This is a genomic window from Mucilaginibacter straminoryzae, from assembly GCF_022953055.1.
Taxonomy (GTDB): domain Bacteria; phylum Bacteroidota; class Bacteroidia; order Sphingobacteriales; family Sphingobacteriaceae; genus Mucilaginibacter; species Mucilaginibacter straminoryzae.
Map to the genome: position 1 here is coordinate 1 of NZ_JALJEJ010000013.1, position 57,671 is coordinate 57,671.

Consider the following 57,671-nt stretch of genomic DNA (forward strand, 5'->3'; position numbering starts at 1 on the left):
CAAAAACACCCAAACCAACAAAAAAACTTAAAGTAAGCTGACACCATACAGCTTTCCTAATAAACCCGTCAAAATCTCTTTAAATAAAAAAACCGCCTCATAATTGACTTATGAGACGGCTTCATTATTCGTATTTTTATGCTGTTGGATTGCTTGCTACCTTCAGTAAAGCTTCTTTATCAAACTTTACTTCTTTGGTTAGCTTTTTTGCAACTTGCTTTGCTGCTTTTTTAATCTTTTTCTCCAGGCTTTTGCCGCTTGCGCCAACCTCAGCCGTAATTCTTTTAAGGTCTGATTCTAAGGTTGCTGCAATGTTTTCGCGGGTAGTCTTCTTTATGTTCTTGATCTGCAGTTTACGGTCTCGTTTATTCATATAGTATTTTTATACAAAGTTATATGAATAATAGATTATCTATATATTATATTTGTGTTAAGTGATGGTAGTAAAATCCGGTGCAATTGTATAAATTTAATAGATCTACAGTTTATTGATGTTTAAACGAGGGTTTTGGCTGGCGTTTACCTGGTAGGTGGTAATTTGGTTATCATTGCTTACTTCCACAATGCGGTAACCCTTATAGTCAGTACCCCAGTTACCACCAAAGTGCGAATCAAAGAAATGCGGGAATTTGCCGGTATATCGCACACCGTCCAGGCTATGGTCGTGCCCGTGAAAGGCTGCTTTAACATTTGGATAGGCGTGGAGCAATTCCACCACCTCGGGGCAGTCAATAAAAATATTCTGCTCTTCTGGTAGCCAACGATGCGGTGGGATGTGTAAAATCACGAAGACGATAGTTTTAGTTTTAAATTTCTCCAGCGAGTTTTTAAGGAAGCTTACATTCGGGCAAATGTATTCGCCTTGGGTATTGGCTGTATTAGCAAGTACAAAACCAATGTCGCCATGTTCAACAACATAATTGTCTTCGTAACCAAAAACGTTTTTCCAGATAGTAGCGTCAGCAAAATCATGATTACCCGGCAGGGTATAATACTTTGCAGGTAGTTTTTCAAGATATTTATCCCTCACAACCGGAAGAAGGTCCGGGCGGTTATGCACCAGGTCGCCATTGATGATGATCAGATCGAGGTGACTTTTGTTATGTTCTTCTTTCATCCATTTTACCAGGTCGCCGTAAAACTTATCGCCATCGGTTTCTGGTTGGGCATAATGGCCATCAGATGCTAAAGCAAAACGAAGTTTGAGATTCGATGCCGGGCGATTATCGGGATGTAATTCTGCTGCAAAGGTGTTTACCGCGGGCAGCAAGGTAATACCGGCGGTCGCAGTTAAGGTATTTTTAATAAAGTTTCTTCTGTTGCTCATGGTGTTTGATTAGGAACGTGTTGCAAAAATAGTAGGATGTATGTTGCGAAAGCGCTTAAACGAATGAAAGGTGTATTAGCGTTTTGTTAAGAAAATAGTCAGCCTAATGACGCTGCGTGTACCTGTGTTAAGTTTGTGTTCATGAAAGGTCTTAATGGTATTAAGCTTTCGTTAAATAAGGTTATCGCTATTTTATATCAGGTTTTAAGCACTCAACTTTGAGAGGTTGAATAAAATGGGGAAGTCGGTAATCAAGCTTTTATTTTTGGTGCTCAGCATCAGTTTGTTTGTTGGCGGTCCGCTGTCCTCTGCTTTTTCCAATGACCATGGTCATGCGCAGCATAAGCATCACCGCCATCACCTGGATAAAGTCCACGTACATAATGTAAGCTGGCATCTCATTTCTACCCGGCAGCTCAGTAGCCCACCATTGGTTGTCAAATCAGACGTTACGCAGGTTTTACTTTTAGGGGCAATCCTGTTATTTCTCATGCCTGCCTTTTTAAAGGTAAGGGCACATCATACATTCCACTACCGGCGTTTAAGTAACCCGAGACCAATTTACCTGCTGGTATCTACCATGTTGATCTGATGTTTAAACAATTCAAGCAGCTTTAATACCCCTTAGCGCTTATTGTTTAAACCGGCCCTGACGGCCACATCGTTAAATCACAAAAATGGAATTTGGTGAAGAATTCGGCCTGCAGGCTACACAGGCTTATAAGTCCTTTCATAGCTATTTATATAAACTTTTAGAAGAATCAGATTTGCAAAACCACTACCAGATCATCCTTATTTTAACCCGTTACAACGGCAAGGCTACGCAAAAGCTTTTGTGCGAGCAATTGAACATCGAGAAATCGAACATGGCGGTGATGATAGACGCGCTTGAGGCCAAGGGCTATGCGCGCCGCGAGGTTAATCACAAAGACAGGCGTGGTAAACTGGTCGTGCTTACGCCAAAGGCAGAGCAAGTGCTGTCGAGGCTGGAGACGGTGTTTCAGCATTTCGAAAAAAATGTGCTGAAAGATATTTCCTGGCAGGAGATGTATAACTGCCTGCGCATCATGAAAAAAATCAACAGCAACCTGGCAGATATGAATACCTTCATTCCACTGAAGCCTAAAAACAGTACAGGCATGTTCCTGAATAAACAGGTGTAGCAAGCAGGTTAGCAAAAATGGTTATCGATCATAACCAAACCTAACAGCTGCTTTAGAAACACTTGTTTTAATGTTAATCGCGATTTATCGTCGAAAAAAAAGGGCTGGGATACCTTTGTGGTCAAAAAAATACTGTGAAGAAACGCATCCCTTTTTTACTTACTTTATTAATTACTTGTTTCAGTATTTCTGAGGTTTTTAGTCAGACAGCTGGAAAAATCACCGGTAAAATTACCGACCGCAAAACAGGCGAAGCGCTTATCGGCGCTACCATCCTGATACAGGGAACAACAAAAGGAGCGGCTACTAATGTTAACGGAAGTTACGTGCTGAGTGCCGCACCAGGTACCTATACTTTATTGGTAAGATACATCGGTTACGATAATAAGTCTATTAGTGAGGTGGTGGTGAAAGCAGGGCAGGTGACTGACTTTAACATTACCCTCGATCAGCAAACGCAGGGAAAATCACTGAAGGAGGTAACGGTAAAGGCTACCTACCGTAAAGAGTCGACCGCTTCTTTATACGCACAGCAAAAGAACAACGCGGCAATTACAGATGGAATCACTGCCGAAACAATTAAACGTTCGCCAGATAAAAACACTTCTGAAGTGTTGCGCCGGGTAAGTGGCGCCACCATACAGGATAATAAATTTGTGGTGGTTCGTGGTCTGAGCGATCGTTACAATACGGCTTCACTGGATAATACCGCTTTGCCAAGTACCGAACCAAACCGTAAAGCATTCTCGTTCGATATTGTTCCTGCCAACCTGATCGATAATATCATCATCAGCAAAACGGCTACGCCTAACCTTCCCGGCGATTTTGCAGGTGGCGCAGTGCAGATCATCACACGTGATATCCCTGATCAGAACTTTACCAGCATCAATGTCGGCGTAGGTTATAATACCAACACCACCGGTAAAGATTTTAAAAGCGGGTACCGCAACCTGTCAGACTATTTTGGCTTTGATGATGGTTCCAGGAAATTACCTTCTAACTTTCCATCTACCAACCGCATTAACAGCTTTACCTCGCCTCAGCAGAGCATTGCGCCTTTAAGTTCGCTTAACCCTAATTTCAGAGTGTATAATTATTCGGCATTGCCTAACCAGAATTACCAGATCTCTTTAGGTAGGGTAAAAGACCTGAAGAACGGTAACCGTTTAGGCGGCATCTTCGCTGTAACTTATCGCAACAGTTTGCAAACCATCCCGGATCTGCGTATCAACTATTACGAGTTTGATTACCACGATACCAAATACCGTTTCTCTACCAATGTTGGTGCCTTGGCAAATTTTGCCTACACCTTTGGTAAGAATAAAATCACCTGGAAGAATATTTATAACCGTAGTTTCGACGACCAGTACCTGTACCGTACGGGCTACAACGGGCAAACCCAGAACGCAGACAACCATTTCACCGCATTTGACCTGATTGAAAAAGGTCTGTTTAAATCTACGCTACAAGGTGACCATGCGATAGGGGATAACGGTTCTAAACTGACCTGGATCGGCAGTTATAGCAATGTAACCAACAACCAGCCCGACCAGCGTAAAACCAATTATGCCCTAATCAATAATGTCTATACCGCAGATATTACCACTGTCGGTAAGCAAAACGCACGCTTCTTTTCAGACCTGAATGAAAATATCTACGCCGGTCAGGTAGATTATACTTTGCCGTTGAACATGTTTAGCGAGAAAACTTCGCTAAAGGCAGGTTTGGCTTCTGCTTACCGCGACCGCTCTTTCGCGCCACGATTCATCGGCCCGGAATTGAACACTTTTGCTGATAACGCAGACCGCATCCGTACCCTGCCATTGAGCCAGATCTTCAGCCGTAGCATCATCAACCAGGGGTATTACAACCTTCGCGAGATCACTACCACAGATGACCCTTACACCGCTAATACCTTCACCAATGCAGGTTATGCGATGCTTGATAATAAACTGAGCGATAAACTGCGCGTTGTGTGGGGCTTACGTGTAGAGAAGTTTAACCTGGACCTAAAAACTGCCGGCAGCACGCCCAAAACGGCCAAGTTGGATAATCTTGATTTCCTGCCGTCAGCAAACTTTACCTACAGCCTGAACGATAAGCAAAACCTGCGATTCTCTTATTCGCGCACCGTTGCCCGTCCTGAATTAAGGGAGCTTGCGCCGTTCGGATATTACGACTTCGAATTGCTGGCGACCATACAGGGTAACGTGAACCTGAAACGTACGCAGATCCACAACTTCGATTTACGGTACGAGATCTATCCGTCTGCAGGACAGATCATGTCGGTATCGGTATTCTACAAGAACTTTAAAAACCCAATAGAAGTAGGTTATTACGACGTAAACTCTACACCTGATTTTATCTATTTCAATGCCGAAAAGGCGAACAACTTCGGCGCCGAGTTCGAGCTGCGTAAAACGCTGGATTTTATCGGTCAGAGCCTGAAAAATACGACGCTTTACACCAACGTGGCGGTAATTAAATCTACCGTAACGGATAACCGCCTGATCCTGACAGAAGGTACCAATAAACGCCGGATGGTTGGCCAGGCACCGTATGTGATCAACGCGGGTTTACTGCAAACCCTGGCGAATAATAAAGTGAGCTTTAACCTGCTTTACAACAGGGTAGGCGAGCGTTTATTCCGCGCAAGAGGTGTGCAATTCCCTGGTTTGTATGAGAACGCAAGGGACGTGATCGATTTCCAGGCCGGCCTGCGTGTACAGAAAGGTAAAGGCGAATTTAAGCTGAATGCCAGCGATCTGCTGAACCAGAACACCCTGTTCCACTATATCAACAGCACTGCCCAGTACGATATCAACAGCGGTTTACGCTCACGCGGAAGCATTGTAAGCCAGTATAAAACAGGGCGCACATTCACCCTATCATACGGGTATAATTTCTAACAAGCAACAAAATCAGATTAACAAATAGGTTGGACAATCAAATTAATTACGAAACAAAAACAAACATGAAGAAGATTTCTATTTTACTACTGTCGGTGATGTTTTTATTCACTGCATGTACAAAGAATGATGATGGCGGAACGGTAGATCCACCTGTTGATAACGGAAACGTGGTTACCGTTACCGGCGATATTTCTACCAGCACCACCTGGAGTGCAGACAAGATCTATTTCCTTAAAGGTTTTGTTTACGTAACCAACGGCGCTACCTTAACTATCCAGCCGGGTACGATCATTAAAGGTGATAAATCTACTAAAGGTACGTTGGTAATTACCCGCGGTTCTAAAATTGATGCGCAAGGTACTGTAGATAAACCTATTGTGTTTACTTCTGCAGTAGCAGCTGGCGGTCGTTCAAGTGGCGACTGGGGCGGTGTGATCATTTTAGGTAAAGCGCCTATCAACCCAACCGGTGGTACTGCTACTATAGAAGGTGGTTTAACCCCAACTAACGGTGGCGATGCCGCTAAATACATCCAGTATGGTGGTACAGACGCAGCAGATAACTCTGGTACGCTTAAGTATGTACGTATCGAGTATGCCGGTATTCCTTTTTCACCAGATAACGAAATCAACGGCTTAACTATGGGCGGTGTTGGTTCTGGTACTACTATCGATTATGTGGAAGTTTACCGTTCTGGCGACGACTCTTATGAGTGGTTTGGTGGTACCGTAAATGCGAAACACTTACTATCTATCGGCGCAGTTGATGATGACTTTGATACAGACTTTGGTTTTTCTGGTAAAGTACAATTTGGTTTAGCACAACGTGCACAAGTTGTTGCTGACTTCTCTGGCTCAAATGGTTTCGAGTCTGATAACGACGCTTCAGGTTCAAACAACACGCCTCAAACTTCAGCGTTGTTTTCTAATATGACCATTGTTGGCCCGATGTTGCCTGCTAACTTAAGCGGTAACAATACCAGCAACATCAACGCTAACTTCCAGCATGCTGCTCAGATCCGCCGTAACTCGGCAATCAGCATTACCAACTCTGTATTAACTAACTATACAGAAGGTGTTTATATCGACGACGGTACCGTTGCAACCGCTGGCGCAACTTCTGCAAACTACCTGGCTGGCCGTTTAGTATTTGCTAACAATATCGTTTACGGATGTAACGTGAAAAGCAACGAAGTTAAAGGTCAGAACAAAGCCCTGTTCGAAACTGCCATCCGCGCTGCTAACACTTTTGATGCTTCAAAAAGCGTTGCAGATGTGTTAACTGATGCGTTAAAATATGGTCTGGATTTCAAAGCTTCAGGTAACGCCCTGTCTGGTACACCAGACTTTACTGTAAAAACAGGTTCAGTTGCTGCTTCAGGCGCTGCCTTCACAGGTAAGTTCAACGATAACTTCTTTGAGAAAGTTGCTTACAAAGGCGCTTTCGGTACTACTAACTGGGCTTCTGGCTGGGCTTCTTTTGACCCTCAGAACCTGCCATACACTACACCTGGTTCGGTAAAATAATTTTAATTACCTATGAGCGCTTTTAGGGCAGCCATTATGGCTGCCCTTTTTTGTTGATTTCGTTTTTCTTTAGAATTCCTTGAACTTATACCACTTCTGGTTGTTGGTATAGAAAAACGGTTATGAAAACAACAAAAGTGAGTGACGATAAGAAGAAGCAGAAGAGTTTACAAACCGAACATCCGTTAAGTGAAAAAGACGAGGTGAAGCAGGCAGAGCAAAATACGGTTAAAGCAAATGCCGCTAAAAAGAAATTGTAGCCAAATTAACAGCGTGCAGATTTCAGTAAATAAGGTTCGGAACTTTTTTAAGTGATAATTGTGATCCTTACTTGCAGCTAAAAATTAGTGTAGCAGGGTTTAGATAGGATTAGCAAAGCTGCGGTTAAAAATTTATTTTTGACTGATACGATACACTTATGACTTTTTTTACGCGATCTGCTCTTGTTAGGCTTTTAGCCGTGAGTCCTGTTTTGCTTTCTCCCAAAGTATTGATGGCTCAGGGTAAGGCAGATAGCATCAAGGTAGCCATAGAACCAGATTATGATAAGGTTAGCGGCGCACACCGTATTTTCTTTGGCGAAAATTATCGAGATATATGGGCCACGCCCGTAAAAATGCGCGTCTTTCATCTCAATCAAGAGCGTGGCGGTTTGCAAATAGAAGAACGTGGGGGCGGTATGCAAACAAAATCGTTGAGGTTAAAAGATCCATCCGGGCATGAATGGGTTTTACGTACGATACAAAAGTACCCGGAAAAGATCCTGCCGGAAGACCTGCGTAAAACCTGGGTGAAGGATGTAGTTCAGGATCAGATCTCAGCTGCACATCCGTATTCATTCCTTGTGGTGCCGCCACTGGCGCAGGCGCTTAACATTCCGCATGCCCACCCAGAGATTGTTTATATTCCGGATGATCCGGCCTTAGGGAAATACCAAAAGGATTTTGCCAACCAGGTCTTTTTATTTGAAGAACGCGAACCGCTGGATGTTGACAAAACAGATAATAGCGACAAGACCCAAAAGAAACTTAAAAGCGATAACGATAACGAAGTAGACCAAAAGACGGTTTTACGTGCTCGTCTGCTGGATTTTATTTTAGGCGACTGGGATCGTCATAACGACCAGTGGCGTTGGGAGCGTGTTGATAAAGAGCATGGCGAAGGTATCTTATACAAGCCCGTACCGCGCGACCGTGACCAGGTTTTCTATAGTACATCCGGCGTGTTACCGTGGTTTGTATCGCGGCATTTATTCCTGGCTAAGCTGCAGCACTATGGTAACCGTATCCGTTCTGTAAACCGCTGGAACCTGAACGCACGTAATTTCGACCGTATTTTCCTGACAGATCTGAGTGAAAAGGACTGGCGGGAAGAAATTGCCTATGTGCAGCAAACGCTGTCGGACCAGCTTTTGCGGGATGCGTTGAAAAAGATGCCGCCCGAGATTTATAAGCAGGGGGGAGATGAGCTGCTAAGCAAGCTGATCGCCCGGCGCAATAACCTGACAGAGCAAGCAATTAGATACTATCGTTTTATTTCTAAGGTGGTTACGATCACCGGTAGCGATAAGCAGGAACAGATCAACGTTGAACGCACCGACGATGGCAAAGCGAAAGTGACCGTTTACAAAATTAAGAAGGACGGAACAGAGGGGCATGAAATGTATAAGCGCACTTTCGACCCGGATGTAACCAAGGAAGTGAGGCTTTTTGGTTTTGGCGGTAAAGATGTATTTCACATCTCGGGTGGTGAAATTCCGCTGAGAGTGCGCATGATTGGTGGGGAAGGAGATGATCAGTTTGTTGTCGATAGTAATGTGGACAGCAGGCACCGGATCATGATATACGATGACGCGAAGGAAGCCAATCAATTGCCATCTAGATCAGCTGCGCGGATAAAGACCAGCACGGATACCATTGTCAATAAAGGTCCGGAAGAGTTTAAATATGATTTCCTGCAGCCGCTTTTCCTGGCAAATATCAGCAGGGATTATGGTTTTGAGCTCATCGGCGATTTTATCTATCAAAAACAAGGCTTCCGGAAAGACCCATATAAGTTCAGGCAAAGTTTGCTGGTGAACTATGGCTTCGGTACCAATTCACTATTGCTGAATTATCGGGGCGAGTTCCGTCATAGCCTGGGTAAAAGCGACCTGTTAGTGAATGTGCTTTCTAAGGGTCCTAACTACGTGAGCAATTTCTTTGGTACGGGTAACAACTCGGTTTTCGTTAGAGAAGGTAAAAGGCCTATTGCCTATTACCGTAATGTTTATAATTACATTGATGCTGACGTTCAGGCCAGGTACAGCGCCAACAGGTGGACAGTTAACGGTGGGTTGCGTGCCCAATATTACAATGGTGATGCCGACGGCAATCAAAACAAATATCTGAAGGTTTATGACCAGCAGCATCCTGCCGAACAGGTGTTCAGTACGCAGGTTTTTGCCGGCTTAGTTGGTGGCTTCAGTTACGATAGCCGCAATAACGAAAGCTTATTACCGTATAAAGGTGTTTACTGGAAGAACAGTTTAACCGGTATGCATGGCTTAAATCAAGGGAACAAAACCTACGGGCAGTGGCTGTCTGAGTTTAGCTTTTATGTTTCCCCAACGCGCGATTCTGCCTTTGTAATTGCAGACCGTACCGGTGCGGGGTATACCGTTGGTAATGCCACTTACTACCAGCAACTGAAGCTGGGCGGAAGCCAGAACCTGAGAGGGTATTATAACTATCGTTTTACCGGAAAAGGGATGGTGTTTAATAACCTTGAAGTGCGCTTAAAACTGCTTGATTTTGAAAGCTACCTGGTAGGAGGTACGCTGGGCGTTATCGGTTTTAACGATATAGGCAGGGTATGGTCGCAGAATGAGCAATCCGATACCTGGCACGATGGCTATGGCGGTGGTTTGTATTTTCTTCCGGCCAAGTTAATACTGATCCAGGGCGTAGTAGGTTTTTCAAAAGAAGGCGCATATCCATACATATCAGCAGGTTTCAGGTTTTAGCAGAAGAGGTTACTATTTAAAAGAGAGAACAGATGAACGATCAGCAATTATTAGAGCTTGTTGAAGAATATGTGAAGCGTTTTTTTCAGACACATCACGATGATAGATTAGTATATCATAACTTTAAGCATACCGAGCAGGTGGTAAAACATGCCACCGCCATAGCCAATCATTACCAGCTGAACGATCACGATTTTTTCATCTTGCTGGCGGCTGCATGGTTCCATGATACCGGTTATTTTATTACCCTGGAAGATCACGAAACAGCGGGAGCTAACCTGGCGGAATCTTTTTTGAAAGAGCAAAACCTGCCTGAAGAAGATATCGTTCTGGTAAAAAGTGCGATTTTCTCAACCCGGATGCCGCAAAACCCATCTACGCTTTTAGAAAAGATCTTGTGCGATGCAGACCTTTACCATTTAGGTACGGACGCTTTTGAAGAAAAGAATAAGTTAATGCGGAAGGAGTTTAACGATATCCACCACCTGGATAACAACAAACTGCAATGGAACAAACATTCAGTAGAATTCCTGAAATCGCACCAATACCATACAGACTATTGCCAGTTATTACTGAACCAGGGCAAACAAAAAAACCTGGAAGAACTGGAGGCACGGGTTGAAAAATGGCAAAAGGAAGAAGACGAAAAGATAGCCTCCGAACAAAAGAAATCACAAGAAGAATCAAAGAAATTGCAAGAAAAACAAATACTGCCCGAAGTAAAGGATTCGGACAAACCTAAAAAGAAAAAAGAACGCCCCGAACGCGGTGTGGAAACCATGTTCAGGATCAGTTCTACCAACCACCAACGCTTGAGCGATATGGCTGATAACAAGGCCCATATCCTGATTACTGTTAACTCGATTATACTATCGGCGATTATCAGCTTGTTGTTACGGAGGTTGAGCGAGTATGAGAACCTGATCATTCCTACGGCGATTATCCTGATCGTTAGCCTGCTGGCTATGATCTTCGCTATTCTTGCCACGCGGCCGTCGCTGCCACCGGGCACCTTTACCCGAAACGATATCGACGAAAAGAAAGTGAACCTTTTGTTCTTTGGTAATTTTTACCGCATGCCGCTCGATGAGTACGCCTACGGGATGTCGCGCATGATGGAAGACCGTGATTTTCTGTACGGAAGCCTTACCCGCGACCTTTATTCGCAAGGGATTGTATTGGGTAAAAAGTACCGCTTATTGCGCGTGGCGTACAATATCTTCATGTTTGGTCTTATAGTTGCTGTACTGGCATTTATAATCGCCGCTGCATTTTTTGGCGAAAAATAATTGCCGATCCTATGGAACAACTGCCTTTTTTTGACCGCGACCTCAGCTGGTTAGCGTTTAACAAACGTGTGCTTGAAGAAGCTGCTAACCCAAACGTACCGGTATTAGAACGGATTAAATTCCTGGGCATCTACTCGTCCAATCTCGATGAGTTTTACCGCGTGCGTATGCCGGTAATGAAGGCGCTGCAGAAGATCAGCAAAAAGAGCAGTAATGATTTTAATTACGAAGAGCATTCTGCAATTGTTCACCAGGCTACGGGCATTATACAGGAGCAACAGAACAGGTTTGGCAGCATACTCAGGGAGCAGATTATCCCGGAGCTGAAGCAACAGCAGATCAACCTGCTGTATCGTGAAGAGTTACCTGTACACGTGGCCGACCCTTTAACCCAATACTTTCTTTCTGAAGTTCTGGCGTTTCTGCACCCGGTTCTTTTTAATGATGATACCAGCTTTTTCCCCGAGAATAATAAGCTGTATTTTATAGTACAGCTATCCGACGTGGAAGGGAAAGAGCAATTACAACTGCTTAACATCCCGTCTGAAGATCTACCGCGTTTCTACCCGATAACGGTTGAAGATGAGCAATACATTTGCTTTTTAGATGACATTATCCGCTATAATCTGGATAAACTGTTCCGTGGCTTTAACATCGTTAACTGTTTCAGTTTTAAAGTTACCCGCGATGCGGAATTGGATTTAAAGGATGAGTATTCGGGCGATTTGTCTGAACAAATAGAGCAACAACTTGGAAAGCGCGATTCTGGTTTTGCTACACGCTTTCTATATGAACAAGGGATGCCGCTACGGATATTGGAGAAGTTAAAGGTGCTACTGAACCTGCAAACGGCTAATGCAGTAGAAGGTGGGCGTTACCATAACCTGAAAGACCTGTCTGCGTTCCCGCTCAAAAATGCAGTATTGTCCTATCAGCCCTGGCCGGCGCGAAATGTAACAGAGCAAAGCGATGTCAGTTTGCAGGAGTTGATCCTTAAAGGGGATATCATCGTTCATCCGCCGTATCAATCCTACCATACCATACTGCGTTATTTTAATGAAGCTGCGGCAGACCCGGACGTGGAAGAAATCTACGTAACGCTGTACCGTGTAGCCAGCGATTCCAGGATCGTCAATGCCCTGATGACTGCCGCCCGTAACGGTAAACAGGTACAGGTAGTGGTAGAACTAAAGGCACGCTTCGACGAAGCCAACAACCTGAAGTGGGCCAAGAAAATGAAAGAAGCCGGGGTAAAGATCATTTATAGTATCACGGCGCTTAAAGTGCATGCGAAGGTTGCCCTGGTAAAATCCGGGAAAAACAAGCGGACGGTGTACACCGGCTTGCTGGCGACAGGCAATTTGAACGAAGGTACGGCGCGTTTCTATACCGATCATATCCTGCTTACCGCTAATCATCAGTTGTTGCGAGAGGCTGAATTGTTGTTTATCTTTTTAGCGCGAAGAGAAAAAGTATCCTCGCCGGATCTGATCAATTTTAAACATTTACTGGTGGCCCAGTTTAACCTGCAGCAGCGTTTTCTGCAATTGATAGATCGGGAAATCGAAAACGCAAAACAAGGTCTGCCCGCAGCTATCCAGATAAAGCTGAACAACCTGGAAGAGAAGGTATTGATTAGTAAATTATACGAGGCCTCGCAAGCCGGGGTAAAGATTAGTCTGATCGTCCGTTCTATTTGCTGCCTGGTGCCGGGTGTTAAGGGGATAAGCGAGAACATTACCATCCTTCGCATTGTGGACCGCTATCTGGAACACGGACGGATTTTTATCTTCAATAACAACGGCAACCCGGAAGTTTTTATGGGTTCCGCCGACTGGATGAACCGGAATATTTATCACCGCATTGAGGTTTGTTTCCCTGTTTATGACGAGCAAATTAAAGCCGAGATGATAACGCTTTTCGAGCTGCAATGGAAAGATAATGTGCAGGCGGTAGAGATCGATCAGTACATGAACAACTTGCCGGTAAAATCCTCTGGCGTACCGCATAGCGCTCAAAAAGCGATTTATGACTACCTGAAGGGGTAGAGCATACTACAAGCCGTTAAGTGTCCATCTGGGTACGTAACCGGTGTAATTATTGAACGCTATTTTGCAGAAATTCTGCCCTTCTTCCAATACGCTCACCTTCGCGTTTTTAGGTAACACTGTTACTACTGCCGACATGTAATCTGCCTGTTGATGCAGGTAAACTGTTCCTGTTAAATTGGGTTTCAAGAATGTGGTATAAGTAGAAGTCGGCAATGGCTCGACACGTTTTACCAATCTTAAAGGAGCATCGGTTTTAGCCGTAGGCTTTTCAACCGTGGCTGGTACAGTGGCTGCTTTAGCAGTGGGTACTTGCGCGGGCTCGGCGGGAGGTTGTTCGGTTTTAACCTCATCGGCTGTTTCCGGTGTTGGCTTTGTCGATTTTCTTTCAGCCGAAGCTATATCCAAAGCTTTCCTGTGTTTACGTTTATGTGGTTTGTTGTGCTTTACCACGGGTTCAACTTTGGCAATTACGGGCGGTGTTTGTACAGGTGCGGGCTTTCGCAGAACCTTGTATACATACGCGCCGAATATAGCGGTAATAGCAACTAAGGCTAAAGTAACAGCTACGTTGATCGTACGCGTTTTGAACAGCGCGATGCGGCGCTGCTGACTGCGTTTTAAAGCCCGGTCGTACCGCCTGCGTCTGATGGGATCGCTCAGGATTTCGTATGCTTCGTTCAGCTCTTTCAGGTGCCGGTCAAGAATGTAGTCATACTGATCGGTTTCTGGTTTAAACCGATTAGAAAGCGTCACGTGCGCATCTTTGATTTGCGAAGGGGTTGCATTTCCCGGAATTCCCAAAATATAGTACAGATCCTTCATCATCGTTATAGAAACCAAGCTTTAATTTGAGCATTTTTTTCACGAGAAGTTTAATTCTAAAGAGAAATTTTTAGGCGAAGATTTATGGATTTTTCTGTCACGGATTTTACGGGTGCGGCTTCTTCACTGTTTATCGTAAATAACGCAAATTTTACACTCGGTATACCATAAAGGCCTTTTTGAAGTTATATGTTTACAACACAAACTTTGTTATGAAATCTAAAATTCTTTTAATTCCAATTTTTCTTGCAGTATTTGCAATCACTAATGAATCTTGTAAGTCTAAAAAGGCAGTAGTAAAACCGCAGCCAGAACCGGTGGAGGCTCCGAAAACAGAAGCTCCGAAAGAAACTAAAGCAGAGCCTGCGCATGAAGATACCACTCCTGCACCAGAGCCTGCAAAACCAGATTATAACTTCAAGAATATACAGTTTGAATTTAACTCAGGTGTGTTGAAAACAGATTCTTACCCATTGTTAGATAAAGCTGCTGCTGAAATGAAGAAAGACCAGTCTGTGAAGTTTTTATTAGGCGGCCACTCTTCAGCAGAAGGTACTGCTGAGCACAATATGCAGCTTTCTATAGAACGTGCGAACGCCGTGAAAGCTTATTTGGTTAATGCTGGTGTAAATGCAGATAACCTGATCACCAAAGGTTACGGTGAAAGCAAACCGTTGGTATCTAATGCTACCGAGGAAGGCCGCGAACAAAACCGTCGGGTAGAGATCAAGTTAGATAACTAATCATCCACAGCTCATTTAAAAAACAATGCCCGCCTAAAGCGGGCATTGCTGTTTTTAGAAGTCACGTTACGTCCAAAGAGGTTTCCCTCGAAATTATTCCTTTACCAGTTTTACGGCCCTGAATGAATTATCTGCCGCCTGCAAGATCTTCGCCTTCAGCTTAGGATTATAATCCGGATGTTTTTTCAGGAAATCCCTCACTACATCTACTGCGTATTGATCCTGGTAATTACCCCAGATGGCGTTCAGCCAATTTTGCGGGAAAAATATATCTCCTGTTTGTTGTATTTCTTCCAGCAGTTCCAGGCTTTTAGGTAAGTACTTTTCAGAAGTTTGCTGGCGCAGCGGATGGTGCAGGTAGCTTAGTGCGGCGGTTACCCAAGCTTCCTTAGCACGGTTTTTCTTATCCTGTAAACCGTTGAAAAAGGCGTCGCGCTCCGCTGTTTTTGATGAGAGTGCCGGCATTAGAAACTCCAGGCGTTTCTTCCTGTCAGGATTGCTGATCCGTTGCATTTGCTCCGTCAACACATTGGTTACTGTATCGCTCCTGAGCGCTATCGAAAGTGCCAGACCTGTATAATCGTCTTCGTTTAATTTAACACCGGTAGGCGCCTGCTGCGTTTTCCAGATCTGGTACATGTTAGCCGATGCCTGTGGCGATAAATAGACGTTTTGATAGGTACTGAAGAGAATCTTCTTGTTATTGGTGGCTGTTTGATTTTCCATTGCCTGCCAAAGTTTACTTTCTAATGCAGGGGATAGTTTTTCACGTGCGGATTTGGTGATAAACGTCCAGTACATATTGCTGATGTAACCGGTAAGCAGTCGAAGGTTGGTTTCTTCTTTTTCGTTCTGTAAACCCTCTGTAAATAAGGTGAGTAAATCATTGGGTTTGAAGTATCGTTCAGAAAGCATGTTCTCGTACATGGAAATGTAGAGCGATGCCCGCTGAAGCGGACTTTTTATAGTATATAGACTACCGGAAATATTTTTATCAACCGGGAAAACGCCATAGCCGATTCCATTGGTGTTGAATAGGATGAACAATGGCTTTGCTAAACCAATAGCTTGTTTCAGTTCTGCTTTTTCAGTGGTCATATTTACGGTAATTTCCTTCACCTCACCGGGGTAAACTAGCGCGATGTTGAAGAATTGCGACCACAATCTTTTCTCGCCATACTCAGGCTTTTGGCTGATGGTGAACCCACTGATCTTGTCGTTAGCATAATCGACGTCATAGTCAAAAACAGGCCTGCCCGGTTGGTTCACCCATACCTTGTTCCACTGGTACAGGTTTGCGGTAGTGTGTTTGCTTAAAATGGCAATCAGGTCAGGCCAGGTGGCATTGCCGTAGGCGTATTTCTTCAAATACTCCTGTATACCCTGCCTGAATTTTTCTTTTCCCATCAGTAGCTCCAGTTGCCGCATCATAATCGGTGCTTTGTGATAGATGATGTTACCATACATCGATCCGGCGTCTTTCAGGTTATCCAGTTGCTGGCGGATCGGATTTGCGCCTTCCGTACGATCGATACCATAAGCAGCAGGGTAGTGGTCTTGCAAAAATTTCAGCCCAAAAGTTTCCGGCCCCATTACTTTTTCGGTCACCTTGTCTGCCATAAAGTTGGCAAACACTTCTTTCATCCATACATCATTGAACCAGCGCATGGTCACCAGGTCGCCAAACCACATGTGCGCTGTCTCGTGCGAAATCAGGTTATTGCGGGAAATAAAGCGGTCTTTCGTGGCCGCATCATCCAAAAAGAGGGTAGAAGATTGGTACTGCACCTCACCCGGATGTTCCATACCGCCGAACTGAAAATCGGGGATGGCAACAAAGCCTATTTTTTGAAACGGGAACGGAATGCCCGTCCACTGTTCCAGGAAATTAATCGCATGCTCGTGTGCTATAAAAACAGAATCGACACTGAGCTTGATTTTCTTCTGATCTGTTTCGCGATATAAAAATGCTGCTTTTCTTTTGCCAACATTTTGCGTTACCGCTTTAAATTGCCCGGCAGCGAAAGAAAATAGATAGGTACTTAATTTGTCTGATGGATTAAAGCGGATTGTTTTTTGATCCGCAACCTTTGACGAGTCCTTAACCGTTGCATTGGCCAGTACATTCCATTCATTGGGTACGGTGAGTGTAAGCGTAAAAATGGCTTTCAGATCTGGCTGATCAAAACATGGGAAAACGGTGCGTGCTCTATCCGGGACGTTCAACTCGTACAGGTAATCGCTGTTGCGGTTAAGCGTTTGGTCGCCGGTAAGAAACTGAATGTCGATTTTGTTATTGCCCACATGCAGCAAGCGCTGGTCGATCAACAGGTGCTCGTTCCACATGTTCACATCAGCTCTTTTTCCGTTAACCCAAAGGCTGCTAATTCTTTCCGCAGGTTGCTTAAAGTCTATTTGTAATAGCTGGATATTTGATTTAATCGAGAAGGTAAGGCTCTCGCTTGCTTTTAATAGCGCTGTTTTGTCTGCCGGGATCAAAAAATTCAGGTCATATTTCACGTTGGTGATGACGGAATGCCGATATTCCGCCAGCTTCAAAGAAACGCCCGTTTCCACCGGTAATGCCGATTTAACCTGGGCCAACACTGATTCTGCACTAATCGCTGTTATTAGTGATAATAGGTATGATATATACTTTTTGTTCATGTAGATTTCAATTAAAGGCTCCGTATGGCGCCATAGCTTAGCCACGTCATGATAATAACTACGGCAGCGCCTGATATTGTGAGCCACACCGGTTGGCGATAGTTATGCACGATTTTTTTCTTATAAGCAGCGAAAAGCATCGCTGCCAAAGATAAAGGCAGAATACAACCGTTGATCGCACCGACCGCGATGAGTGTTTTAACCGGTTTACCGATGATCAGGAAGATGACGGTAGCTACTGAAATAAAAGTGATGGTAATTGCACGGTGACGTTGTGTAATTACCGGGTGAAAGCTTTTGATAAAGGATATGGAGGTATAGGCAGAGCCAACAACCGAAGATATACCAGCCGACCACATCACAAGCCCAAAGATCTTATAGCCCACGTTTCCGGCAGCAAGTTTAAAAACAGATGCGGCGGGGTTGCTTTCGTCTAAATGGAATCCGGCCGCGACTACACCTAACGCTGCCATAAACAACAGAATACGCATTAAGGAGGCTATACCTATCGCCGTGATTGCCCCATTGTTTATTTCCTTCAGATTTTCAGGACCGGTCTGCCTGGCTTCTAACAACCGGTGTGCGCCTGCAAAGGTAATGTACCCGCCTACGGTGCCCCCTACGATGGTCAGTACAGCAGCAAAATCAAACTTCGCGGGGTTAACCGCCCGGATTACCGCTTCTGCCAATGGTGGTTTGCTGATCCAGGCAATGTAAAGAGCTAACGTGATTTTCAGTAAACCCATACATTTGGCGAACAGGTCCATCGCTTTACCCGCTTCGCGGTAAACAAAAATACCGATTGCCATTAACGCGCAGATGACGGCGCCTTGTGCGGTATCAATACCGAATAACACATTTAACCCCAACGCAGCACCGGCAATATTGCCGATATTAAATGCCAGTCCGCCAAGGAAAACCAGGGTAGAAAGCAAATAGCCCATTCCAGGAATGACGTCGTTTGCAATATCCTGGGCTGGCTTATCCGCAACGGCAATTACACGCCAGATGTTCAGCTGTGCAATCGCATCCATTATGATCGAAAGCAGGATGGCAAACCCAAAACTTGCACCAAGTTTAGCAGTAAACGCCGCTGTCTGAGTTAAAAAGCCCGGTCCGATAGCCGAAGAAGCCATCAGGAAGGCCGCACCAAGCAGTACGCTCCAATCGAACTTTTTCTTCATTGAACCGGTGCTTTTATAGAGATATGCTCTGCCTTGATTTTCTCCGAGATCATTTTGGCAAATTCAACCGCATGTGCGCCATCGCCGTGCAAGCAAAGTGTTTCTGCCTGCAGCGGTACGGTTTTCTGATTTACAGAAATCACCTGTTGTTCGCGGATCATCATCAAAACCTGCTTTACAGATGCTGGGGTATCGGTGATCATGGCGTTCGGTTGTGTGCGCGGTGTTAAAGAGCCATCGTCCTGGTAGGTACGGTCGGCAAAAACTTCAGACGCTGTTTTCAGGCCTATCTGTTTAGCTGCAGTGATCATGGCGCTGTTTGCAAGGCCGTATAAGATCAGGGTCGGGTCGAAATCGTGCACTGCCTCAACAATTGCCTTCGCTAACGCAGCGTCTTTGGCCGCCATGTTATATAATGCGCCATGTGCTTTTACATGATATAGCTTGCCATGCGCCGCCTTAACAAAAGCGTGAAGCGCACCAATCTGATAAAGTGTCATCTGGTATGCTTCGCGGGCAGAGATTTTCATTTCGCGCCTGCCGAACCCCTGCAAATCGGGCAAGCCCGGATGCGCACCTATGGCTACGCCTTTTTTAATGGCGATAGCCACTGTTTGCTGCATCACGTCAGGGTCGCCGGCATGGTATCCACATGCTATATTAGCTGATGTGATATAATCCATTAAAATCTCGTCGTTCGGCATAGGGTAATTGCCAAAAGCTTCACCCATATCGCAGTTCAGGTCAATCGTTTGCATATTATCTAAATTTGGCCGCAATGGCCTGGCCTATCATTTCTATGTTGTTTTCCTGTTCAAAATAAAGTGTTTCAGCGTCATGAAAACTTATCTCTTCAAATTTAATTGCATCACCCGGTTTTAGTTGTCCGCATAAGGGTAAATCTGCCGCAGCTATCTGCGCAATCCTTGGGTAACCACCTGTAGTTTGGGCATCGGCCATTAACAATACAAGGCTACCATCATTAACTACCTGTATTGTTCCGGGTGTTACTGCGGTGGAAAGCAGCTCTTGTTGATGCCGCCTTTTCATCTGTATCCCGTCCAGGAAGCAGCCCATCCGGTTGCTCCGGTTGTTGATGTTATATGCGGTCGACAGCAAAGTTGCGATAGATTGGCCCTCAAACCAGCCAAATTCATGGCCGGGCATTATGCGTATGGTATAATTATCCAGTGTGCGGAAGGGTACGCCTGCATGCCAGGAGGAGTAATTAATATGGTCTGTTTTAAGTGATAAAAATATTTTTTCGGCAAGCGGGGTAAGGTTCTGACTGCTCTCCAAAATATCCTGTTTTTGTAAAGACCTACCCTTATGCCCCCCGAAGCCGGCTATGGTATAAGTACTTCTGCTTCCAAGCACTAATGGAAGGTCCCATCCGCCGGCTATGGCTAAATAAGTTCGAAAGCCATTCCGGGAGTTGGTAAAGGTAATATTGCTTCCCACGGGGACAAATAGAGGTCTGTTCGGCGGTAATTGTTGTTCATTCACTTCGAGTATAGCACCACCGCCTGTGTATGCAATCAGTAGATCGGTTTCTGCGATGAATGATGCGCCGCTGGCTGTAAATTCAATTACGGCATCGTTATCCGGATTACCTATACACTTATTGGCAAGCCTGGCCGAATAGGTATCCATCGCGCCGGATACAGGTACCGCCTGTGCAAGATAGGCCCATCGGCCAAGGTCCTGGATGGTGGTTAAAAGTCCGGGTTTAACGATACGGATTTTCATGCAGGTATTCGTTAAACTCGGTTAAACTGATGGATTTGAATATGACTTCATCACCTGCTTTAAGCAAGGCAGGCGCTTCAGCAAGCGGATTGAAAAGTTGTACGGGTGTACGGCCGATCAACTGCCAGCCGCCGGGCGTGGTTAACGGGTATACGCCTGTTTGTTCACCGGCAATCCCTACGGAGCCCGCTGGAATCACAGTCCTTGGTTTTGACAGGCGTGGTGTGGCAATGCGTTTATCCATTCCGCCTAAATAAGCAAATCCCGGCACAAAGCCTATCATGTAAACTTTGTATGTAACGGATGAATGTAAATGAACGACTTCGCCTGGCTTAAGGTTGTTATGTTCCGCAACGAAGTTCAGGTCTGGTGCATAATCGCCCTCATAACACACCGGTATGGTGATGCGTCTGGAATTTACTTCGACGCCATTGTTAGAAGATGCACCCAGGCCGTCTATATAAGTTTTAATTTTTTCAGCACATGTTTCACCTTTCAGGGAATGTAAAGCTTTTACCGTACCCGGTTCATAAAACAGGGTGAGCGTGGCGTATGCCGGTACGGTTGAAAGTAGACCAGGGAGCGGCTGTTGTTCAATTAATTTGTTTAGTAAAGCAATATCTCTTAGGTTCTGTTCAGATATGGTTTGCCCGAACGCTATCGAAACAGCCTTTTCACTTAAGGGATATATGCGCAGATAATTAGGGGATGGCTGCATCTTATAGCTGCTTAAGTTACAAATTAGCAGCTAACCCCAGTAATATTTTTGCAGTTTGCTTCGTAATCAAATTAACAGACCTGTTTTTATTAGAAGAAATAAGAAAATAAGCCAGCGCTGTTGGTGAATTCAAGCATGTTCAAGGGCGGATAATCGAATACTTTTCAGTATTTACTCGCTGATAGTTATGAATTATTACTCTTTTTGAGAATATGTTTAACAAAAATTTAAAACAATAGTGTTTGACATGATGTTTAAGCGAGGTATATTGCGCCAAAGTTTATCACAATAGCTTTGCGCCTATGATCCGTTTTTATAAATCTTATAGTATAATTTGCTTCAAGGATAAATGTATTACTTTAGAAGTAAAGCAAATTGTTAATATATTATTACTAATATTGTAAGTGTAATACAGTTTTTGTGCATTTTTTTTCTTTCCTATGTTTCAATCTATAAATATCGTTCCACGCTGGATTATATTTTGTCTTGATTTAGTGATATGCATTTTCTCTCTCGGGCTTGCTTACTTTATCCGGTACAATTTTGATATTTATAACATAGACTTTGTAGCTTTTAGCAGAAACATCCTGATTTTTACTTCAATTAATATTGTCGTTTTTGCCGGTTTCAGAACTTACGCTGGCATTATCCGCTATACCAGTTTTCAGGATGCTCACCGTATCATCTTATCTATCGGTGTAAGTAACCTGGTATTTTTCTTCACCAATCTTGTTATCACCACGTTTCGTCAGAAACCTGCTATTTCTAACGAAGTGCTTGTTATTAATGGCCTTTGTTGCTTTGTAATGCTGGTGAGCTACCGGGTGATGGTTAAATATTTCTTCCTGTATATCAAAAACTTAAACCTGGATAAAAGGCACGTGGTGATATACGGTGCCGGCGACATCGGTATGGCTGCGAAACGTACGCTTGATCACGATGTAGCCGTTAATATGACCGTAATTGGCTTTCTGGAAGATGATGTTCGCAAAGCAGGGAAAATTATTGAAGGGGTAAAGATTTTCCCGGTAGCTAATTTAGAAAAGAGCATTATTGCCCTTGAGCGGGTAGATGATCTGATTATCGCTGTTAATAATCTTAGCCCCGAACGGAAAAACAAAATTGTAGACATTTGCCTGAAGCACAACATCAGGGTGTTAACGCTTCCGCCGGTTTCTACCTGGATTAACGGTCATATCAACACCAAACAGATTCAACAAATTAAGATCGAAGACTTGCTGGAACGCGAGCCTATCGAAATTCATAATGAAGTTATTTCAGGCCAAATAAAGAACAAACGCATCGTGGTAACGGGTGCTGCCGGATCAATTGGTAGTGAGATCGTGCGTCAGCTTATTCCGCTTGAACCGCAGATGATCATTCTGGTTGACCAGGCAGAAACGCCTTTGCACGAACTTACCCTTGAACTGAACGAATGCTGTGCCGAGCAGATCTCTCATCCGTTTATTGGCGATGTACGCGATAAGAATAGGATGGAAGTGATGTTTAAGACATTTCAGCCCCATTATATCTATCATGCTGCTGCTTACAAGCACGTACCAATGATGGAGAATAATCCGGCAGAAGCAATCCGAACCAACGTTTTAGGTACAAAAACACTGGCTAATTTAGCGGTACAATATGGCGTGCAAAGCTTCATCATGGTATCTACCGATAAAGCGGTAAACCCAACCAATGTAATGGGAGCTTCAAAGCGCATTGCCGAAATTTATGTTCAGTCGCTTTATCATTCCTTTCAGAAAAATGATATTGTGTATCAGAATGGCTTAAGCCATCTGAACAAAAGCAGGCATCCCGAGCCGACGAAGTTCATCACTACCCGTTTTGGTAACGTTTTGGGTTCGAACGGTTCTGTTATTCCAAGATTTAAGGCACAAATTGAAAAAGGTGGTCCGGTAACCGTTACCCATCCGGAGATTACCCGTTATTTCATGACCATCCCCGAGGCCTGTAGATTAGTGCTGGAGGCGGCATCAATGGGCAAGGGCGGCGAGATTTTCATTTTTGATATGGGCCGTTCGGTTAAGATAGTCGAGCTGGCTAAGAAAATGATCCGGTTGTCGGGCTTTATTCCTAACCAGGATATCGCCATCGAGTTTACCGGTTTAAGACCTGGTGAAAAGCTTTACGAAGAGCTGTTGAACAACAACGAAAATACCATTGCTACGCATCACCATAAAATCATGGTGGCTAAAGTGCGCGAATATGACTTTGAAAGTGTGGTAAAACACGTTGACGAGCTGATCCAATTATGCGGTGCCAACAACAGTACTAAGGTGGTATTGAAAATGAAGGAGATTGTGCCTGAATTTAAAAGCAATAACTCGGTGTTTGAAGCATTGGACGTAGAAGAAGAGGTAAACTCCTGATTATCTCAAAGGATAAATTTTTTACCCGCAGCAGAACAAATTTCCTTTTTTACTCGTAAAGGTAAACGGTTGGCGTGGTTAAATTTGGGTTTTGGAATGTTTTAGCTAATTTTAAGACGTTTAAACCTCCGACAGCTATTTTGATAATTACCAGCTTATTGATGAAGTACCGTTACCTACTACTCCTGTGTTTTTTCATAACTGTTTCTCAATTATGCCGGGCCCAAACTTCTGTAAGCCTGATACCCCAAATTTCAGATACTTACCTCGACAGGCTTATTGAACTGGCTAAAGCTAATTATCCGCGTGTAAAGGCCTATCAAACCCGCATAGAGGTTGCAAAAAACAACGTTAGCCGGTCTAAGCTTTCCTATCTTGATGTGCTTACCATATCTTACGTTTACCAGCCACATAGTGCTACCATTGTGAATGTTTCACAATCGGCAACAGGTGGTTCTTCTGGTACAGGAACAGGCACCGGTACAACAAACGGACAAAGCTATAGCTATTTTAACGGTATACAGGCAGGCCTTTTCTTCAACCTGGGAGGGTATTTGCAAAAACCCAAAGCAATTAAACAAGCGAAAGGAGAGTTGCAAATAGCTTACGACGAACAGAGCGAATACATGCTCACACTGACAACAGAGGTGAAGCGGCGCTACTATAATTACGTATTGAAGTTAAATAACGTAAAGTTTCAAACCCAGTCTGCCCAGGACGCAGAGGAATTACTGAAAAATGTAAGGCACCGTTTTGAAAAGGGCGAAGAAACATACGAGAATTACAGCAAGGCACAAGAAACCTTTACTACCCGCAACCAGTCGCGGATGTTATCAGAGGCAGATTTGTTAACGGCAAAAGCAGAGTTGGAAGAATTAATAGGCGATAAAATAGAAAACGTTAAGTAATGGAATTTGGTAATTACTTTAAATTAATACTTAAACACAAGTATATCCTGATTCTTGTCGTAATAGTTGCCGTAATAGTCACCTATTTTTTTGTCCGTAACCAGCCGGACAGCTATACCTCACAAGCGCAGATCGCTACCGGGATTGTAGACCAAACGCAGCAGTCCCTGAGCCAGAGCGTAATGCAGGACTCTAAAGTAACGCAGGAATTCAGTAACCTGCTGCAGTTGCTTCGGTCAAAGAAATTGCTTGATCAGGTATCGTATCAACTGATGATCCACGATCTGACGAGTAAACAGCCTTATCGTACGCCGAGTAAGCTGTTGCAAAGTCTGGGCGCATCGGCACGCAAACATGCTTTGGACGTTTACAAGGATCTCTATAGCAAACGTCAGGCGCTTTCATTGTTTGACCACGACCAGTTGGGGTTATACCGCTTATTGGTATCTATGCGGTATGACGACCAATCGCTTTTAAGAACCCTGGTAACTTATCGCAGCGAGAACAGTGATTTTATTATCATCGAATTTAATTCGGACAATCCCCAACTGACAGCTACTTCCTGTAATACACTGGCTAAAGAGCTGATAGATTACTATAATTTTTTACTGAAGGAAAACCAGCGCAAGGCGGTGAACTTTTTGTCAGACCTGTTAAAGGCCAAGCAAGACTCGATGGCCAAGCGCATGCAAGAGCTAAAGCAGTATAAGATACAAAACCATGTTTTTAACCTGAATGAGCAAGCAAGGGCTTTATATGGTGAGATTACTGATGTAGAAACCCGGTTGGAAGAGGCAAAGAAGAATTCTATTTCTTACGACGCTGCCATACGCAATATCGATAATCAGTTTAACCCGTCTGACCGTCGTTATATCGAAAGCGCGATGGTTAAAGTAAACCAGGATATTATTAATACGCGTAGTCAACTGGATGAACTGAATGATAAGTATGTCCAAAGTGGCTTTAACGAATCATACCGGCCTAAAATGGATTCGCTTAAACATTTGCTCACTACGCGGATCAATCAGTCGTCTGATAAATACATTATCAGCCCGCTGGCAAATAAACAGAACCTTATTCAGCAGAAGCTTACCCTTCAGGTGCAGTACGATCTGTCTAAAAGCAGTATTTCAAGCCTGCAAAATCAATTAGTTTCATTGAATACCCGTCTACGTGCGTTGGTTCCTCATGAGGCTGTTGTTCAGGCGGATGAAAATGCCATCACTGTTGCTAACCAGGAATACCTGGAAATACTGCAGAAATATAACCAGACCAGCCTTGAGACGAATTTTACAGCACACCTGAAATTAGTTCAGATAGCTATGCCTGGCCTGGCGCAGCCGTCCAAAAAGATGCTGCTGGTCATCTTAAGCGGTATTATCGCATTTGTATTCTGCCTGGCGGTGTTCTTTGTACTCTTCCTGTTAGACCGTACCATTAAAACACCGCGCGAGTTGGCAAATAAAACGCGGGTTTCCGTTATCGGGTATTTGAATACACTGCAAAGCGCAACGATTGATCTGAACCGGGTATGGCATACGCGTGAGGTGGAAGGCGAGGTAAGACTGTTTAAAGACCTGATGCAATCTATCCGTTTTGAAGTAGATAACGAGTTAAAGGGCAGCAAGATATTGCTGGTCAATAGTATGAAAAAAGGTGAGGGGAAAACGTACTTAACCCTGAACCTGGCCTATGCTCATGCCGGTGTGGGTAAAAAGGTGCTCGTGATCGATGGCAATTTTGTTAATCCGGGAATTACAGAATTGGTAAAGCCGACCTTGTTTTTAGAAGATCTTTTAAGCGGAGTAAAAAATGCTGGCGACTTTCATACCGCTTCGCAAATAACTTATGTAGGCAATAAGGCCGTAACAGGCTCTTTGTTAGAACTGGCGCCGGAAGAATTGATTAAACAAAAATTAGAAGAACTAAGGAACTTATTTGATCTGATTCTGATTGAAGCGCCGGCTTTAGATCAGCTGAATAAATCAAAGGAGTGGACGCTTTTTGCTGAGAAGATCTTAACGGTGTACGAAGCCGGGCAAACCTTTGAAGCGCATCAGCAGGTGAATGTAGAATACCTACGGTCTTTTGGCGATAAGTTTATGGGATGGATTGTGGATATGGTTGCTAAAGAACATTTGGCTAATGCGGCTAAGGGTTAACAGGATATGAAAGAGCTGATTAATGCACTTTGGATATTAGTACAGGTTGCCATCGGTTACAACTTGTTTTTGCCTTTGTTTTTATACATCCTGTACCTGGTAAAGAAATACAAGACTAAGCGCGTAGAACCTGTTGCAGAAGGCGACTATGGCATTATCGTTACTGCTTACGAACAGGTAACGGCCGTTCCGGAAGCGGTTAATTCGCTGCTGAAGCTGAACCATCATAACTTCCTGATCTATATTGTTGCCGATAAGTGTGATGTTAGTAGTTTAAAGTTTGATGATGAGCGGGTAATTATACTTCGCCCCGAAGAAACACTCGCCAGCAATACGCGCTCGCATTTTTATGCCATCAACCGTTTCAGAAGGCCACATAACCGGCTAACCATCATTGATAGTGATAACCTGACAGACCCTGAATACCTGAATGAACTGGATAAATTCTTTGCCGAAGGTTTTGAGGCCGTGCAGGGTGTTCGCGAAGCTAAAAACCTGAATACCACTTATGCACGGCTCGATGCCGCGCGCGACATTTACTACCATTTCTATGATGGTAAGGTGTTGTTCAACATAGGGTCATCTGCTACGCTGGCCGGTTCGGGTATGGCCTTTACTACGCAGCTCTACCGCGAGTGTTTGGAATATCTGGATGTAACCGGCGCGGGTTTTGATAAAGTATTGCAACATGCCATTCTTAGCAAAAACAAACGGATCGCTTTTGCAGAAAAGGCTATCGTTTACGACGAAAAGACCACCCAGAGCGAGCAGTTGGTAAAACAACGTTCGCGATGGATCAATACCTGGTTTAAATATTTCCGGCTTGGTTTTGGTTTATTGGTAAAAGGGAGCTGGAACCAGTTTGTGTTCGGTTTGATCCTGCTGCGGCCGCCGTTATTTATCTTCCTACTGTTATCGGTGATCTTTATGGTTGCTAACATCTGGATCAGCATTACGGCGTCACTGATATGGTTGGCGGGTTTTATTGCCTTTGTTCTGGGCTTTGCAATAGCGTTAGCCAGTTCACCTACAGATAAGCGCATTTACCAGTCGCTGGTTAATATTCCTAAATTCATATTTTTCCAGGTGCTGTCACTATTAAAAGTTCGTAAGGCTAACAAATATTCAGTGGCTACTACGCACTATTACCACGGCGACTCGAAAGAAGAGGAGGTGAAGGAATGAGGATAGATCCTGCAGACGAAATCATCCGGGCTGAAGAGATAAAGCGCGAAAAGCAGACAAAAATCGATAAGGTTACGCGTATAGTAGCCATTGTGGTGGCAGCCTTGAGCACCTATTTTTTTTTCATAAAGATACTTTTTCTGTAATGGCAGAACAGCAATCGGCCGGTCAGGAAATCATTGTTCATAACCGGCGCCAACGGTCAGAAAACCTGCTTAGGAAGTGGGTAATTACAGAGCAGCTATTTAATCTGCCCGGGTTACTGCTTTTTATTGTAATTGGCCTTGTTGTTGGTTATGGTATAGGTAATTACGGTACTTCTTTCGGCGGTACGCTTATCGCGATTGGGGTTGCTATTCCCGGCGTGTATTGCATTGCTGTTTATGCGCGATTTGGCGTGGTGGTACTTTTGGTAATGGCTTATATGTTGTTCCTGCTGATGCGCCTGGGCGTACCAGGGCCGTTAGGTACCATGATGGATGCCCTGCAACTGATCTTATTGCTGAATCTGCTGGTAAGACAAAAGAAAAACCCCAGCTGGGGCATATTTAAAAGTCCGGCTACTATTGTGGTGCTTTGCTGGATCGCCTACAACCTGGTCGAAGTAGCGAACCCAGCGGCAGAATCGCGCCTGGCATGGGTATACACCGTGCGGACGGTGGCGATGGTGCAGCTGAGCTATTTTATCTTCATGTATAATATACGTTCGGTAAAATTTATCAGGTTTTTGCTGAAGTTGTGGATGCTGTTGGCACTGATTGGTGCATTATATGCGTTTAAGCAGGAGTTTATCGGGTTTAGCGATGCAGAGGAAGCTTACCTGCATTCAGACCCTAATATTGCCTCCTTACTTTTTATTGCGGGCCACTGGCGTAAATTTTCCATTTTCTCAGATCCGGTTGCTTTTTCCTATAACATGGTGATGCCCTGCATACTTTGTGTATGCGTTATGTTCGGGAAGTTTTCTGGCTGGAAAAAAGTGGTTTGTTTTGTACTGATCGGCGTTTACTTCCTATCGATGCTGTACTCTGGTACTCGTGGAGCAAACGTTCTATTACCCGCCGCGCTGGTGTTATTCGCTATTCTGAACTACAATAAAAATGTACTGGTATTCTCTATTATAGCGGCCATCTTTTTTGCCATACTGATCGTCATTCCTACTGGTAACCCCACCATACAGCGCTTTCAGACGGCATTTAAACCCAATGACGATGACTCTTATAAGGTTAGGAAAAATAACCAGAAACGCATACAGCCTTATATTTTAACCCACCCTATGGGCGGTGGCCTAGGCGCTACAGGTGCATGGGGGCAACGTTTTGCGCCGGGTTCTTTCCTTGCCCACTTTCCGCCGGATAGTGGTTATATCAGGGTAGCTGTAGAGAATGGCTCTATCGGTTTGATTTTGTTCTGTACCATGGTTTTTGTGTTCCTGAAAACGGGCATAGATAATTACTACGCCATCCGCGACCCTGAACTGAAGACTTACTGCCTGATGGCTACGCTGGTTATTTTTGCCTACAATATTGCCAACTTTCCACAGGAGGCGCTGGTACAGTACCCTTCAAATATTTTGTTTTTATTTTTTGTAGCTTTAGTAAACATCACCAGGCAACTGGACGATGAGAAAAACCGGAACATGGCGGTCGCCGTAACCGTATAACCATTGTAAATGGAACCTCAGGACATGATCAAAAACCGCGATATTATTATTGTTGGCCAGCAGCCATGGGACATTGAAATTGGCAGCAATTGCAAAAACCTGGCAATAGAATTCAGTAAGCATAACCGCGTGTTGTACATCAATTCCCCGTTAGACCGTATTACCTTGCTGAAGCGGAAGCACGAGCCGCAAATACAAAAACGCATTGCAGTAATCAAGGGTAAAGAAGAGGGGCTGATCGCCATTGATCATAACCTTTGGAATTACTATCCCGAAGCGATGATAGAATCCATCAATTGGCTGCGTGGGGCGTGGTTACATACCATTTTAAATAAATACAATAACCGTGTTTTTGCGCGTTCGATAAAAAAGGCGGCTAAGCGGTTGGGCTTTAAGAACTATATCTTATTCAATGATAACGATATCTTCAGATGCTTCTACCTTAAAGAGCTGTTAAAGCCCGCCGTGAGTATTTATTATTCGCGCGATTTTATGCTGGGCGTGGATTATTGGAAACGGCATGGCTTGCGCCTGGAACCAAAACTGATTGCTAAAAGCGATGTGTGCGTTGCTAATTCGGTATACCTGGCTAATTATTGTAAAAAATATAACCCGCAATCCTTCTATGTGGGCCAGGGTTGCGACCTGAGCATATTTACCAGTCACAATGACGAAAATCTACCTGTGGATGTCGCCCAAATAAAAAAACCGGTAATTGGTTATGTTGGCGCTTTGCAAAGCCTCCGGTTGGATATTGATCTGCTTGAATTCCTCGCGAAACAGAAACCTGATTGGAGCATTGTTTTAGTAGGGCCGGAAGATGGCGAGTTTCAGAAAAGCGACTTGCATCAACTACCAAATGTACATTTCCTGGGCAGCAAAGATCCGTCTTTATTGCCTGCATATATCGCTTCTTTTGATGTGTGTATTAACCCGCAGATCGTTAACGAGGTAACCATTGGAAATTATCCGCGCAAGATAGACGAATACCTGGCAATGGGTAAACCTACCGTGGCGACGCGTACAGAAGCAATGAGCGTGTTTGAAGATTACGTTTACCTGGGTGAAAGCCACGAAGACTATTTAAGACTGATCGCCCGGGCTCTTGCCGAAGATTCAACCGAAAAACAGCAAGCACGTATTGCATTCGCAAGTACCCACACTTGGGAGAATAATGCCAAAAGTATTTACGAAGCGGTTAATCATGTAGCAAATGAAGCTGCAGCGGCAACCGCTTGAAATTTGCGGCAGTATGCTGATATTGCTATAGCTTCTACGGCAAGTTAAGCAGGGAACTTCAATAATTCGTAGGTGTGTTTTACGAAACGATAAACGGCACGGCCTGCCGCAATCACCGGATTATTGCTTTGCCTGAAATCACTCCTGGTCATGGTGCTGGGCTCGTCTGAAGAATTCACCTGGTCAAACAACCCTTTATAATCTTCGTAGATCATTGCTTTGCCGCCATGTTTCAGAAAAGATAAAGCCATTAAGAATTCTGTACGGTCGCCTTTCAAACCTTCCGGGTAGCGGCCAAACTTGCTGAAAAAAGAGGTTCGCCTTAGATGCGGGTGGTCACTGTATACATGGAACTTGCGGTAACTGATATTCCACAAACTGAACAGCATTTCCGAGAAACCATTTTTATAAGGCTTTAAATAAGGGTATTTGAAATAGGCGTAAAAACGTACCAGGTCTATATCTTGCCGTTCGTTAATAATCGCTACCGCATCTGTAAGGTGTGCGCCGTAACCTGGCTTTGGGTCAAAATCTTCCTGCACGTAAAGCGTTAGGGGAGTAGTCACCGCATCCTGACCTTTGTTGATGTTATTGCCCAGCCCCTTATTCACCGGTGTAGTGATCAACCGGAAACCGAATTTTTCACTGATGCTTTTCAAATAGTCGAGGTGTTCGGGTTTGCTGCCATCATCAGATACAACGATATCGCCGAAAGAAATCTGCTGATTTTGGAAAGCTTGCAGCAACCGCTGTAAAGACTGGCTCCGGTTATAATGGGTAACTAGCAGGGTTACATCCGGGAAATTATAAGCAGGCATAAAAGCTAATAAGATTACGTTAATTATTTATACAACACTTCGTACGTCCAGCGCAGCAGTTTAACACGCAGGTAAAGATAGCGCGCTGTCAGGGCAAAAGGATTTTTACTTTCACGCCATCCGGCGCGGTTCATGGTGCTGGGTTCGTCAGACGAGTTTTTCTGGTCGAATAGTTCTGTAAAATGCTCAAAGAAAATCCCCTTGCCCTTATTTTTAATAAATGATGCTGCCATCAGAAATTCGGTACGGTCACCTTTCAAACCTTCGGGGTAACGGCCAAACTTATCAAAGAACGAACTTCGGCGCAAGTGCGGGTGATCACTGTAAACGTAAAACTTTAAATGATTGCTGTACCAAACCGATGGTTTAAACAGCATTTCTAAAAATCCCTTACCGTAAGTTTTGGTATAAGGATATTTGAAGTAGGCATAAAAGCGTGCGATATCCAGCGAAGCATCAGCTTTAAAAAATGTTAACGCATCTTTGAAATGTTCTGCAAAAGCGGGTTTGGGGTCAAAATCTTCCTGAACGTATAGCGTATAAGGTGTTTTAACCGCATCCTGGCCTTTGTTGATATTATTTCCTAACCCTTTATTTACGGGCGTCGTAATAAGGCTGAACTGATATTGTTGTTGCAGCGCTTTAAGATATTCCTGATGTTCGGGCTTACTGCCATCATCAGACACAACGATATCGCCAAAGGTCAGCTGCTGCTCTTTAAAAGTTTGTAGTAAACGTTCCAGCGAACGGCTTCTGTTGTAATGTGTTACCAGTAAAGTTACTTCAGGGAAATAATGGGTCATTTTTTAAATCAGCGTTGCAGCTACTAATATCAGTAAATACATTTATTTTAATTAATCTTGTTTTACGAATATCTGCCTAATAAGGATGTGGAGAAGAGCGATAAATACGATAAAAAATAAGCATTTTCTTTCTTTAACAGGAAACGGGGTGATGACCATCCTAGGGATGGTGACCACCGCGGTTATCTATCGGCAGTTGCCTATGGCCGAAGCCGGGCAATGGATATTCTTTCAATCCACATTTTTGTTGATAGACACCTTTCGATCAGGATTTCTTACTACGGCATTTATTAAGTTCTATGCAGGTGCAGTACCAGAACGTAAGGCCGAAGTAGCAGGTTCCACCTGGTTTATCGGCATGGCTATTACCGGCATCCTGATTGCGTGTAATGTTCCGGCGCTTCTTTTTACAGCAAGTTTTAATCATACGGGGATATTGTTGTTCCTGAAATGGTTTGGTGTAGCTTACCTGGTTACGTTGCCGATGTTCGTCGCGACCTGCATACAGCAGGGAGAACAACGTTTTGATCGTTTGCTGTACATCCGCCTGATGAACAAGGGGTCTTTTATCATTTTCATCATCGTTGCGATAGCGCTGCGCAGGTTGAACCTGGATGATGTACTGTATTCGTTCCTGGCATCTAACCTGTTGACAAGTGCTTATGCCATGCTGATGCAATGGTCGGGGATAAGAAATTTTGGCAAGCGTTCAAAAAATGGCATCAGGGAACTGTTCAATTTTGGGAAATACAGTGTAGGCACAACCTTGAGTGCGAATATGTTCGGTACATCAGATACCTACATCATCATGGCGATGCTCGGGCCCGCAGCTTTGGCTGTTTACAACCTTGGCCGCAGCCTGATGCAGGTAATTGAAATTCCGTTGGTAAGCTTCGCGGCAACCGGTATGCCGCTACTCTCGGCCGCTTATAATCAAAATAAACGCGATGAAGTAATTGCTACCATGAAAAGGTATACGGGGCTGCTTACCCTCGGTTTAATACCTATTGTGTTGGTGGCTATCTTTGTGGCAGACTTCGCTATTTCTTTGATCGGTGGGGGAAAGTATGTACATACCGAAGCGGCAAATGTATTCCGTTTGTTTATGACGTTCGGGTTGCTATACCCGGCAGACCGTTTCTTTGCCCTTACGCTTGACGTAATCCACCGGCCGCAGGTAAACTTCTATAAGGTACTGGTGATGCTTGCCGCTAATATCATCTTTGACTTTGTAGGCATAGCTATATTCGGAAACGTGTATGGCGTGGCAATTACTACCGTTATCCCCACGCTGATTGCTGTGGCTATCGGTTACCGCGAATTAAATAAATACCGTAGCTACTCTTTTTTTAGTGTTTATGCCACCGGTTTTGCCGAGGCCCGTAGTTTGATTCGCGATCGAAGGTTGTTGCGTTAATCTGAAAGATAGATGCTGGCACTAAAAGTGTTGCATTGCTCTTCTGCATTGTAGGCGTAGAAAAATTCATCTGCGGCCTTTGTAATAATCAGCAGTCCGAAGTGTTCCGGCAGGCGATGATTCATCACAATAGCATCTACATTTTCTTTACAATAAAAGAATATCTTTTCTGCCTGTTTATTAGTGTACAGAATGTGCATGGTATCAGCAGTGACAATGGTCGCATTTCCATTAATATCTCCCGCTTTGGGCAGCGTTAGGGGTTTTCCAGTATCGGTTTTTACAAAACGTAAAATATTGTTCGCAATTTCTATTTTGATACGGCTGCTGCCATGATCATGCTTAATGGCGTTGGTAAGCATCTCGGTAAGGATATATTTCGATTTGAAAATCACATCATCGATATGCTTATGACCACTTACATTGTTTTTAATTAAGGTTAGCATGTCTTCTAACATGGTAAAAGACATTTTCTCTGATGTCCTGATCTCGTAACTCACATTTACCAATCCCATAAACCAGTGTTTATAAAGCTGATGTAGCTTCGGTATAATTGTCGTAAATTTTGAAGACCTTATCCAGCCTGATCAGTGTAAGCAAATCGCGGATATCTTTTTTTAAGCCCACCAGTATAATATCATGCTTTTGCGCTATGGCATGTTTCAGTCCCGCTACTAAAGCGCCTAAAAAGCTGCTGTCGATGTAGTTGACCTGGTGAAGGCTCAGCACAATTTTGCGCTGATAGTTATCCAGCAGTCCGATAAGCTCTGTCTTGAATTGATCGGCAACGGCCAGGTTGGCTTCGTCAATCTGCAGATCAGCCAAAAGATAACCGGGTTCTTGTTTAATTAGTTCTATCATAATTTCTCTGGTGCTTTATAAAGGTGAATAATGCTGCAATCGTCAACTTGTGCCGCAGCTTGCTGCGAAAGGATGTAATCCTTTAACTTAATAAAGGAATTTTCAGGCGTCGCGATATGCTGTAGTCTGTCTACAAATTTTTTATAATCTGTCTTGGTCTCTTCCCCGGCGCTGTAATCTATCATACCATCCGTGAATATGAAGAGCTGATCGCCATCCTCAAGTTCAACCTCGATCTCGTCATAGGTTGCTGTTGGAAACAAGCCAAGCAATAAGCCCGAACTATTTAGTGTGCTTACAGTTTTAGCCTTTGCATTGTAATGCACCACGGGCAGGTCGCCCGCACCAGCGTAAACAACTTTATTAGCCTCATGATCAATCATCAACAACGAAAGGCTCGAAAGGATGTCTTTCAAGGCCTCGTCATAGCAGATGATCTGGTTCACCTTTTGCAGAATACTTGCGGGCGAATATTCTTCGCTCAATACGCCAAATCTTACGGCTGCCCGCACATAACTTAAAAAACTGAAACTAAGGAACCAGGCCATCCATTTTTTTCCCATTACATCGCCCAGCACAATAAAGCTAAAGCGGTCTGTAACCGTAATAAAATCGATGAAGTCGCCGCCGGGAATATCCTGGAAAGACTGATGCCAGAAGTTAATTTCATAACCCTTGATCTGAGGCGCCGATTGTGGTACAGACTTGATATTAAGTGCAGACACCGCTTTTTTAATCTCCAGTTCAGAAAGCTCGCGCTGTTTACTGAAGGTTTCGATCAGGTTATTCAGCTTGCTGACGATCACATTCACCGGCGTATCTTTCAGCACGTAATCCACTGCTTGCAGATCCAGCCCTTTGGTCATTACGTCCTGGTCCGAAAAGTTGGTCAGGAAGATAAAGGGGATGTTTTGTAAGGCAGGCTGCGAAAGTACATAGCGCCTGAACTCTAAACCATCCATTTCGGGCATCTGGTAGTCGGACAGGATGGCATCTGTCGTTTCTTTCCTTAAGTAATCAATTGCTGCTGCAGCAGATTCGCAAGTTGTGCAAGCAAAACCGGCCTTCTCAAACGCCCGCGAAAGCATTTTAAGAAAAAGCACGTTGTCGTCAACCAGAAGTATTTTCTTTATCACGTGGGTTTGCAGCATCGGCGATTCAGGAAATAGTATTTTTCTTAATTAAGGACTTCACTAAAAGATATACGCCCGCTAATATAATCAGCAGCGAGATCACATCCATAATCGTTACGCCATCATCCGGGGTAAAGTAATAGATGGTAAACATCTCGAAATAGGGCGGGGCGGGCATGATGATCATAGCGAAACCCAGTGCGATCATCACCACACCAATGGCAAACAACACAATGGCGGTCAGCCGTTCGCGTCTGATGAACTGTTTAGAAACGTTACTGTCTATCTTTGAATTGGTAAGCAATAAGCTAAACTGATCGAGCAGTTCCTCGCGCGAAGTATTTTCGCTTAACTCGTCCAACTTTCTGAACTCATGCAGGTCTTGCTGTTTCAGGGTTTCTGCATCAATAGCGCTGTTAAATTTATTCTGTATATTTTTGATCGATTCGCTATCGAGGTTACTGTTTTCAAGCAGCAATAACAATTCATCCAGCTTTTGCTCAATGGCATCTGGCCGGTCGTTTAGCTTTTGAAGCTCGGATACCTCTTTATTAATCGATTTATTATCCAAAAGGAGTGAATTTCGTGTAACTTAACTGGCTTATTTCAACGTTTAACAGGCATTATTAAATGGAAAAAGTTTCTGTCATTACGGTAAATTTCAATCAAAGTTTCATTACCGAACAACTTTTATCTTCAATTTCTGAAACAAATAGTTATGCTAATGTCGAAATAATCGTTGTAGATAACGGTAGTAAAGAAAATAAAGTACCCGAGTGGGGTGCCGCTTATCCCACCATCAAGTTTATACGCTCTGATAAAAACCTTGGTTTTGCCGGTGGGAATAATTTAGGTGTAAATGAAGCTACCGGCGAGTATCTGTTCTTTGTAAACAACGATACCGAATTTACCGCCGGCCTGATTGAAACCATGGTTAAGGTAATGCGCGAGCATCCCGAAGTCGGTATGGCTTCGCCGAAGATCAGGTATTTTGATCAGCCGAATACGCTTCAATATGCGGGTTTTACGCCTATGAATTATTATACCTGCCGCAATAAATGCATAGGGCAGTTTGAGGAAGATAGTGGCCAGTATGATGACAAGATCGGACAGACAGGTTACATCCATGGCGCGGCGATGATGGTGCGCAGGGCAGCTATTGAAAAGGCAGGGCTGATGGCCGAAAACTTTTTTCTTTATTATGAAGAGATGGATTGGTGCGACCGCGTGCGGAGGGCTGGTTACCAGATCTGGTTTGTACCGCAGGGACTGATTTATCACAAAGAGTCGATCTCTGTCGGGAAAGCTAGTGGATTGAAAGAGTTTTTTATGAATCGTAATCGGATTTTGTTCATCCGCAGGAATGCGCCGGTATTAGCGCGCTTGTTTTTTTATATTTACTTTGTTTTAATTGTAGCACCACGGAATATGTTGAACTATGCGAGGGAGAAGCAAAAGGGTTTTACAGCCCTGCTTTGGAAAGCCATTTGGTGGAATGTGACGCATAGCAAAAACAGCAATAATTTAGGATACCCTTTACCCCGTTAAATGAAATTAGCACTTTGGCTTAGCCTTTTTATCGTTTTTTATGCCTTTTTTGGCTATGGTATTCTGCTGTTTGTATTGGTTAAAATAAAACGCCTGATTAAAGGAACACCGCAGAAACCAGTGGTAGATTTGGCTGAACTGCCAACCTGTACCATGATTGTGGCGGCCTATAATGAGGAAGACTTCATTGCGCAGAAAATAGAGAATACGCTGCAGTTGAATTACCCTGAGGGTAAGCTGCAATTATATTTTGTTACGGATGGCTCAACAGATCGTACTGCCGAAATTATAGCGCACTATCCGCAGATCACGCTATTTCACAAAGATGGACGCAGTGGTAAACTGGCGGCAGTACACCGCATTATGCCTTCGGTAACTACCGAAGTTGTGGTGTTTACAGATGCCAATACCTTTTTAAATGCTGACGCGCTGTTAAACATTTGCCGGCATTACAGCAACCCTAAAGTGGGCGCAGTTGCAGGTGAAAAGCGTGTACACGCTGATGAAGCCGCCGATGCTACCGCGGGTGAGGGCTTTTACTGGAAATATGAGTCGAAATTAAAAACCTGGGATTCTGAGCTGGGCACGGTAGTTGGCGCTGCGGGTGAGTTGTTCAGCATCCGCACTAATTTGTACCGCGAAGTGCCGCCTAACAGTATCATTGAAGATTTTATGATCTCGCTGTTGGTGGCTGCAGATGGCTATAAGGTGGCATATGAACCTGAAGCCTATGCCACGGAAACCGGATCTGAAAGCGTAGGCGAGGAGCTGAAAAGGAAGATCAGGATTGCGGCCGGGGGAATACAATCCATTATATGGCTAAAGAAATTGCTGAACCCTTTTTATATGCCCTTGCTGACCTTTCAATATGTTAGTCACCGGGTATTGCGCTGGACGGTAGTTCCCTTCCTGATGATACTGGCTTTTATCCTGAATATGGTGATCGTAGCGAGTGGCTATTCCACCTGGCTGTACGAGCTTTTATTGTTAGGACAGGTGATGTTTTACGCCATGGCCTTACTGGGCTGGCTGCTGGCACGAAAGGAAATTAAGGTTAAAATATTATTTATACCCTATTATTTCTGCATGATGAATTATGCCGTCATCCGGGGAATATTCAGGTATATTTCCGGCACGCAAAGCGCCGTGTGGGAAAAAGCTAAAAGGAAATAAGCTATGTCGCTGAAAGAAAAGATAAAAAGCAATCCATCTTTAAAAGCATTTGTGCACCGCATGCTGATTCCTAAAGGCGAAGCGCGGCCAAGGCTATGGGTGAAGGCTGTTGTTAATCCATTTTTGCATAAGCGAGGTAAAGGATCCACCATACGGTCGAGAAGCCGCCTGGATGTGCTGCCTTTTAATAAGTTCGAGCTTGGCGCCGGATCGACCATCGAGGACTTTTGCACGATTAATAACGGTGTGGGCGACGTGATTATCGGCGATAACAGCCTGATCGGAATGGGTAATGTCATCATCGGTCCGGTTACCATTGGTAATAATGTTATTTTCGCGCAAAATATAGTAGCCAGTGCGCTTAACCATGTTTATACAGATATAAACGTGCCGATTGTAGATCAGCCTGTAATCACTGCACCCATCATCATTGAAGACGATTGCTGGATTGCGGCAAATGCGGTGATCACTTCAGGTGTCACGATTGGGAAGCATAGTGTCGTCGCTGGTGGGGCCGTTGTCACGAAAAGCGTTCCGCCATATTCCGTCGCGGCAGGTAACCCTGCGAAGATCATCAAGCAATACGATTTCGATAAGAAAGAGTGGGTGAGGGTATAGGTTTACCTGCTTTAATAAAACTTTTAAAACATCACCAGGACTGCACCCTATCCACTAAACGATGATCGTCACTAAACCGGAATACTGTCAATTGATTGAGGTTTTCCGGTTAGGGTTAAAACTTACGGTGATAGATGTCAGCGAAGTTAAAGTGATAGCGGAAAAAATATTGATGGCTGAAGAAGAGCCAGAATATGTTTTGATTGAATTGTGTATTGCAAAAGATGCAAACGCAATGCTATCAATACTATCAGAATCTGCTTGTATTAATTCCGTTAGTCCTATCCCGATGCGTGTCATATTGGGACTAATTTTTAAAAAGTTCTCTGAGGAAAAGCTCAGTGCTGATGAAGCAGCAGACAAAATCCGAAGCATAAATCAGCATGAATCTCAATTAGATTTACTTACTGGTGCAGAGCTGATTATTTTAGATGAAATCGACTTCGATTTTGAATTTAATGATAATGAGCTGTTAGGTAATGACTTGCTGTTTTTAAGATATTACGATGAGTTTAATTTAGAAAACTATTCAAACTGGACTTCAATTAATTGTAGCGTCGAAATTAAATTGAGTGATGTGGAGCAGGAATTGATAGAGGATATAAATAAAAAATCAAATTCTGGAAAGACTGTAATTGCAATAAATGAAAGAGTAGTTAAAATAGGGTTACTTATTGTAGTTCCGCTAGCCTTCCTACTTGTAACCGTTATCTTCTTTGAACAAAAAAAAGGGGTGTTGCTATCAAAATTTATTACTGACGTTTATGATATTGCAAAGTGGATTGTCTTTATCACGATCGTTTACGTAGTTCTTTTGCCTTTTTATTATCTGCTGAAAAAGCTATTTGCACTATTTAATTAGACAGCTTTAGCACATTCAACTTAAGCCTAGGTAAATCAGAGCAAGTGAAATTATTGGTATTTAGGGATTACAAATCAAACAAAGTAGGCGGTGGATTTCCATCCTTCACCCTGATCTGGTTCACCAGTAAATGAGCCTGCCGGGTAGGTTCGGGGATACGATAACTACCTACACAATTTTTAATGATGCCGAGGCTTTGCTCCAGGTTGATGCCATTGCCAGGGGAAATATATACCGGTTTGCAATTCTTCTTGGTCCGCAGTGCTGCTCCAACTTCTTCATCTTCGTGGTACATCGGGCTCCAGGCCAATGGCTCGTTCAACGGCTCTTCATAACGGCCCACTAATACAGATTTAGCGCAACCAAACGTTACCACTTTATTCACTATCCCAAAATGGGTGGCGATGCCCAGCCGACGTGGATGGGCGATACCCTGGCCGTCAAAGATCATCACATCGGGTTTTATTTCCAGCTTATTCCAAACCTCTGTAATTGCAGGTACCTCGCGGAAACCTAACAAGCCGGGGATGTAAGGGAAATCTGTTTTAGTGATGACGGATGCATTACCGATCATTTTCAGATCCGGGTAACTGAACAATACAATTGCAGCATAAATAACATCCGAGTATTTGTTGAAAGAAATATCTGCCCCGCCGATAACACTCACTTCCCGGTCTAGTTGTGTGATATTTAGTTTCGCCCTCAGTTCATGCTGATAGGCTATTGCTTCTGCAGGAGTATAGGCCTGACCGGTCATAGGCTAAGATTTAAGATTTTTATAAAAGAGTTATTTCTGCACAAACTTATTATCAACGCCGTAGAATGTTGAATGGTTTTTGGTCAAAGGTATAACGAACCCATCTGAAACAAGAAAGGGCCGCCCGATACGGGCAGCCCTTTAATATATGCAGCTGTTAAGCTATTATCTGAAAGAGTAACGTACTGTGAACTGTCCTCTCCAGGTATCTGAACCTAAGCTGGTACCTTTAATGTAGGTATTAGTGTAAGGCACACCAGAGTTAAATCCGTTGTAACGGAACAGTTGGTGACCTTGTGCATCAACACCTGAAGCACCGGTTACTACAGTAAGGATACGGTTTTGCTGGTAGAAGTTGCTTACGCCCCAGTTTTTGTTGATGAAGTTACCAACATTAAACATATCGAAGCGGAAAGAAAGCACGTGAGTAACACCTTTAGTATTGATCTTAAACTCTTGAGTGATCGCAGCGTCAGCGCGTTTGATCCATGGTTGTAATACACCATTACGTTTAGCGTACTCGCCTCTGTGTTTGCTTAAGTAGCTGTCTTGCTGAATATAAGCGTCAAACAGGTCTTTTTGCTCATCTGCTGTGTAAGTACGGGTGGTACCGTTTGATAATGTAACAGTGTTTGAAGCAAAGTACATCTCTGATTTATCACGTGGGATGTAGATCAAATCGTTATTGCTGATACCATCACCGTTCATGTCACCGCTATACACGTAAGAGAAACGGCCCTGGTTTACACCCTCATAGAATACAGAGAATGAAGTTGCACCAATTTTGTACTCTTTACGGTAACCTAAAGTAATGATCAGACGGTTACGAACGTCATTATCAGAGAAAGCCAGTGTTGGGAAGTTGTTACCCATTACGGTAGGGTTGTTGTTGTAAGAACTGCTGGCAGTTGAACCTGCTTCGGTTAAGTTCCAAGCCTCGCCAAAAGTATAAGCTGCTTTTGCAAATATACCGTTGCTGAAGGTTTTCTGTAACTGACCGGTTGCAGACCACTGGTAACCTTTGTTGGTATTATCCAGGTAGTAGTTAGCTACAACATTTGGGTTGATACGCAGTGCGTTGTTTTGAGCAGTACTTGATAAACCGTAACCAGGATATTTAGGACGATTATCAGGACCAACAAATGTTGCATTAGCAGCAGTTGCGTTGATGTTCTGATAGTAAACACCGTTGATGGTTTTGGTGTACAGGAACTCTGCAGTACCGATGATACCGAAAGGTAAAGTTTTGTCGATACCTAAAGTAGTTCTCCAGCTTTGCAGGAATTTGAAGTCTTGCGCAGTGGTGTTCAGCGTGTAAGATGCTGGTGTAGTAGGGTTAGCCGGGATATATTTCGCCGGGTTTGGATTGAAAGGGAATGCTGTTGTGTTCTGGATAGAAGTACTACCGGTTAACACACCGTTGTTACCGATCTGGTTAGAGATCCAAACAAACGGAGGACGGCCGGTGAAGATACCTGTACCACCACGAACTTGTAAAGATTTATCGTTGAAAACATCCCAGTTAAATCCTAAACGTGGAGAGAACAATGGAGAAGCTTTTGGCAATTGCGCGGTGTTAACCGGGATAGTTGAACCATCAGCACCTTTGAAAGTCAGGCTTGAAGCCGCAGCATTGTAGAAACCAGTTTTATCGAAGTAAGGAACATCTACCCTTAAACCACCGGTTACACGGAAGTTATCTTTAGGTGCCCAAACATCCTGAACGTAAGCACCTGCATAGGTAACTTTCAACGGTTGTACAGGAAGTGCGCCACCAGGTAAAGCAGAATAGCTTAAATCGAAACGTCTTAAAGTATATGGAGACGTAGTAGCGTTAGGATTAGTATTGTAGTAGTTAATAGCAGATTGGAAATCAGCCATTGAACTGAATACATAAGCGCTTTGAGAACCTGGGAAGAAAACGTTTCTGAATGTCAAACGCTCTAAGCTGATACCACCGGTGATAGTATGGTCGCCAGCATAATAAGTAGCGTTATCAATCAACTGGTAGGTTTTATATGACAGTTGGTTATTTGGCGTAAACGGCTCTGAACCAGCTGAAATATAAGTGTTGTTTTTGCCATCCTGGATCTCGATCAGCGGGAAAGTAGCACCACGTGAACCGCGGTCTTCATTCTGGCTGGTGAAACCTAAAACCAGGTTATTTGAGAAGTTGTTATGTAAAGTTGAGTTTAACTCGGCAATAACAGAGTTCACTTTCTCGTACTGGATGTAGTTCGAGTTTTGGAAACTCATTTGGTTTTTGCTTGGCTGACGGGTACCGAAACCTGGAGTACCAGAGTTTGAGATCAACACATCATTGCTTGAAGTTAAGTTGTTATAACGAACACTTAATTTATTCTTGTCATTGATGTTATAGTCCAATTTAGCCAGGTATCTGTCTGCTTTGGTTTCGAAGTTATAGTTTTGGTAAGGGCCGGTTTGGTAACCTAAGCCTGCCAGAGCACTGCTCACTGCCTGAAGATCAGAAGCTTTTACGTTTGACACCTGAGGGTTAGAAGCATCTAAACCAGCATCTAAAGCCTGGAAGTTAGTAGCAGGGCGGCTGTTTCTTTGTCTTTCGTAGTTACCGTAGAAGAATAATTTATTCTTAACGATAGGGGCACCAAGGCTTGCACCTTCCTGACGGGTAGTATAAGGCTGAGCTACCAGTTTAGTACCTGCAGCATTTTTACCAACCAGGTGGTTATTGGTCTCTGCGTAGAAAATAGAACCTTCTACATTGTTAGTACCGCTTTTGGTAACAGCGTTAACACCTGCACCGATGAAGCCAGACTGGCGTACGTCATAAGGTGAAAGGTTAACCTGAACTTCCTGGATAGCGTCCAGAGAAATAGGTGCTACACCTGTACGGCCACCTACTTGTCCGGTAAGACCGAATGAGCTGTTGAATAATGAACCGTCAATAGTGATGTTGTTTAAACGGTTGTCATTACCGGCAAAGCTTCCGTTGCTTGAACCTTGCGGAGTTAAACGGATGAAATCATTCAGAGAGCGGCTGATAGTTGGTAAGCTACGCAGCTGATCTGAAGTGATGTTAGTAGAAGAACCAGTTCTTTTGCTGTCAAAAACAGGATTTTTCTGGCCTACTACTTTTACTTCTGAAAGCTCTTGTGCTGTTGTGCTCAAATTCACTCTTAATACATAAGGTGAACCAAGTTGCAGCGTAATGTCATTATAAACTTTAGACTGGTAACCGATAAAAGAAACAGTTACGGTGTAAGGGCCACCAACGCGCATACCAGGAATGGTAAAGCGTCCGTCGTTGTTAGTAGACACTGCGTACTTTGAACCCGAAGGGGTGTGTACAGCTACTACTGTAGCACCAGGGACAGTTTGTTTTTTCTCATCTACAACTGTACCTGTTAATGTTGAAGTAGTTACCTGGGCACGTAACCCGGCAGCCGTCAACAAAAATGCCATGAAGAGAAGTAAAAATTTTCTCATGCTTGTTTTGTTTGTTAAACGTTTAATTAATTAATGCCGCAAATATAGGTATAAGCCTATGTTGCTATGTTAACAAATTGTTAATCTTACTCACAACTTTTCAACAGATTTTTGTTGTTTCAAAAAAAATGTCAAAGAAACAGGCAATCGGGTTCGAAATTCATTGCATAAACGTGATTTTGATCATATTTTGATTTTAGAATTCACATTAGTCCTCAGTTTTACGTGCCCGATACTTTACATTGGCTTAAAACTTAAAGTTTTAACCTTCAGCTAACCGGGTGATTTTGGAACATTTGATCATTTTAGACCCGTTGTTTGATAAAATGACTAGGTAATGAGCTACCCACTGGTGCAGGCTGTTTCGCATCTCGGTGTTTTTATTTAGCTTTGGCGGCAAACAAAAAATACATAATCAGTAAAATCATGAACTACGATGTCATTGTTATAGGGTCTGGTCCGGGTGGCTATGTTGCTGCTATCCGTGCTTCCCAGCTTGGTTTTAAAACCGCAGTAGTTGAAAGGGAATCATTGGGCGGGATCTGTCTGAACTGGGGTTGTATACCTACCAAAGCCTTGATCAAAAGCGCGCAGGTATTCGAATATATTAATCACGCGGCTGATTACGGTATTAAAGTAGAAGGACAAGGTGTGGTTGATTTTGACGCAGTGATCAAACGCAGCCGTGGCGTTGCCGATGGCATGAGCAAGGGCGTACAGTTCCTGATGAAAAAAAATAAGATTGACGTAATCTATGGTGTTGGTAAATTGAAAAGCAAAGGCGTTGTTGAAGTAAAAGGCAACGATGGTGCAGTTTCAGAACATCAGGCTAAACATATTATTCTGGCTACAGGTGGCCGCTCGCGCGAATTGCCAAACCTCAAGCAAGATGGCAAAAAGATTATCGGCTATCGCCAGGCTATGACATTGCCTAAACAACCAAAATCTTTGGTGGTAGTAGGTTCAGGCGCTATCGGTATCGAGTTCGCTTATTTCTATAATTCTATCGGTACACAAGTAACCGTAGTTGAATTCCTGGATAACATCGTTCCTTTGGAAGACGAGGACGTATCAAAACAACTGGCACGCAGCCTGAAAAAACAAGGCATCAATATCATGACCAGCTCTACCGTTGAATCAGTTGATAGCAGCGGTGATCTTTGCAAAGTAAACGTGAAGACAGCTAAGGGCATGGAAGTATTGGAAGCTGAGGTTGTATTATCAGCAGTAGGTATCAGCACTAACCTTGAAGGCCTTGGCCTTGAAGAGAACGGTGTGCAGGTAGATCGCGGTAAAGTAATCGTTGACGATTATTACCGTACCAATGTAGAAGGTGTTTATGCGATCGGTGACATTGTAAAAGGACAAGCGCTTGCACACGTTGCTTCTGCAGAAGGTATTACTTGCGTAGAGCATATCGCAGGTTTACATGTAGAGCCAATTAACTATAACAACGTACCGGGCTGTACCTATTGCAAGCCGGAAGTTGCATCTGTAGGTTATACAGAAAAGCAAGCCCGCGATGCCGGTTATGAAATCAAAGTAGGTAAGTTCCCATTCTCTGCTTCTGGCCGTGCAAGTGCAGCAGGCGCGAAGGACGGATTTGTGAAGGTGATCTTTGATGCGAAATATGGCGAATTCCTGGGTGCGCACATGATCGGTGAGAACGTAACCGAGATGATTGCCGAGGTTGTTGCCGCACGTAAACTGGAAACTACCGGTCACGATATCATCAAGACCATTCACCCGCACCCAACCATGAGCGAAGCTTTGATGGAAGCTGCCGCTGATGCTTACGGCGAGGTGATTCACTTATAAGTGACGATAGTCAATAGTCGATGGTCCATAGTGCACGCTTGGACTATCGACTATATTAAATTTCATCAAGGCCATTGTATACGGTCTATTAACTATCAACCTACTCCATGAACCTTTACACAATTAATACCGGCTATTTTAAACTCGATGGCGGTGCCATGTTTGGTGTGGTCCCAAAGTCTATCTGGCAGAAAACCAACCCTGCAGACGAGAATAATATGTGTACCTGGGCCATGCGTTGCCTGCTGGTAGAAGAGGGGAACCGTCTGATATTAATTGACACGGGTATCGGCAATAAGCAAAGCGAAAAATTCTTCAGCCATTATTACCTGCATGGCGACGATACCTTGGAAAAATCTTTAGCTTCCCACGGTTTTGGCGTTGATGATGTTACTGATGTATTCCTGACCCATTTGCATTTTGATCACGTTGGCGGAGCAGTTGTAAGGAAAGGAGAGACGCTTCAACCTGCTTTCAAAAACGCCGCTTACTGGAGCAATCAAAATCATTGGGAGTGGGCGGTGAACCCGAATGAGCGGGAAAAAGCATCGTTTCTTTCTGAAAACATCCTGCCGATACAGGAAAGCGGGCAGCTTAATTTCATCAATGTTTCAGATCAGGCAAACTTTATAGAGGGCTTTGACGTAAAATTTGTATCCGGGCATACGGAATCAATGATGATGCCGTTAATTAGCTACAAAGGACGTAAAATATTATACATGGCAGATCTGTTACCATCCGTTGGTCACCTTCCGATCCCTTATGTCATGTCATATGATATGTTCCCGTTGACTACCATGTCTGAAAGGAAACATTTCTTTGGAGAAGCCGCTGAAAATGAGTATATTTTGTACCTGGAGCACGATTCGGTAAACGAATGCTGCACGGTGCAGCACACGGAAAAAGGTATCAGGGTGAAAGATACGTTCACTTTAGCGGATATTTAGTAAGATTTTTGTAAACTTTAAACAATTATTCCTATTCTTGGTAGAATTAGTGTAACTATTCGTACCTTTGCACGTTCAATTCTAAAACAAGAATCGAGGTATTAAAATTAGATGAGACAACTCAAAATAACTCAATCAATTACCAATCGCGAGTCGCAGTCGCTCGACAAGTATCTACATGAGATTGGTAAGGTTGACCTAATCACTGCCGAAGAAGAAGTAATTTTAGCACAAAAAATTCGTGAAGGCGATCAGGCCGCGCTTGAAAGATTAACCAAAACAAACTTACGTTTCGTCGTATCTGTTGCGAAACAATATCAAAATCAAGGGTTAACATTGGGCGATTTGATCAACGAAGGAAACCTGGGCTTAATCAAGGCGGCAAAACGCTTCGATGAAACCAAGGGTTTCAAATTTATTTCTTACGCCGTTTGGTGGATTCGTCAGTCTATTTTACAGGCTATTGCAGAGCAATCACGTATTGTTCGTTTACCTTTGAACCAGGTAGGTTCGTTAAGCAAAATCAGCAAAGCTTTTTCAAAGCTTGAACAAGAGTATGAACGTGAGCCTTCTCCGGAAGAACTTGCCGACATCTTGGAAACCACTGTCGACAAGATCTCAGATACACTGAGCAACTCTGGTCGTCATGTATCAATGGATGCACCGTTTGTGCAGGGTGAAGAGAATACGCTGTTAGATGTACTGGAGAACCAGGAACCTAATACAGACTCTATCCTGATCAACGAGTCGTTATCAGAAGAGATCAAACGTTCACTTTCTACGTTAACAGAACGCGAACGCGAAATTATTGTGTTATTCTTCGGACTGGGTACCAATCATCCGCTTTCGCTGGAAGAAATTGGTGAAAAGTTCAATCTGACCCGCGAACGCGTAAGGCAGATTAAAGATAAAGCACTGCAAAGGCTTAGACATACTTCCAGAAGTAAAATTCTGAAATCATATTTAGGTTAACTTCAAAAGAAAAGCCTCCTGGAAAATCCGGGAGGCTTTTTTGCTTATCGGTATGGCGGTGTTTCTTAGTTGTAGATAAATTCGCCATACGGTGAACGGATGGTTACCTGCTTTTGGTTTGCTTGCTCCACGCGGCCAACTATCTGGGCATCTATATTGAAGCTTTTCGAAATGGCGATGATCTCCCCGGCAATAGCGTCAGGTACGTACAATTCCATCCGGTGCCCCATATTAAATACCTTGTACATTTCTTTCCAATCAGTTCCGGATTCCTGCTGGATTAAACTGAACAATGGCGGAACAGGGAACAGGTTATCTTTAATCACATGAAGGTTTTCAATAAAGTGCAGTACTTTAGTTTGCGCGCCACCGCTGCAATGTACCATGCCGTTGATCTGGCTGCGGAATTTATCCAGCACTGCTTTAATTACCGGGGCGTACGTCCGGGTAGGGGATAATACTAATTTACCCGCATCAACCTGTTTACCTTCGCCGATGTCAATCTTGTCAATTAACGATTTACTTCCTGAAAATACCAGTTCAAAGGGTACTGCCGGGTCATAGCTTTCGGGATAGTCTTTTGCCAACTGTTTATTAAATACGTCATGACGGGCAGAAGTCAGTCCGTTTGAACCCATGCCGCCGTTGTATTCCTGTTCGTAAGAAGCCTGCCCATAAGAAGCCAGCCCTACAATCACATTGCCTGCTGCTATACGGCTGTTATCGATCACGTCGCTGCGTTTCATGCGACAGGTAACAGTAGAATCTACGATGATGGTGCGTACCAGGTCGCCCACATCTGCCGTTTCGCCGCCGGTTGAGTAAATACCCATACCCGCATCGCGTAGTTCGGCTAAAATTTCTTCGGTTCCGTTAATAATGGCCGCAATTACTTCGCCGGGGATCAGGTTTTTATTTCTGCCGATGGTAGAAGAAAGCAGGATGTTATCTACCGCGCCTACACAAAGCAGATCATCCACATTCATGATGATCGCATCCTGTGCTATGCCGCGCCATACGGATAAGTCGCCGGTTGCTTTCCAGTAAAGGTAAGCCAGGGAGGATTTGGTACCCGCACCATCTGCGTGCATAATATTGCACCATTCGCTATCTCCCCCTAAAATATCGGGGATAATTTTACAAAAAGCCTTAGGAAAAATGCCCTTGTCAATGTTTTTTATGGCATTGTGTACATCGTCTTTAGAGGCAGAGACGCCCCGCTGGTCGTACCGTTCAGAAGAAATCATGCCCCAAATATAAACAAAGCATACTTTTAAACGTGTAATTGGTTAAATTGCGCCATCCTATGTTAAAAGCTCTTCTCCATATCATTCATATCAACCGTTGGCGCATCACACGCATTAGTAAACGCAACTTTTTGATCTACTGTAGTATTGTGGTCGGACTGATTGGCGGGCTTGCGGCTGTGCTGTTAAAATACCTGGTTCATGTAATGGAAGATGTGAGCCGTAATATATCACAACGGTCACCTTACCATTTTACTTATGTTTTGTTACCTGCTGTGGGTATTTTACTAACGGTGCTTTACACCCATTTAGTCAATCGCGACCAGATACAAAAGGGTATAGGTAACCTGATATTTATCATTAAGCGTAATAACGGTAATTTAAAATTTAACAACCTGTATTCACATTTAATATCCAGTTCGCTGACGGTTGGTTTCGGCGGGTCTTCAGGGCTGGAAGCGCCTATTGTGTGTACAGGTGCGGCCATTGGTTCAAACATAGGGCGCTTTTTTAAACTCACTACGCACCAGAAGGCCATACTGCTTGCAGCCGGTGCATCTGCAGGAATTGCCGCGGTATTCAATAGTCCCATAGCCGGGGTACTGTTTTCTTTAGAGATTATTCTGGGCGAAATAAGTATCCCTACGTTTATCCCGTTACTGATCGCTTCGGCAACCGGGGTAGTAGTAGCCAAGGCCCTGTATTCGCGCCAGTTGTTTCATCTGGCTACCGAAGGTTGGGTAATGACTGCCTTGCCATTTTATGTGCTGCTTGGTTTGTTCAGCGGCTGGATGTCTATCTACATCAGTAAGGTTGCCCATAAGCTGGAAAAGGGGATTTTTATGAAACAGAACCGGTACGTGCGTGCAGCCGCGGGCGGCGTGATATTAGGTCTGATGATTTTGATATTCCCTCCATTACTGGGTGAGGGTTACCACTATTTACAGGAAGTACTTAACGGCAATGTAGATGTGCTGCGCGAAGAAACTTTATTTAGCAGTGTGCTGGCGCACCCCTGGGTAATGTCTGCTTTTATTGCTGCCCTGGTATTCATGAAGATACTTGCTGCGGGTATAACACTTGGTTCGGGTGGTAACGGTGGAACATTTGCGCCGACGATGTTCACTGGCGCATTCCTCGGGCTTTTTGTGGCTTACACCGTTAACCTTACCGGTATCGCCCATTTAAATACCATAAATTTTATCGCTGTGGGTATGGCCGGTGCTTTAGCAGGGGTGCTGCATGCGCCATTGACGGCGATCTTCCTGATTGCTGAGATTACTGGGGGCTATGTACTGTTCATTCCCCTGATGATCGTTTCTGCCATTTCTTATATGGTATCAAGGTTGTCAAACAAACACAACATGTACTGGCAGGATCTGATCCACGAACGGCAGCTTTACCCGGATAAGGATCATGAAATGCTGGAGTCCATCAAACTGAGCAGCATCATCAACCGCAACTATGTAAGTGTAGATAAAAGCAAGCCGTTAACAGAATTGTATAAGTTGCTGGCAGAAACCGACGTGAATATTTTTGCCGTATTGAACAAGGATAACCGGTTGGAAGGGGTGATCTGGCTCGACGAGGTGCGTCGCCAGTTGTTTGGATCTACCTTACCCGAAAACGCAAAGATTGCAGATGTAATGGTACTACCCCCGGCGGTTGTTAACTTTGACCAACCTGCCGACGAGGTGATGGATCTGTTTGATTCGCTTGACGTTTGGCAGTTGCCAGTAGTAAGGAACGAAAGATTTATCGGCTTTATCTCGAAATCTGCCATATTGAGCAAGTATCGCGAGGTGATGATACAGCAGCACCAGCAGTCGGACTTTTTTGGACACAATATCAACTAAAAAAAGAGACACCTTCCGATGTCTCTTTCTGTACGAGCTTATTTAATAAAGAGTAACTCTCTGAATTTTGGCAGCGGCCACAAGCGGTCGTCTACCAACTGCTCCAGCTTGTCTACATGATAACGTATCGGCTGGAAGAATGCTTTCACCTTTTCATCATAAGCGATTGCCCGTTCGCGCACGTCATCAATGGCATTGGCTTTCTTACGCTCTTCCACCATCTGATCTGCATTAGTCTTGATAAAGTTCATGTGCTCGGCGATGCGGTTGATAATATCCATCTGCACGTTCAGGGCACCATCTTTCAAGCCGATCTCACGCAGACCTATCACATTTTCCACCAGTTTGCTCTGATAGCTGATCGCCGCCGGTATGATCACACTGTTTACCAGTTCGCCCATTACACGGGCTTCTATCTGCAGTTTTTTATAAAACTCTTCCAGCAATATCTCGTGACGTGCTTTTGCCTCGCGACGGGTAAACACGCCGGTGTCTTCAAATAAACGTTCCGTTTTCTCGGTTACTAAAACGTCTAAAGCTTTTGGCGTAGTTTTGATGTTAGACAGGCCGCGTGCCGCCGCTTCTCTTTCCCAATCTTCGCTATAGCCGTTACCTTCAAAGCGTACCGCTTTAGATTCCTTGATATAGCGTTTGATCACTGTCATCAGGGCAACGTCTTTCTTTTCACCCTTCTTCAGCAGTTTGTCTACATCGTACTTAAACTTACGTAACTGGTCTGCCACCATCAGGTTAAGGATGGTCATCGGAGAGGCTGAGTTAGCAGATGAACCTACCGCGCGCAGCTCGAATTTATTACCGGTAAAGGCGAAAGGAGAGGTACGGTTACGGTCGGTATTATCCTTTAAAATTTGCGGTATTTTCGGGATGCCTTGCCATAGCAAAGCTTCATCTTTTAATTTTTTGCTGATGCGTGAAGTCTCGATTTCATCCAGTACTTCTGACAACTGGCTGCCCACGAAAATGGAAATGATCGCCGGCGGTGCTTCGTTGGCACCCAAACGGTGGTCGTTATTTACCGAGGCGATAGATGCGCGTAACAGATCTGCATGTTCGGCAACGGCCTTTATCGTGTTCACAAAGAACGTTAAGAACATCAGGTTGTTCTTTGGCGTTTTACCCGGCGACAACAGGTTTTTACCGGTATTGGTGATCATCGACCAGTTATTGTGCTTTCCCGAACCGTTGATGCCCTGATAAGGTTTCTCGTGCAGTAGCACTTTAAAATTGTGTCGCTTGGCTACCTTATCCATCAGATCCATTAATAAGGAGTTATGATCGATAGCAAGGTTGATCTCTTCATAAACCGGTGCACACTCAAACTGCGATGGTGCAACTTCGTTATGGCGGGTTTTAAGCGGGATACCTAATTGCAAGGCTTCTGTTTCCAGATCCTGCATAAAGGCATAAACCCGTTCAGGGATAGAGCCGAAATAATGATCTTCCAGTTGCTGGTTCTTGGCAGACATGTGGCCAAAAAGCGTACGGCCGGTCAGGTACAGATCGGGACGTGCGTTATATAAAGCCAGGTCAACCAGGAAGTATTCCTGTTCGATACCTAAAGAAGCATTTACTTTTTCAATGCTCTTATCAAAGTAGTGGCAAACATCCACTGCGGCTTTATCAAGCGCTGTTAACGCTTTTAAAAGCGGCACCTTATAATCTAAAGCTTCGCCGGTGTACGAAACAAATACGGTAGGGATACACAAGGTACGGCCCATGATGAAGGCCGGTGAAGAAGGATCCCAAGCGGTATAACCGCGTGCTTCAAAGGTATTACGGATACCGCCGCTCGGAAAGCTGGAAGCATCCGGCTCTTGCTGCGCAAGGGCGTCGCCGCTGAATTTCTCTATAGCACCGTCAGAGGTTGGCTCAAAAAAAGCATCGTGCTTTTCGGCAGTTGTGCCTGTAAGTGGCTGGAACCAGTGGGTATAATGTGTAGCGCCCTTGCTCATGGCCCATGATTTCATGGCAGATGCAGTTTGTTCTGCCGTTTCACGGGTGATAGGTTCGTTAAATTCTATAGAGTTAATGATGTTCTGATAGGCTTCGCTCGACAAATATTCTCTCATTTTCTTTTTGTCGAACACATTAGCGGCAAAATAGTCGGAAATTTTAGCCCCCGGAGTTTTAACCTCCGGTATGGTGCGCGTTAAAACAGTTTCAAGCGCTTTAAATCTGATATTTGACATTACGGCAGGGAAATTGGTTTAGAATTTCAGATCAAAAATAAAAATTGCTTTAAATAATCTCCGTTTATATTAAAATATAATGCCCGGAGCGGTTTAATTGTTACTAAAAACCTAAAAATAAGCATTGGTAAAATATTTATTACAAGGGTGTTAAACCCTGTGAAATAATATTCGTCAAAAATAGCAACTAACTAAAACTTAATTCCTATACCAATGCTTATCCCAAAATTTGATTTGTACAAGGCAGAGTGGCTCGACCTTGTATTCCAGAACCGTAACAAGGCCTACGGCGCTTATGAATTGCGTAAACACCATGGTAACGATACGTTCAAGGCAATTTCGATTGTCGTCGGTGCATTCCTGGCTGCCGGTATTACGGTAACGATTATTGCTCATCAGCAAAAAACGGATCTTACTTACAAGCCTGATGATACCGTTGTTGTCAATATCAAACCGGTACCAAAGACCATTGTCGAACCACCAGTTCAGCCGCCACCAGCGCACAAAATACAGCAGTCAAAATCACTTGCACCGGTAAAAACCGTGGCAATACCTACACATATCACCACATCACCAGTCGAGACAAACCCACCTACACAAATTGAAATCCAGACTTCTGCTATTGGTTCTAAGCCTTTAGAAGGAACAGGTGGTGTAGTGAATGCTCCGGTTACTACCACAGAGCAAGGTACGGGGACTGGGATTGGCGAAGGAACAGAACAAGGTAATAATGAACCGCTGAAATATGCGGATGTTGCACCTGAACCCGCTGGCGGTATTGCGGGCTGGACCAAGTTTCTGCAACGTAACCTGCGTTACCCCAACACCGAAGAGCAGGGCCGGGTGTTCCTGAGCTTTGTAGTGGAGCGCGATGGCAGCCTGACAGATATTAAGGTATTAAAAGGGGTAAGCGCCGAAATTGATGCCGAAGCCATACGGGTATTAAAAATTGCCCCGAAATGGAAACCAGGTATGCAGTCTGGCAAACCGGTACGCGTTTCGTTTACTATTCCAATCGTTTTTCAGATTACCAATTAATATATAGCAGTACAGCAGTTTTAAAACCCGGCTCACCCCCGGGTTTTTTTGTTGAAAATATTTTTGATGCTATTGTTTTGTTTTGAAAAAATATTTTTCAATATTTACGAAACCAATTATTAAAACCGCTTTGCGTAAAACTATTGCCATATTACTTGTTGTATTACACCTTTTTTATGCAGGTGGGTACACGGTATTATTTCAATATTTGGTCAACCGGGCGGACGAACAGGTGGAAAATCAGATTCTTGCCGGTAATTACAAAGAGAAAGACCTGATTGAGATAAAGGTTCCGGTTCATACACCTTATTCTTCTACATGGTCTTCCTACCAGGAAGTAAGCGGCCAGATGCACCTGAAGGGCGCTACCTATAATTACGTAAAACTTAAAGTTACCCCAGATACCCTTTTCCTCAAATGTATTCCTAACCAGCAATCTACAAAGCTGATGAAGGAGAACATCAGGTATGCAAAGCAAGTGGGCGACCAGCCTTTCAACAAGAAAGGCGCTGGCTTTAAACAACTGCAATTTGATAATTTCTATTTCCCCGCTGTTTGCTGGAAGATAAAGTCTCCTGTTGAAATCTATCAACCGAAATACAATCTTCTCTCTGTAAACGCTTATTCATCCTACTTCCAGGATATTGAACAGCCGCCTTGTTTAGCTTAATCTCTCTTTTCCTGTAGTTTTTTTCTCAAACATCTTTTTAGGGTATTTGCATACGGTGTTTAACGTTTTGTTGAACAACTAAATGGTATTAAATACTTCAAAACTTTAGTTTCCGGAAAAGCTGCCAGGCCCAACGCATCTGCCACTTTGCGTTAAATTTTGACTTAATACCATAAAATGAAGCAACTTTACTCTTGTTTTTTAAAGGAGAGGCTTGCCCTTATTCCTGCACTACTTTTTATCCTGGTCAGTAGCCGTGTCAACGCGCAAACTGAGTCAGACGCTTTAATGATTCCTAAGAATTACCTCTGCGTAGATGCGATGTACAGCTACAGCAGCTGGGACCATTACTGGGAAGGAACTTTTAAAAGAAATAATTTGAACCTCGGTACCGTGAGCACTAATATGTACGGGCTGATGTTAAACTACGGCATTACGAATAATTTAAACATCATTGCCGGAGCACCTTATGTAACTACCCATGCCAGCGCCGGAACACTTGCCGGCATGAAAGGGGTACAAGACCTTACAGCTACCATTAAATGGCGGGCCTTAACTTTCCGTTCTGGCAACAACCGCATTTCTGCTTTCGCTATCGGAAGCGGCGTTTTACCACTGACCAATTACGTGTCAGACTTTTTACCGATGTCTATCGGGCTTCATGCACGCAGCGTCATGCTCCGTGGTATGATTGATTATCAGTTCAAGCATTTTTTCGTTACCGGCTCTGGTATGTATAATCTTCGTGATAACATCACTATAGACCGCGACGCTTATTATACTACCACAATGGTTTACAGTAACCAGGTAGACATGCCTAATGTGCGCAGTTTTAACGCACGCCTGGGGTACCGCAGTTCTGCGTTTATTGCAGAGGCAATGATAGAGAATAACACTACGCTGGGCGGTTTTGATATTCGTAAGAACGATATGCCCTTTCCGAGCAATAAGATGAATGCTACGGCGGCAGGTGTAAACTTTAAATATTCTTTAAAATCGGGATTTGAATTTATGGTGGGCGGCAGCCGCGTTTTGGCAGGCCGCAATGTGGGGCAAAGTAACATGATTCACGGAGGTGTGAATTACCTGTTCAGCCTGAAAGGAAAAAACAATAAACAAAGCCAATCAAAACCACAGCAAAAATCATGAGCGCAAAATTTAACATCATCATATTTAGTTTAATTACGGGCATTGTTTATTGCTCTTGTAAAAAGGACATTAAGGAGCGCACGAACGAATACCCTGCGCTGACGCCTAAAAACATCGACGTAAATGCCGATACCTGGAAACCTGTGCTGCTAACTGGTTTCAGCGACCTTACAGTGGCAACGCCGGATGCAGTAAACTCACCGGCTTACCTGGCAGATCTGAACGAAATAAAAGCTTTACAATCAAATATTACCGCGGAGCAGAAGGCAATTGTTAATTATTGGAGTGCGGGTTCTGTACTACGGTGGAACGAGATCTTACGCGAGCTGGTGGCCAAACACAACATCCCCCCTTATCAGAATGAGGACGGGACGTATCCGGCCCCGAGCTCGGCTAATCCTTTTGCTTATCCGCAATTCCCTTTCTCGAATCCACCGTACGCAGCCCGGTCTTACGCCTACATCAGCGCAGCGCAATATGATGCCCTGATCGCAGCATGGAAATTTAAAAAGACTTACAATCGCGCCGCGCCCTATAAAAATGACGCGAACATACAGGCATTAATACCTAAATCAGATCTGCCTGCCTACCCCAGCGAAGATGGGGTAGTTGCAGGTACCGTAGTTGAACTGATGAAGCTGCTTTTCCCGACGGAGATAGCCTTTATCGAACAAAAAGCCAGCGAAGAGAAACTGTACAGGATGATCTCTGGCGCCAATACCCGCAGCGATTGGGATGCAGGTGTTTCTTTAGGCAAACAGGTGGCTGCTAAATTTACTACCCGTGCCCGTGCAGACAGGGCGGGCGCTGCCATCGGTACGCCAACCATCTGGGCGCAGTTAGAATCACAAACTGCTGCAACCGGCGAGATGCCGTGGATAAGTTTGGAGAACCCCAAACGGCCACCGATGTTGCCGCTTTTTGGTAAGGTAGAGCCCTTCCTGTTCGATCAGGCAACCGTAGCAACCCTGCGTCCGGGTCCGCCGCCTTCAACCAAGTCTGACCAGTTCAAAAAGGAAGCAGATGAGGTGCTGTACTATTGTAAGAATGTCACCCGTGAACGTAATGCACAGGTTGCTTTTTGGGCCGATGGCGCAGGTACCTATACACCTGCAGGTCACTGGGATGCCATTGCGGCTGATGAATTTGTAAAAGAGAACTGGAGCGAGGTACGCTGGGCCAGGAATATGGCCCTGCTGAACATGGCCATGATGGATGCCGTAATTGTATGCTGGGATACCAAATATTACTATTTCAACCCACGCCCGTCACAGTTCGATACAGAGATAAAAACCCTTACCGGGATTCCTAATTTCCCTTCTTATACCTCTGGTCACTCTAATTTTAGTGCGGCCGCGGCCACGGTGTTAACGCACCTGCTGCCAGAAAGGGGAACGAAGTTTAGTGACCTGGCCCAATCCGCAGCGATGTCTCGTTTATATGGCGGTATTCATTATCGCACAGATTGCGAAGTGGGATTGGTTACCGGGGCCAAGGTTGGTCAATATGCAGTAAACCGCGCAAAAACCGATGGCGCAGAATAAATAAATTGGATAATTGTTCTTGATTTGGAGTTAGATAGGGATACTCATGTATCCCTAACT

Annotated in this window: 47 protein-coding genes; 29 read left to right on the forward strand and 18 right to left on the reverse strand. The window is 44.0% G+C overall.

Translation table 11 applies throughout. The features are described from left to right. Positions 1-136: 136 nt before the first annotated feature. Both MUY27_RS18965 and MUY27_RS18970 read right to left on the reverse strand, forming a co-directional pair. Positions 137-373 (reverse strand): hypothetical protein, encoded by a 237-nt coding sequence (locus tag MUY27_RS18965; RefSeq protein ID WP_245132752.1) that lies wholly within the window; start codon positions 371-373, stop codon positions 137-139. A 105-nt stretch (positions 374-478) separates the two neighbouring features. Continuing rightward, on the reverse strand, positions 479-1,327 hold the full coding sequence (locus MUY27_RS18970) for a metallophosphoesterase family protein (RefSeq protein ID WP_245132754.1): 849 nt from the start codon (positions 1,325-1,327) through the stop codon (positions 479-481). 235 nt (positions 1,328-1,562) lie between these two features. Between MUY27_RS18970 and MUY27_RS18975 the strand changes: the two genes are divergently transcribed. The 8 genes from MUY27_RS18975 (at position 1,563) to ppk1 (ending at position 13,269) form a co-directional block, all read left to right on the forward strand. Beyond that, positions 1,563-1,919 (forward strand): hypothetical protein, encoded by a 357-nt coding sequence (locus MUY27_RS18975; RefSeq protein WP_245132756.1) that lies wholly within the window; start codon positions 1,563-1,565, stop codon positions 1,917-1,919. Between the two features lie 85 nt (positions 1,920-2,004). Further along, positions 2,005-2,490, forward strand: a complete 486-nt coding sequence (locus MUY27_RS18980; protein WP_245132758.1) for a MarR family winged helix-turn-helix transcriptional regulator — start codon at positions 2,005-2,007, stop codon at positions 2,488-2,490. Positions 2,491-2,624: 134 nt separating this feature from the next. Next, the gene (locus MUY27_RS18985; protein WP_245132761.1) at positions 2,625-5,399 is read left to right on the forward strand and encodes a TonB-dependent receptor; all 2,775 of its coding nucleotides are present in this window, start codon (positions 2,625-2,627) and stop codon (positions 5,397-5,399) included. A gap of 65 nt (positions 5,400-5,464) precedes the next feature. Beyond that, the gene (locus MUY27_RS18990; protein ID WP_245132763.1) at positions 5,465-6,928 is read left to right on the forward strand and encodes a hypothetical protein; all 1,464 of its coding nucleotides are present in this window, start codon (positions 5,465-5,467) and stop codon (positions 6,926-6,928) included. A 122-nt stretch (positions 6,929-7,050) separates the two neighbouring features. Beyond that, positions 7,051-7,188 carry a hypothetical protein gene (locus MUY27_RS18995; RefSeq protein ID WP_245132765.1) on the forward strand — a complete coding sequence of 46 codons (138 nt, stop codon included), beginning with the start codon at positions 7,051-7,053 and terminating at the stop codon, positions 7,186-7,188. 233 nt (positions 7,189-7,421) lie between these two features. Continuing rightward, positions 7,422-9,932, forward strand: a complete 2,511-nt coding sequence (locus tag MUY27_RS19000) for an outer membrane protein assembly factor (RefSeq protein WP_245132767.1) — start codon at positions 7,422-7,424, stop codon at positions 9,930-9,932. Positions 9,933-9,964: 32 nt separating this feature from the next. Next, complete coding sequence (locus MUY27_RS19005) at positions 9,965-11,221, forward strand: Pycsar system effector family protein (protein ID WP_245132770.1); 1,257 nt, start codon at positions 9,965-9,967, stop codon at positions 11,219-11,221. An 11-nt stretch (positions 11,222-11,232) separates the two neighbouring features. After that, positions 11,233-13,269, forward strand: a complete 2,037-nt coding sequence (ppk1, locus tag MUY27_RS19010; RefSeq protein WP_245132772.1) for a polyphosphate kinase 1 — start codon at positions 11,233-11,235, stop codon at positions 13,267-13,269. 6 nt (positions 13,270-13,275) lie between these two features. Here the strand turns inward: ppk1 and MUY27_RS19015 are convergent, their stop codons facing one another. Continuing rightward, positions 13,276-14,097, reverse strand: a complete 822-nt coding sequence (locus MUY27_RS19015; protein WP_245132774.1) for a DnaJ domain-containing protein — start codon at positions 14,095-14,097, stop codon at positions 13,276-13,278. A gap of 209 nt (positions 14,098-14,306) precedes the next feature. Between MUY27_RS19015 and MUY27_RS19020 the strand changes: the two genes are divergently transcribed. Then, positions 14,307-14,837 (forward strand): OmpA family protein, encoded by a 531-nt coding sequence (locus MUY27_RS19020; RefSeq protein WP_245132775.1) that lies wholly within the window; start codon positions 14,307-14,309, stop codon positions 14,835-14,837. Between the two features lie 93 nt (positions 14,838-14,930). Here MUY27_RS19020 and MUY27_RS19025 read toward each other — a convergent pair whose 3' ends face one another. From MUY27_RS19025 to pxpB, 5 genes are read right to left on the reverse strand one after another with little or no spacing between them, the layout of a single operon-like run. Continuing rightward, positions 14,931-17,504, reverse strand: a complete 2,574-nt coding sequence (locus MUY27_RS19025) for a M1 family metallopeptidase (RefSeq protein ID WP_245132777.1) — start codon at positions 17,502-17,504, stop codon at positions 14,931-14,933. 11 nt (positions 17,505-17,515) lie between these two features. Beyond that, the gene (locus tag MUY27_RS19030) at positions 17,516-18,688 is read right to left on the reverse strand and encodes an NRAMP family divalent metal transporter (RefSeq protein WP_245132778.1); all 1,173 of its coding nucleotides are present in this window, start codon (positions 18,686-18,688) and stop codon (positions 17,516-17,518) included. After that, positions 18,685-19,446, reverse strand: coding sequence for a LamB/YcsF family protein (locus MUY27_RS19035; RefSeq protein ID WP_245132780.1), 762 nt, complete (start codon positions 19,444-19,446; stop codon positions 18,685-18,687). Before MUY27_RS19035 ends, MUY27_RS19030 begins: the two co-directional genes overlap by 4 nt. A gap of 1 nt (position 19,447) precedes the next feature. Then, positions 19,448-20,437, reverse strand: a complete 990-nt coding sequence (locus tag MUY27_RS19040; RefSeq protein ID WP_245132781.1) for a 5-oxoprolinase subunit C family protein — start codon at positions 20,435-20,437, stop codon at positions 19,448-19,450. Continuing rightward, the gene (pxpB, locus tag MUY27_RS19045; protein ID WP_245132783.1) at positions 20,418-21,155 is read right to left on the reverse strand and encodes a 5-oxoprolinase subunit PxpB; all 738 of its coding nucleotides are present in this window, start codon (positions 21,153-21,155) and stop codon (positions 20,418-20,420) included. Before pxpB ends, MUY27_RS19040 begins: the two co-directional genes overlap by 20 nt. A 440-nt stretch (positions 21,156-21,595) precedes the next feature. Here pxpB and MUY27_RS19050 point away from each other — a divergent pair, with 440 nt between their 5' ends. The 7 genes from MUY27_RS19050 (at position 21,596) to MUY27_RS19080 (ending at position 30,702) form a co-directional block, all read left to right on the forward strand. Then, the gene (locus tag MUY27_RS19050) at positions 21,596-23,545 is read left to right on the forward strand and encodes a polysaccharide biosynthesis protein (protein ID WP_245132785.1); all 1,950 of its coding nucleotides are present in this window, start codon (positions 21,596-21,598) and stop codon (positions 23,543-23,545) included. 161 nt (positions 23,546-23,706) lie between these two features. Beyond that, positions 23,707-24,453: a TolC family protein gene (locus tag MUY27_RS19055; protein WP_245132787.1), complete on the forward strand. Its 747-nt coding sequence runs from the start codon at positions 23,707-23,709 to the stop codon at positions 24,451-24,453. After that, positions 24,453-26,615, forward strand: a complete 2,163-nt coding sequence (locus MUY27_RS19060; RefSeq protein ID WP_245132789.1) for a GumC family protein — start codon at positions 24,453-24,455, stop codon at positions 26,613-26,615. The genes MUY27_RS19055 and MUY27_RS19060 overlap by 1 nt, the downstream gene beginning before the upstream one ends. Before the next feature lie 6 nt (positions 26,616-26,621). Further along, on the forward strand, positions 26,622-27,800 hold the full coding sequence (locus MUY27_RS19065; RefSeq protein ID WP_245132791.1) for a glycosyltransferase: 1,179 nt from the start codon (positions 26,622-26,624) through the stop codon (positions 27,798-27,800). Beyond that, entirely contained in the window at positions 27,797-27,946 is a 150-nt protein-coding gene (locus MUY27_RS19070; protein ID WP_245132794.1) for a hypothetical protein, read from the forward strand. The genes MUY27_RS19065 and MUY27_RS19070 overlap by 4 nt, the downstream gene beginning before the upstream one ends. Then, entirely contained in the window at positions 27,946-29,463 is a 1,518-nt protein-coding gene (locus MUY27_RS19075) for an O-antigen ligase family protein (RefSeq protein ID WP_245132795.1), read from the forward strand. Before MUY27_RS19070 ends, MUY27_RS19075 begins: the two co-directional genes overlap by 1 nt. A 9-nt stretch (positions 29,464-29,472) precedes the next feature. Then, positions 29,473-30,702, forward strand: a complete 1,230-nt coding sequence (locus tag MUY27_RS19080) for a glycosyltransferase (RefSeq protein WP_245132797.1) — start codon at positions 29,473-29,475, stop codon at positions 30,700-30,702. A 44-nt stretch (positions 30,703-30,746) separates the two neighbouring features. Here MUY27_RS19080 and MUY27_RS19085 read toward each other — a convergent pair whose 3' ends face one another. Next, positions 30,747-31,520: a glycosyltransferase family 2 protein gene (locus MUY27_RS19085; RefSeq protein WP_245132799.1), complete on the reverse strand. Its 774-nt coding sequence runs from the start codon at positions 31,518-31,520 to the stop codon at positions 30,747-30,749. A gap of 23 nt (positions 31,521-31,543) precedes the next feature. After that, complete coding sequence (locus MUY27_RS19090; RefSeq protein ID WP_245132801.1) at positions 31,544-32,323, reverse strand: glycosyltransferase family 2 protein; 780 nt, start codon at positions 32,321-32,323, stop codon at positions 31,544-31,546. Positions 32,324-32,408: 85 nt separating this feature from the next. On the opposite strand from MUY27_RS19090, the gene MUY27_RS19095 reads away from it, so the two are divergent. Then, positions 32,409-33,740, forward strand: a complete 1,332-nt coding sequence (locus tag MUY27_RS19095; RefSeq protein WP_262918360.1) for an oligosaccharide flippase family protein — start codon at positions 32,409-32,411, stop codon at positions 33,738-33,740. Here the strand turns inward: MUY27_RS19095 and MUY27_RS19100 are convergent. The 4 genes from MUY27_RS19100 to MUY27_RS19115 are packed head-to-tail and all read right to left on the reverse strand — an operon-like array spanning position 33,737 to position 36,305. Continuing rightward, complete coding sequence (locus tag MUY27_RS19100; protein WP_245132803.1) at positions 33,737-34,255, reverse strand: ATP-binding protein; 519 nt, start codon at positions 34,253-34,255, stop codon at positions 33,737-33,739. The genes MUY27_RS19095 and MUY27_RS19100 overlap by 4 nt on opposite strands. 10 nt (positions 34,256-34,265) lie before the next feature. Next, the gene (locus MUY27_RS19105) at positions 34,266-34,601 is read right to left on the reverse strand and encodes an STAS domain-containing protein (protein ID WP_245132805.1); all 336 of its coding nucleotides are present in this window, start codon (positions 34,599-34,601) and stop codon (positions 34,266-34,268) included. Next, entirely contained in the window at positions 34,598-35,752 is a 1,155-nt protein-coding gene (locus MUY27_RS19110; RefSeq protein ID WP_245132807.1) for a fused response regulator/phosphatase, read from the reverse strand. Before MUY27_RS19110 ends, MUY27_RS19105 begins: the two co-directional genes overlap by 4 nt. 7 nt (positions 35,753-35,759) lie before the next feature. After that, positions 35,760-36,305, reverse strand: coding sequence for a hypothetical protein (locus MUY27_RS19115; RefSeq protein ID WP_245132810.1), 546 nt, complete (start codon positions 36,303-36,305; stop codon positions 35,760-35,762). 59 nt (positions 36,306-36,364) lie between these two features. Here MUY27_RS19115 and MUY27_RS19120 point away from each other — a divergent pair, with 59 nt between their 5' ends. The 4 genes from MUY27_RS19120 to MUY27_RS19135 all read left to right on the forward strand — a co-directional run bounded on the left by MUY27_RS19120 (position 36,365) and on the right by MUY27_RS19135 (position 39,935). Beyond that, positions 36,365-37,282: a glycosyltransferase family 2 protein gene (locus tag MUY27_RS19120; RefSeq protein WP_245132812.1), complete on the forward strand. Its 918-nt coding sequence runs from the start codon at positions 36,365-36,367 to the stop codon at positions 37,280-37,282. Then, complete coding sequence (locus MUY27_RS19125; RefSeq protein ID WP_245132814.1) at positions 37,283-38,455, forward strand: glycosyltransferase family 2 protein; 1,173 nt, start codon at positions 37,283-37,285, stop codon at positions 38,453-38,455. Between the two features lie 3 nt (positions 38,456-38,458). Continuing rightward, on the forward strand, positions 38,459-39,073 hold the full coding sequence (locus tag MUY27_RS19130) for an acyltransferase (RefSeq protein WP_245132816.1): 615 nt from the start codon (positions 38,459-38,461) through the stop codon (positions 39,071-39,073). Between the two features lie 61 nt (positions 39,074-39,134). Beyond that, complete coding sequence (locus MUY27_RS19135; RefSeq protein ID WP_245132818.1) at positions 39,135-39,935, forward strand: hypothetical protein; 801 nt, start codon at positions 39,135-39,137, stop codon at positions 39,933-39,935. Positions 39,936-40,002: 67 nt separating this feature from the next. Here MUY27_RS19135 and nfi read toward each other — a convergent pair whose 3' ends face one another. After that, positions 40,003-40,692 carry a deoxyribonuclease V gene (nfi, locus tag MUY27_RS19140; RefSeq protein WP_245132821.1) on the reverse strand — a complete coding sequence of 230 codons (690 nt, stop codon included), beginning with the start codon at positions 40,690-40,692 and terminating at the stop codon, positions 40,003-40,005. A gap of 165 nt (positions 40,693-40,857) precedes the next feature. After that, positions 40,858-44,160 (reverse strand): TonB-dependent receptor, encoded by a 3,303-nt coding sequence (locus tag MUY27_RS19145; protein ID WP_245132823.1) that lies wholly within the window; start codon positions 44,158-44,160, stop codon positions 40,858-40,860. A 426-nt stretch (positions 44,161-44,586) separates the two neighbouring features. On the opposite strand from MUY27_RS19145, the gene lpdA reads away from it, so the two are divergent. The 3 genes from lpdA (at position 44,587) to MUY27_RS19160 (ending at position 47,897) form a co-directional block, all read left to right on the forward strand. After that, positions 44,587-45,978 carry a dihydrolipoyl dehydrogenase gene (lpdA, locus tag MUY27_RS19150; RefSeq protein ID WP_245132824.1) on the forward strand — a complete coding sequence of 464 codons (1,392 nt, stop codon included), beginning with the start codon at positions 44,587-44,589 and terminating at the stop codon, positions 45,976-45,978. 107 nt (positions 45,979-46,085) lie between these two features. Then, positions 46,086-46,925: an MBL fold metallo-hydrolase gene (locus MUY27_RS19155; RefSeq protein ID WP_245132825.1), complete on the forward strand. Its 840-nt coding sequence runs from the start codon at positions 46,086-46,088 to the stop codon at positions 46,923-46,925. 111 nt (positions 46,926-47,036) lie between these two features. Beyond that, positions 47,037-47,897, forward strand: a complete 861-nt coding sequence (locus tag MUY27_RS19160; RefSeq protein ID WP_090466905.1) for a sigma-70 family RNA polymerase sigma factor — start codon at positions 47,037-47,039, stop codon at positions 47,895-47,897. Between the two features lie 65 nt (positions 47,898-47,962). On the opposite strand, the gene MUY27_RS19165 is transcribed toward MUY27_RS19160, so the two are convergent. Next, a complete protein-coding gene (locus tag MUY27_RS19165; RefSeq protein WP_245132826.1) occupies positions 47,963-49,144 on the reverse strand; it encodes an AIR synthase related protein in 1,182 nt (393 codons plus the stop codon). Positions 49,145-49,203: 59 nt separating this feature from the next. Here MUY27_RS19165 and MUY27_RS19170 point away from each other — a divergent pair, with 59 nt between their 5' ends. Further along, the gene (locus tag MUY27_RS19170) at positions 49,204-51,000 is read left to right on the forward strand and encodes a chloride channel protein (protein WP_245132828.1); all 1,797 of its coding nucleotides are present in this window, start codon (positions 49,204-49,206) and stop codon (positions 50,998-51,000) included. A 38-nt stretch (positions 51,001-51,038) separates the two neighbouring features. On the opposite strand, the gene MUY27_RS19175 is transcribed toward MUY27_RS19170, so the two are convergent. After that, a complete protein-coding gene (locus MUY27_RS19175; protein ID WP_245132830.1) occupies positions 51,039-53,210 on the reverse strand; it encodes a glutamine synthetase III family protein in 2,172 nt (723 codons plus the stop codon). 213 nt (positions 53,211-53,423) lie between these two features. Here MUY27_RS19175 and MUY27_RS19180 point away from each other — a divergent pair, with 213 nt between their 5' ends. The 4 genes from MUY27_RS19180 (at position 53,424) to MUY27_RS19195 (ending at position 57,611) form a co-directional block, all read left to right on the forward strand. Continuing rightward, positions 53,424-54,248 carry an energy transducer TonB gene (locus tag MUY27_RS19180; RefSeq protein ID WP_245132832.1) on the forward strand — a complete coding sequence of 275 codons (825 nt, stop codon included), beginning with the start codon at positions 53,424-53,426 and terminating at the stop codon, positions 54,246-54,248. Between the two features lie 130 nt (positions 54,249-54,378). Continuing rightward, positions 54,379-54,918: a hypothetical protein gene (locus MUY27_RS19185; protein WP_245132834.1), complete on the forward strand. Its 540-nt coding sequence runs from the start codon at positions 54,379-54,381 to the stop codon at positions 54,916-54,918. Positions 54,919-55,095: 177 nt separating this feature from the next. Next, a complete protein-coding gene (locus tag MUY27_RS19190; protein ID WP_245132836.1) occupies positions 55,096-56,067 on the forward strand; it encodes a transporter in 972 nt (323 codons plus the stop codon). Continuing rightward, positions 56,064-57,611 carry a vanadium-dependent haloperoxidase gene (locus MUY27_RS19195; RefSeq protein ID WP_245132837.1) on the forward strand — a complete coding sequence of 516 codons (1,548 nt, stop codon included), beginning with the start codon at positions 56,064-56,066 and terminating at the stop codon, positions 57,609-57,611. Before MUY27_RS19190 ends, MUY27_RS19195 begins: the two co-directional genes overlap by 4 nt. The last annotated feature ends 60 nt before the right edge of the window (positions 57,612-57,671 follow it).

What these genes read in the sequence shown, in the direction of transcription:
- MUY27_RS18965 (WP_245132752.1), bottom strand. Translation starts at nt 373, where the DNA reads ATGAATAAACGAGACCGTAAACTGCAGATCAAGAACATAAAGAAGACT.
- MUY27_RS18970 (WP_245132754.1), bottom strand. Translation starts at nt 1,327, where the DNA reads ATGAGCAACAGAAGAAACTTTATTAAAAATACCTTAACTGCGACCGCC.
- MUY27_RS18975 (WP_245132756.1), top strand. Translation starts at nt 1,563, where the DNA reads ATGGGGAAGTCGGTAATCAAGCTTTTATTTTTGGTGCTCAGCATCAGT.
- MUY27_RS18980 (WP_245132758.1), top strand. Translation starts at nt 2,005, where the DNA reads ATGGAATTTGGTGAAGAATTCGGCCTGCAGGCTACACAGGCTTATAAG.
- MUY27_RS18990 (WP_245132763.1), top strand. Translation starts at nt 5,465, where the DNA reads ATGAAGAAGATTTCTATTTTACTACTGTCGGTGATGTTTTTATTCACT.
- MUY27_RS18995 (WP_245132765.1), top strand. Translation starts at nt 7,051, where the DNA reads ATGAAAACAACAAAAGTGAGTGACGATAAGAAGAAGCAGAAGAGTTTA.
- MUY27_RS19000 (WP_245132767.1), top strand. Translation starts at nt 7,422, where the DNA reads ATGGCTCAGGGTAAGGCAGATAGCATCAAGGTAGCCATAGAACCAGAT.
- MUY27_RS19005 (WP_245132770.1), top strand. Translation starts at nt 9,965, where the DNA reads ATGAACGATCAGCAATTATTAGAGCTTGTTGAAGAATATGTGAAGCGT.
- ppk1 (WP_245132772.1), top strand. Translation starts at nt 11,233, where the DNA reads ATGGAACAACTGCCTTTTTTTGACCGCGACCTCAGCTGGTTAGCGTTT.
- MUY27_RS19015 (WP_245132774.1), bottom strand. Translation starts at nt 14,097, where the DNA reads ATGATGAAGGATCTGTACTATATTTTGGGAATTCCGGGAAATGCAACC.
- MUY27_RS19020 (WP_245132775.1), top strand. Translation starts at nt 14,307, where the DNA reads ATGAAATCTAAAATTCTTTTAATTCCAATTTTTCTTGCAGTATTTGCA.
- MUY27_RS19025 (WP_245132777.1), bottom strand. Translation starts at nt 17,504, where the DNA reads ATGAACAAAAAGTATATATCATACCTATTATCACTAATAACAGCGATT.
- MUY27_RS19030 (WP_245132778.1), bottom strand. Translation starts at nt 18,688, where the DNA reads ATGAAGAAAAAGTTCGATTGGAGCGTACTGCTTGGTGCGGCCTTCCTG.
- MUY27_RS19035 (WP_245132780.1), bottom strand. Translation starts at nt 19,446, where the DNA reads ATGCAAACGATTGACCTGAACTGCGATATGGGTGAAGCTTTTGGCAAT.
- MUY27_RS19040 (WP_245132781.1), bottom strand. Translation starts at nt 20,437, where the DNA reads ATGAAAATCCGTATCGTTAAACCCGGACTTTTAACCACCATCCAGGAC.
- pxpB (WP_245132783.1), bottom strand. Translation starts at nt 21,155, where the DNA reads ATGCAGCCATCCCCTAATTATCTGCGCATATATCCCTTAAGTGAAAAG.
- MUY27_RS19050 (WP_245132785.1), top strand. Translation starts at nt 21,596, where the DNA reads ATGTTTCAATCTATAAATATCGTTCCACGCTGGATTATATTTTGTCTT.
- MUY27_RS19055 (WP_245132787.1), top strand. Translation starts at nt 23,707, where the DNA reads ATGAAGTACCGTTACCTACTACTCCTGTGTTTTTTCATAACTGTTTCT.
- MUY27_RS19060 (WP_245132789.1), top strand. Translation starts at nt 24,453, where the DNA reads ATGGAATTTGGTAATTACTTTAAATTAATACTTAAACACAAGTATATC.
- MUY27_RS19065 (WP_245132791.1), top strand. Translation starts at nt 26,622, where the DNA reads ATGAAAGAGCTGATTAATGCACTTTGGATATTAGTACAGGTTGCCATC.
- MUY27_RS19070 (WP_245132794.1), top strand. Translation starts at nt 27,797, where the DNA reads ATGAGGATAGATCCTGCAGACGAAATCATCCGGGCTGAAGAGATAAAG.
- MUY27_RS19075 (WP_245132795.1), top strand. Translation starts at nt 27,946, where the DNA reads ATGGCAGAACAGCAATCGGCCGGTCAGGAAATCATTGTTCATAACCGG.
- MUY27_RS19080 (WP_245132797.1), top strand. Translation starts at nt 29,473, where the DNA reads ATGGAACCTCAGGACATGATCAAAAACCGCGATATTATTATTGTTGGC.
- MUY27_RS19085 (WP_245132799.1), bottom strand. Translation starts at nt 31,520, where the DNA reads ATGCCTGCTTATAATTTCCCGGATGTAACCCTGCTAGTTACCCATTAT.
- MUY27_RS19090 (WP_245132801.1), bottom strand. Translation starts at nt 32,323, where the DNA reads ATGACCCATTATTTCCCTGAAGTAACTTTACTGGTAACACATTACAAC.
- MUY27_RS19095 (WP_262918360.1), top strand. Translation starts at nt 32,409, where the DNA reads ATGTGGAGAAGAGCGATAAATACGATAAAAAATAAGCATTTTCTTTCT.
- MUY27_RS19100 (WP_245132803.1), bottom strand. Translation starts at nt 34,255, where the DNA reads ATGGGATTGGTAAATGTGAGTTACGAGATCAGGACATCAGAGAAAATG.
- MUY27_RS19105 (WP_245132805.1), bottom strand. Translation starts at nt 34,601, where the DNA reads ATGATAGAACTAATTAAACAAGAACCCGGTTATCTTTTGGCTGATCTG.
- MUY27_RS19110 (WP_245132807.1), bottom strand. Translation starts at nt 35,752, where the DNA reads ATGCTGCAAACCCACGTGATAAAGAAAATACTTCTGGTTGACGACAAC.
- MUY27_RS19120 (WP_245132812.1), top strand. Translation starts at nt 36,365, where the DNA reads ATGGAAAAAGTTTCTGTCATTACGGTAAATTTCAATCAAAGTTTCATT.
- MUY27_RS19125 (WP_245132814.1), top strand. Translation starts at nt 37,283, where the DNA reads ATGAAATTAGCACTTTGGCTTAGCCTTTTTATCGTTTTTTATGCCTTT.
- MUY27_RS19130 (WP_245132816.1), top strand. Translation starts at nt 38,459, where the DNA reads ATGTCGCTGAAAGAAAAGATAAAAAGCAATCCATCTTTAAAAGCATTT.
- MUY27_RS19135 (WP_245132818.1), top strand. Translation starts at nt 39,135, where the DNA reads ATGATCGTCACTAAACCGGAATACTGTCAATTGATTGAGGTTTTCCGG.
- nfi (WP_245132821.1), bottom strand. Translation starts at nt 40,692, where the DNA reads ATGACCGGTCAGGCCTATACTCCTGCAGAAGCAATAGCCTATCAGCAT.
- MUY27_RS19145 (WP_245132823.1), bottom strand. Translation starts at nt 44,160, where the DNA reads ATGAGAAAATTTTTACTTCTCTTCATGGCATTTTTGTTGACGGCTGCC.
- lpdA (WP_245132824.1), top strand. Translation starts at nt 44,587, where the DNA reads ATGAACTACGATGTCATTGTTATAGGGTCTGGTCCGGGTGGCTATGTT.
- MUY27_RS19155 (WP_245132825.1), top strand. Translation starts at nt 46,086, where the DNA reads ATGAACCTTTACACAATTAATACCGGCTATTTTAAACTCGATGGCGGT.
- MUY27_RS19160 (WP_090466905.1), top strand. Translation starts at nt 47,037, where the DNA reads ATGAGACAACTCAAAATAACTCAATCAATTACCAATCGCGAGTCGCAG.
- MUY27_RS19165 (WP_245132826.1), bottom strand. Translation starts at nt 49,144, where the DNA reads ATGATTTCTTCTGAACGGTACGACCAGCGGGGCGTCTCTGCCTCTAAA.
- MUY27_RS19170 (WP_245132828.1), top strand. Translation starts at nt 49,204, where the DNA reads ATGTTAAAAGCTCTTCTCCATATCATTCATATCAACCGTTGGCGCATC.
- MUY27_RS19175 (WP_245132830.1), bottom strand. Translation starts at nt 53,210, where the DNA reads ATGTCAAATATCAGATTTAAAGCGCTTGAAACTGTTTTAACGCGCACC.
- MUY27_RS19180 (WP_245132832.1), top strand. Translation starts at nt 53,424, where the DNA reads ATGCTTATCCCAAAATTTGATTTGTACAAGGCAGAGTGGCTCGACCTT.
- MUY27_RS19190 (WP_245132836.1), top strand. Translation starts at nt 55,096, where the DNA reads ATGAAGCAACTTTACTCTTGTTTTTTAAAGGAGAGGCTTGCCCTTATT.
- MUY27_RS19195 (WP_245132837.1), top strand. Translation starts at nt 56,064, where the DNA reads ATGAGCGCAAAATTTAACATCATCATATTTAGTTTAATTACGGGCATT.